The 56,446-nt window shown below is 73.0% G+C and carries 48 protein-coding genes, 1 tRNA gene, 1 pseudogene and 1 riboswitch (2 of these 51 only partly in view); of the genes and pseudogenes, 18 read left to right on the top strand and 32 right to left on the bottom strand.

Going from position 1 to position 56,446, the window contains the following annotated elements; all coding sequences use genetic code 11:
• The 3 genes from FSY66_RS09045 to FSY66_RS09035 all read right to left on the bottom strand — a co-directional run.
• Window positions 1-811, bottom strand: partial view of a DUF2637 domain-containing protein gene (locus FSY66_RS09045; RefSeq protein WP_186304522.1) — the 5' portion only. The gene continues 146 nt to the left of window position 1, outside the view; 811 of the gene's 957 nt are visible here — the first part of the coding sequence; it begins with the start codon at window positions 809-811; the stop codon falls past the left edge of the window.
• A gap of 85 nt (window positions 812-896) precedes the next feature.
• A complete protein-coding gene (locus FSY66_RS09040) occupies window positions 897-1,769 on the bottom strand; it encodes a helix-turn-helix domain-containing protein (RefSeq protein WP_144793952.1) in 873 nt (290 codons plus the stop codon).
• Window positions 1,766-1,993, bottom strand: coding sequence for a helix-turn-helix transcriptional regulator (locus FSY66_RS09035; protein WP_144793948.1), 228 nt, complete (start codon window positions 1,991-1,993; stop codon window positions 1,766-1,768). The genes FSY66_RS09040 and FSY66_RS09035 overlap by 4 nt, the downstream gene beginning before the upstream one ends.
• Window positions 1,994-2,102: 109 nt before the next feature.
• Between FSY66_RS09035 and FSY66_RS13115 the strand changes: the two genes are divergently transcribed.
• Entirely contained in the window at window positions 2,103-2,432 is a 330-nt protein-coding gene (locus tag FSY66_RS13115) for a helix-turn-helix domain-containing protein (protein WP_144793986.1), read from the top strand.
• On the opposite strand, the gene FSY66_RS09025 is transcribed toward FSY66_RS13115, so the two are convergent.
• The 7 genes from FSY66_RS09025 to dusB all read right to left on the bottom strand — a co-directional run bounded on the left by FSY66_RS09025 (window position 2,394) and on the right by dusB (window position 10,694).
• A tRNA-Asn gene (locus FSY66_RS09025) sits at window positions 2,394-2,466 on the bottom strand. The two genes, FSY66_RS13115 and FSY66_RS09025, sit on opposite strands and share 39 nt — an antisense overlap.
• Window positions 2,467-2,576: 110 nt before the next feature.
• Window positions 2,577-4,565 (bottom strand): DNA primase, encoded by a 1,989-nt coding sequence (dnaG, locus tag FSY66_RS09020; RefSeq protein WP_144793944.1) that lies wholly within the window; start codon window positions 4,563-4,565, stop codon window positions 2,577-2,579.
• 45 nt (window positions 4,566-4,610) lie between these two features.
• Window positions 4,611-5,957 (bottom strand): MFS transporter, encoded by a 1,347-nt coding sequence (locus tag FSY66_RS09015; protein ID WP_144793941.1) that lies wholly within the window; start codon window positions 5,955-5,957, stop codon window positions 4,611-4,613.
• 17 nt (window positions 5,958-5,974) lie between these two features.
• Window positions 5,975-6,232, bottom strand: a complete 258-nt coding sequence (locus tag FSY66_RS09010; RefSeq protein ID WP_144793938.1) for a hypothetical protein — start codon at window positions 6,230-6,232, stop codon at window positions 5,975-5,977.
• Window positions 6,233-6,406: 174 nt separating this feature from the next.
• A complete protein-coding gene (locus FSY66_RS09005) occupies window positions 6,407-7,759 on the bottom strand; it encodes a NupC/NupG family nucleoside CNT transporter (RefSeq protein ID WP_144793935.1) in 1,353 nt (450 codons plus the stop codon).
• A 210-nt stretch (window positions 7,760-7,969) separates the two neighbouring features.
• The gene (locus tag FSY66_RS09000) at window positions 7,970-9,292 is read right to left on the bottom strand and encodes a deoxyguanosinetriphosphate triphosphohydrolase (RefSeq protein ID WP_144793983.1); all 1,323 of its coding nucleotides are present in this window, start codon (window positions 9,290-9,292) and stop codon (window positions 7,970-7,972) included.
• A 121-nt stretch (window positions 9,293-9,413) separates the two neighbouring features.
• Window positions 9,414-10,694, bottom strand: coding sequence for a tRNA dihydrouridine synthase DusB (gene dusB / locus FSY66_RS08995; protein ID WP_260853609.1), 1,281 nt, complete (start codon window positions 10,692-10,694; stop codon window positions 9,414-9,416).
• A 192-nt stretch (window positions 10,695-10,886) separates the two neighbouring features.
• Between dusB and FSY66_RS08990 the strand changes: the two genes are divergently transcribed.
• Together FSY66_RS08990 and FSY66_RS08985 are read left to right on the top strand one after the other, a co-directional pair.
• On the top strand, window positions 10,887-11,507 hold the full coding sequence (locus FSY66_RS08990) for a TM2 domain-containing protein (protein WP_144793932.1): 621 nt from the start codon (window positions 10,887-10,889) through the stop codon (window positions 11,505-11,507).
• A 161-nt stretch (window positions 11,508-11,668) separates the two neighbouring features.
• Window positions 11,669-12,244: a hypothetical protein gene (locus tag FSY66_RS08985; RefSeq protein WP_144793929.1), complete on the top strand. Its 576-nt coding sequence runs from the start codon at window positions 11,669-11,671 to the stop codon at window positions 12,242-12,244.
• Window positions 12,245-12,352: 108 nt separating this feature from the next.
• Here the strand turns inward: FSY66_RS08985 and FSY66_RS08980 are convergent, their stop codons facing one another.
• From FSY66_RS08980 to FSY66_RS08970, 3 genes are all read right to left on the bottom strand, one after another.
• The gene (locus FSY66_RS08980; protein WP_144793926.1) at window positions 12,353-13,351 is read right to left on the bottom strand and encodes an N-acetyltransferase; all 999 of its coding nucleotides are present in this window, start codon (window positions 13,349-13,351) and stop codon (window positions 12,353-12,355) included.
• A gap of 8 nt (window positions 13,352-13,359) precedes the next feature.
• Window positions 13,360-14,739 carry a glycine--tRNA ligase gene (locus FSY66_RS08975; protein ID WP_144793923.1) on the bottom strand — a complete coding sequence of 460 codons (1,380 nt, stop codon included), beginning with the start codon at window positions 14,737-14,739 and terminating at the stop codon, window positions 13,360-13,362.
• Window positions 14,740-14,936: 197 nt separating this feature from the next.
• Window positions 14,937-16,067 carry a DMT family transporter gene (locus FSY66_RS08970; RefSeq protein ID WP_144793920.1) on the bottom strand — a complete coding sequence of 377 codons (1,131 nt, stop codon included), beginning with the start codon at window positions 16,065-16,067 and terminating at the stop codon, window positions 14,937-14,939.
• Between the two features lie 88 nt (window positions 16,068-16,155).
• Here FSY66_RS08970 and FSY66_RS08965 point away from each other — a divergent pair, with 88 nt between their 5' ends.
• Window positions 16,156-16,389: an RNA-binding S4 domain-containing protein gene (locus FSY66_RS08965; RefSeq protein WP_144793917.1), complete on the top strand. Its 234-nt coding sequence runs from the start codon at window positions 16,156-16,158 to the stop codon at window positions 16,387-16,389.
• A gap of 29 nt (window positions 16,390-16,418) precedes the next feature.
• Here the strand turns inward: FSY66_RS08965 and FSY66_RS08960 are convergent, their stop codons facing one another.
• From FSY66_RS08960 to FSY66_RS08945, 4 genes are all read right to left on the bottom strand, one after another.
• Entirely contained in the window at window positions 16,419-17,054 is a 636-nt protein-coding gene (locus FSY66_RS08960; RefSeq protein WP_144793914.1) for an alpha/beta hydrolase, read from the bottom strand.
• A 100-nt stretch (window positions 17,055-17,154) separates the two neighbouring features.
• Window positions 17,155-18,339, bottom strand: a complete 1,185-nt coding sequence (gene metX, locus FSY66_RS08955; protein WP_396350893.1) for a homoserine O-acetyltransferase MetX — start codon at window positions 18,337-18,339, stop codon at window positions 17,155-17,157.
• A gap of 1 nt (window position 18,340) precedes the next feature.
• Window positions 18,341-19,702, bottom strand: a complete 1,362-nt coding sequence (locus FSY66_RS08950) for a bifunctional o-acetylhomoserine/o-acetylserine sulfhydrylase (protein WP_144793911.1) — start codon at window positions 19,700-19,702, stop codon at window positions 18,341-18,343.
• A 69-nt stretch (window positions 19,703-19,771) separates the two neighbouring features.
• Window positions 19,772-19,886: riboswitch (SAM riboswitch) on the bottom strand.
• A gap of 86 nt (window positions 19,887-19,972) precedes the next feature.
• Window positions 19,973-20,749 (bottom strand): CPBP family intramembrane glutamic endopeptidase, encoded by a 777-nt coding sequence (locus FSY66_RS08945; protein ID WP_144793908.1) that lies wholly within the window; start codon window positions 20,747-20,749, stop codon window positions 19,973-19,975.
• Window positions 20,750-20,851: 102 nt separating this feature from the next.
• Here FSY66_RS08945 and FSY66_RS08940 point away from each other — a divergent pair, with 102 nt between their 5' ends.
• Complete coding sequence (locus FSY66_RS08940) at window positions 20,852-23,026, top strand: S9 family peptidase (RefSeq protein ID WP_144793905.1); 2,175 nt, start codon at window positions 20,852-20,854, stop codon at window positions 23,024-23,026.
• 6 nt (window positions 23,027-23,032) lie between these two features.
• On the opposite strand, the gene FSY66_RS13035 is transcribed toward FSY66_RS08940, so the two are convergent.
• From FSY66_RS13035 to gatC, 5 genes are all read right to left on the bottom strand, one after another.
• Window positions 23,033-23,851, bottom strand: a complete 819-nt coding sequence (locus tag FSY66_RS13035; protein WP_144793902.1) for a CPBP family glutamic-type intramembrane protease — start codon at window positions 23,849-23,851, stop codon at window positions 23,033-23,035.
• Window positions 23,852-23,900: 49 nt separating this feature from the next.
• Window positions 23,901-24,695 carry a CPBP family intramembrane glutamic endopeptidase gene (locus FSY66_RS08930; protein ID WP_144793898.1) on the bottom strand — a complete coding sequence of 265 codons (795 nt, stop codon included), beginning with the start codon at window positions 24,693-24,695 and terminating at the stop codon, window positions 23,901-23,903.
• 113 nt (window positions 24,696-24,808) lie between these two features.
• Window positions 24,809-26,308: an Asp-tRNA(Asn)/Glu-tRNA(Gln) amidotransferase subunit GatB gene (gene gatB / locus FSY66_RS08925; protein WP_144793895.1), complete on the bottom strand. Its 1,500-nt coding sequence runs from the start codon at window positions 26,306-26,308 to the stop codon at window positions 24,809-24,811.
• Window positions 26,305-27,909 carry an Asp-tRNA(Asn)/Glu-tRNA(Gln) amidotransferase subunit GatA gene (gatA, locus tag FSY66_RS08920; RefSeq protein WP_144793891.1) on the bottom strand — a complete coding sequence of 535 codons (1,605 nt, stop codon included), beginning with the start codon at window positions 27,907-27,909 and terminating at the stop codon, window positions 26,305-26,307. Before gatA ends, gatB begins: the two co-directional genes overlap by 4 nt.
• Before the next feature lie 6 nt (window positions 27,910-27,915).
• Window positions 27,916-28,212: an Asp-tRNA(Asn)/Glu-tRNA(Gln) amidotransferase subunit GatC gene (gene gatC / locus FSY66_RS08915; RefSeq protein WP_144793886.1), complete on the bottom strand. Its 297-nt coding sequence runs from the start codon at window positions 28,210-28,212 to the stop codon at window positions 27,916-27,918.
• 241 nt (window positions 28,213-28,453) lie between these two features.
• On the opposite strand from gatC, the gene FSY66_RS08910 reads away from it, so the two are divergent.
• Window positions 28,454-29,200: a hypothetical protein gene (locus FSY66_RS08910; RefSeq protein WP_144793882.1), complete on the top strand. Its 747-nt coding sequence runs from the start codon at window positions 28,454-28,456 to the stop codon at window positions 29,198-29,200.
• Between the two features lie 135 nt (window positions 29,201-29,335).
• Here the strand turns inward: FSY66_RS08910 and FSY66_RS08905 are convergent, their stop codons facing one another.
• The 5 genes from FSY66_RS08905 to FSY66_RS08885 form a co-directional block, all read right to left on the bottom strand.
• Window positions 29,336-30,193, bottom strand: coding sequence for a LysM peptidoglycan-binding domain-containing protein (locus FSY66_RS08905; RefSeq protein WP_260853608.1), 858 nt, complete (start codon window positions 30,191-30,193; stop codon window positions 29,336-29,338).
• A 569-nt stretch (window positions 30,194-30,762) separates the two neighbouring features.
• The gene (ligA, locus tag FSY66_RS08900; protein WP_144793973.1) at window positions 30,763-32,952 is read right to left on the bottom strand and encodes an NAD-dependent DNA ligase LigA; all 2,190 of its coding nucleotides are present in this window, start codon (window positions 32,950-32,952) and stop codon (window positions 30,763-30,765) included.
• Window positions 32,953-33,112: 160 nt separating this feature from the next.
• Entirely contained in the window at window positions 33,113-34,180 is a 1,068-nt protein-coding gene (locus FSY66_RS08895) for a MaoC/PaaZ C-terminal domain-containing protein (protein ID WP_144793876.1), read from the bottom strand.
• Between the two features lie 2 nt (window positions 34,181-34,182).
• The gene (locus FSY66_RS08890) at window positions 34,183-35,655 is read right to left on the bottom strand and encodes a 3-oxoacyl-ACP reductase (protein WP_144793871.1); all 1,473 of its coding nucleotides are present in this window, start codon (window positions 35,653-35,655) and stop codon (window positions 34,183-34,185) included.
• A gap of 129 nt (window positions 35,656-35,784) precedes the next feature.
• A complete protein-coding gene (locus tag FSY66_RS08885) occupies window positions 35,785-37,176 on the bottom strand; it encodes an acetyl-CoA C-acetyltransferase (RefSeq protein ID WP_144793868.1) in 1,392 nt (463 codons plus the stop codon).
• A 255-nt stretch (window positions 37,177-37,431) separates the two neighbouring features.
• On the opposite strand from FSY66_RS08885, the pseudogene FSY66_RS12885 reads away from it, so the two are divergent.
• Window positions 37,432-37,857, top strand: a pseudogene (locus FSY66_RS12885) (TetR/AcrR family transcriptional regulator); the annotation flags it as partial.
• Window positions 37,858-38,094: 237 nt separating this feature from the next.
• Window positions 38,095-40,272: an acyl-CoA dehydrogenase family protein gene (locus FSY66_RS08880; protein WP_260853611.1), complete on the top strand. Its 2,178-nt coding sequence runs from the start codon at window positions 38,095-38,097 to the stop codon at window positions 40,270-40,272.
• A gap of 96 nt (window positions 40,273-40,368) precedes the next feature.
• Here FSY66_RS08880 and FSY66_RS08875 read toward each other — a convergent pair whose 3' ends face one another.
• From FSY66_RS08875 to FSY66_RS08860, 4 genes are all read right to left on the bottom strand, one after another.
• Complete coding sequence (locus tag FSY66_RS08875) at window positions 40,369-41,502, bottom strand: PP2C family protein-serine/threonine phosphatase (RefSeq protein WP_144793861.1); 1,134 nt, start codon at window positions 41,500-41,502, stop codon at window positions 40,369-40,371.
• Window positions 41,499-42,956 (bottom strand): adenylate/guanylate cyclase domain-containing protein, encoded by a 1,458-nt coding sequence (locus FSY66_RS08870; protein ID WP_144793858.1) that lies wholly within the window; start codon window positions 42,954-42,956, stop codon window positions 41,499-41,501. Before FSY66_RS08870 ends, FSY66_RS08875 begins: the two co-directional genes overlap by 4 nt.
• Before the next feature lie 97 nt (window positions 42,957-43,053).
• A complete protein-coding gene (locus FSY66_RS08865; RefSeq protein WP_144793855.1) occupies window positions 43,054-43,668 on the bottom strand; it encodes a hypothetical protein in 615 nt (204 codons plus the stop codon).
• The gene (locus tag FSY66_RS08860; RefSeq protein WP_144793852.1) at window positions 43,665-44,558 is read right to left on the bottom strand and encodes a biotin--[acetyl-CoA-carboxylase] ligase; all 894 of its coding nucleotides are present in this window, start codon (window positions 44,556-44,558) and stop codon (window positions 43,665-43,667) included. The genes FSY66_RS08865 and FSY66_RS08860 overlap by 4 nt, the downstream gene beginning before the upstream one ends.
• A gap of 218 nt (window positions 44,559-44,776) precedes the next feature.
• On the opposite strand from FSY66_RS08860, the gene FSY66_RS08855 reads away from it, so the two are divergent.
• From FSY66_RS08855 to FSY66_RS08820, 8 genes are all read left to right on the top strand, one after another.
• Window positions 44,777-45,061, top strand: coding sequence for a YciI family protein (locus tag FSY66_RS08855; protein ID WP_144793849.1), 285 nt, complete (start codon window positions 44,777-44,779; stop codon window positions 45,059-45,061).
• A 154-nt stretch (window positions 45,062-45,215) separates the two neighbouring features.
• Window positions 45,216-46,799, top strand: coding sequence for an acyl-CoA carboxylase subunit beta (locus FSY66_RS08850; RefSeq protein WP_144793846.1), 1,584 nt, complete (start codon window positions 45,216-45,218; stop codon window positions 46,797-46,799).
• On the top strand, window positions 46,796-47,086 hold the full coding sequence (locus tag FSY66_RS08845; protein ID WP_144793844.1) for an acyl-CoA carboxylase subunit epsilon: 291 nt from the start codon (window positions 46,796-46,798) through the stop codon (window positions 47,084-47,086). Before FSY66_RS08850 ends, FSY66_RS08845 begins: the two co-directional genes overlap by 4 nt.
• Window positions 47,087-47,127: 41 nt before the next feature.
• Entirely contained in the window at window positions 47,128-48,918 is a 1,791-nt protein-coding gene (locus FSY66_RS08840; RefSeq protein WP_144793841.1) for a DUF885 domain-containing protein, read from the top strand.
• Between the two features lie 130 nt (window positions 48,919-49,048).
• On the top strand, window positions 49,049-50,629 hold the full coding sequence (locus tag FSY66_RS08835; RefSeq protein ID WP_144793838.1) for a dicarboxylate/amino acid:cation symporter: 1,581 nt from the start codon (window positions 49,049-49,051) through the stop codon (window positions 50,627-50,629).
• 289 nt (window positions 50,630-50,918) lie between these two features.
• Complete coding sequence (exaC, locus tag FSY66_RS08830; RefSeq protein WP_144793835.1) at window positions 50,919-52,442, top strand: acetaldehyde dehydrogenase ExaC; 1,524 nt, start codon at window positions 50,919-50,921, stop codon at window positions 52,440-52,442.
• Window positions 52,442-52,888, top strand: a complete 447-nt coding sequence (locus FSY66_RS08825; protein WP_260853607.1) for a DUF779 domain-containing protein — start codon at window positions 52,442-52,444, stop codon at window positions 52,886-52,888. The genes exaC and FSY66_RS08825 overlap by 1 nt, the downstream gene beginning before the upstream one ends.
• A 115-nt stretch (window positions 52,889-53,003) precedes the next feature.
• Window positions 53,004-53,432, top strand: coding sequence for a ChaB family protein (locus FSY66_RS08820; protein ID WP_144793832.1), 429 nt, complete (start codon window positions 53,004-53,006; stop codon window positions 53,430-53,432).
• Window positions 53,433-53,695: 263 nt separating this feature from the next.
• Here the strand turns inward: FSY66_RS08820 and FSY66_RS08815 are convergent, their stop codons facing one another.
• Window positions 53,696-54,766 (bottom strand): lipoate--protein ligase family protein, encoded by a 1,071-nt coding sequence (locus FSY66_RS08815; RefSeq protein ID WP_144793829.1) that lies wholly within the window; start codon window positions 54,764-54,766, stop codon window positions 53,696-53,698.
• A 440-nt stretch (window positions 54,767-55,206) separates the two neighbouring features.
• Between FSY66_RS08815 and FSY66_RS08810 the strand changes: the two genes are divergently transcribed.
• Window positions 55,207-55,848, top strand: coding sequence for a Maf family protein (locus tag FSY66_RS08810; protein WP_144793826.1), 642 nt, complete (start codon window positions 55,207-55,209; stop codon window positions 55,846-55,848).
• 72 nt (window positions 55,849-55,920) lie between these two features.
• Window positions 55,921-56,446, top strand: the 5' portion of a protein-coding gene (locus tag FSY66_RS08805) for an AzlC family ABC transporter permease (protein WP_144793822.1). Its footprint extends 311 nt past the window's final position; the window shows 526 of its 837 coding nt (coding positions 1-526); it begins with the start codon at window positions 55,921-55,923; its stop codon lies beyond the right edge, outside the window.

Here is a 56,446-nt window from a genome sequence, read left to right as displayed (position 1 = left end):
ACTCAGTGAAGTCATCCTCCGACGGACCTTCAGGTTCCTCAGCCGCACGCTCGGGGCGCACCTGTGCCACCGGCGCGGTCTTGATTGCAGGCTCCTCGGCAGGGGCTTCCGGCTCCGTCTCAGGTGCCGGCACCTCGGCAGGAGCCTCAGGCTCGACGGGGGCTTCCGGCTCCGGTTCGGGGGCAGGCTCAGGTGCCGGCACCTCAGCAGGGGCCTCCGGTCCCAGGGTCGGCCCCGCAGCCTCCACTGGGGCCTGTACGGGTGCTGCCTGTCCCACCTGCGGCGACGGCTCAGGCGAGGCCACTGGGACGGACAGCGAGTCTTCAGGCGCCTCCACAGGCTCCACCGGGGCCTGCCGGTCCTGCGGGCGCAGCACCACCAGACGGGCCATTTGCTCGGTCGCCGCGAAGACCCCCAGCGGGGCCAGCGCAGCCAGGGACGCACCGACCCAGGTCTGCCACCACACCTGCTGCGGCACAGCCACAGCGTGCGCCGCGTTCGCAGCCACCGACATCGCAGTGAACACCGCCAAGGATGTCCACGACGGCCACACGGATTCACCACGTGACCGATGCACCAGCACCGCCAGCGCATAGGTGAGGATCGCGCCGTCGATGAAGACCGGCACGGCCCATTGCAGGCCCGGGCCGATGCCCGCCCATGCCGCCACGTCATGCAGCGCCCGGAAGCTCACCGCGAAGCTAGTCAGCCCCAGCAGCCCGACCAGACCCACGACGATCCACTGGACGCCCCGGGTGTCCGGGTCGATTCGCGATGTGCGGGGCGGGGTCGGTGCTACCGTGTCGCTCACCAGCGTTGATCCTTCTGAATCTCGGGTTTTCTGCTGATGAGATGCGCGTCCGGATGCCCCCGGGCGCGCATCGTTTTCTGTGCGCTCAGGCCTGGTCATCATCAGCCTCCTCCAGATCCCCGATGACACCGTCCAGGGACTCGATCACGGTCCCCAAGACACGGCGCAGTGCTTCCTGCGACTCGCCATCCAGGTCGGTGACACCCAGATCGACGATGACTCCGCCAGCAGCCAGTACGGTCCGCGCCGCTGCCATCGTCAGCTGCGTCGGCCCCGGGTCTTGCGGATCCTCAGTCAGGCGCGGCTCCGCCTTGCGCTGCCTCAGCAGCGCCGCGCAACGAGACTCAGCCTCGAGCAGCGCCTGTCGCGGCTCCTCCCACCAAGCAGACTCCGCCGGCTCCGACTCCTGGCCGGAGACCGGCTCCGGGTCCAGGACGTCGCCCGAGAACACGTGACCGTCATCCGCTCCAGGCAGGTTTGAGGGATCAACCACCGGGATCCCGAGCCCATCTAGGGAGACGTCAGCGAACTCGGCAGCGTCTTCCGCTGTCGGAACCGGCTTCTTGGGCTTCTTGTAGGACTTGCCATCCAGGCCCACGACGTTCGAGGACTCCTCAGGTGACCCATTTGGGTCACCTGCCGGCGCGACACGCTGCACCGTGCTGTACGACAGATCCGTGGCCTGTGAGATCGCCCGCATGCTCATGCCGGCTTCGCGCATGGACTGAATGACCTCGTCGCGCTGCTCACGCGGCGGGCGCAGCTGAAGGCCACGGAAGTTCGCATCGATCCAGGCGTCCCAGGTCTCGAAGCCCAGCGGCTCCCACACGCGGCCTTCCCAGGCCTGCACGATCAGCGCGTGGACATCAGCCAGTCCTTCTGCGATCTGGTTCGTCAGCTCGCGCGCATCCGTCTCGTTCAGTGGCTGCGGGTTCGTCGTCATCGTCGTCGTGCTCATGGCTGCGCCTCCTTCTCGTCTGCCGGCAGCAGATCCCGCAGGCTCAGATCCAGCGCCTGAGCCACTGACTCAAGTTCCGAGTACGAGAACTCCCGATCTCCGTTGAGTCGCGCAGAAAGTGAGGTCCGCCCCATCTCGATCCGCGCCGCCAGCTGGGCCTGTGTCATCTCGCAGAAGGCCATCCGAGAGCGGATGGCCAGGGCGAGTCGCTTTTGCTTCGTCATGGGGACACTGTCCCGCTGAGCGGGATGCTATGTCAACAAGAGTGTCCCTTTCAGCGGGACACAGGACCATTTTTCGGACGTTCTGCCCTGCTGTGGGTACAGTGGGTCCATGACAAGTGAGACCACAGAACCCCTGGATCCCCGTGCCGTCCTCGTCGGAAACGAGGTCCGCGCCTGGCTCGGTCGACGCGACGTAAGTCAGTCGCAGATGGCGACCCGCCTAGGGCTGGCAAGAAGTGCAGCATCCCGACGCATGCGTGGAGAGCGCCCGTTCTCGATCACGGAATTGATGGAGATCGCAGACTGGCTCGACATCTCCCTTTTGGAATTGCTCGGCCCCGATCTTGCGCAGGCACGCAAAAGCCCCCGTGGTGACTTGGTCACCACGGGGGCTGGAGGGCTCCCCCGGCTGGACTCGAACCAGCAACCCTTCGATTAACAGTCGAATGCTCTGCCAATTGAGCTACGGGGGAATGCGCACGCCGCGCGTGCAACAGACAGACACCATACCCGCTCCCCCGGGGCCGCGCAAAACACGCGCCCTGCACCGGGGCGGTCGACCCCGCCCCGCACCGGCCCCCGGTCAGGCCGGGCGCAGCTCGCGGCGGCGGGCCTCCAGATCGAGCAGCTGCCGGCTGACCTCGCGGAACCGGTCGGGCTGCTCGACGGAGGAGGTGCGCTGCAGCTCCGCGCGCAGATCCGCCTGCCGGCGGTTGATCTGCCGGTCGAACAGGTGGTTGATCACCCCGGTCGCATAGCGCTCGAGCTGCTGCTCCGAGGAGGCCGGCAGCGCGCGCATGGACAGCCCCGCCAGGTAGCCGTGCAGCTCCTGCGGCAGCGCCGAGCGCACGGCCTCGATCCAGCCGCGCCCCGGGGTGATCGCCTGATCCGCCCCGACCCCGGCGAGCACCTGCGTCACGGCGCGGTGCATCGCGGTGTGCACGGGGTGCGCGCACTCCGCCTCGGCGAACTGCTGCCATTCCGCAGGACCCAGCAGGTGCGGGACCTGCACGACGACCTCGAGGGCCTCCTTCTCCGTGCGCAGCAGCGGATCCCGGGGATCCGGCCACTCGATGCGCGGCGGCTGCGCGGACTCGTCGTCCTGGGGCAGGTCCTCGTCGCCCGGCCGGCCGGGCCCCGGTCGACCGGTCCCCGGGCCGCCGCTCGGCGGACCGCCGGAGTCGTCGACCGGCCGGTCGAACGTGCGCTGCTGCGCTCCACGGGCGCCCCTGCCGTCGCCCCGGGCATCGGCGCGGGCCGCGATCTCGACCGCCTGCACGACGTCGGGGACCTCCAGGCCCAGCCAGCCGGCGAGCCGACGCGCGTAGGCCGGGCGCAGCGTGGTGTCGCGGATCCGGGCGACGATCGGGGCGGTCGCGCGCATGGCCTGGACGCGGCCCTCGAGGGATTCGAGGTCGTAGCGCTTCATGGCCGCCCGGATGGCGAACTCGAACAGCGGGCGCTTGGCGGTGAGCAGCGAGCGGACGGCCGCATCGCCGCGGGCCAGGCGCAGCTCGCACGGGTCCATCCCGTTCGGCTCGACCGCCACGAAGGTCTGGGCCATGAACCGCTGGTCCTCCTCGAAGGCGCGCAGGGCCGCCTTCTGCCCGGCCTCGTCGCCGTCGAAGGTGAACACGACCTCCCCGCCGGAGCCGTCGTCGGAGAGGAAGCGGCGCACGACCTTGATGTGCTCGGCGCCGAAGGCCGTGCCGCACGTGGCCACCGCGGTGGGGACCCCGGCCAGGTGCATGGCCATCACGTCGGTGTAGCCCTCCACGACGACCACCTGGCGCTGGCGGGCGATCTGCCGCTTGGCCTTGTCGATGCCGTAGAGCACCGTGGACTTCTTGTAGAGCTGGGTCTCGGGGGTGTTGAGGTACTTGGGGCCCTGATCGTCCTCGTAGAGCTTCCGGGCGCCGAAGCCGATGATCTCCCCGCCGATGGCCCGGATCGGGAAGACGAGCCGCCCGCGGAAGCGGTCGATCAGCCCGCTGCGCCCCGAGGAGAACATGCCCGTGGCCTCGAGCTCCTCCTCGGTGTAGCCGCGCTTGCGCAGATGATCGAGCAGCCGGGTCCACCCCTGGGGCGCGTAGCCCACGCCGTAGTCGGCGGCGTCCTGCGGGGAGAAGCCGCGCTGGCCCAGGTACCGATGCGCCTCGCGGGCCGCTGCCGTGCGCAGCTGGGCCTGGAAGTACTCGGCGGCGACCTTGTGGGCGTCCAGCAGCCGCTGTCGGCGCCCGACCGTGGCCTTGTCCGGCCCGCTGCCCTGCTCGTAGTGCAGCTCGTAGCCGATGCGCGCGGCCAGCCGCTCGACGGTCTCCGCGAAGGTCGTGTGCTCCATCGCCTGCACGAACGCGATGACGTCGCCGGACTCGTCGCACCCGAAGCAGTGGTACGTCCCGTACTGCGGGCGCACGTGGAAGGAGGGCGTCCGCTCGTCGTGGAACGGGCACAGCCCCTTGTAGGAGCCGATGCCGGCGGACTTGAGCGTGACGTAGCCTTCGACGATCTCGCGGATGTCGGTCCGCGAGCGCACTTCGTCGATGTCCTCGCGCTTGATCAGTCCGGCCACCGCTCCATCCTACGGCCGGCACCGGAGACCCTCGGTCGCAGCCCCTCAGTCCCGGGCCGGCTCGCCGTGGACGACGGTCCGGCCGTCGTCGGCCTCCAGGGTGCGCGTGGCCGTGAGCGCCCCGCCGCCGATCAGGGCCGCGAGCGCGAAGGCGAAGAACCCCCACGGGTAGGCCAGGCCGGCCGAGAGCAGCCCGCCGCCCAGCAGCGGCCCGGAGATCGCGCCCAGTCGCCCGGTGCCGGCCGACATGCCCAGGGCGGTGGCCCGCACCCGGGCCGGGTAGTTGGCGGCCGTGAAGGCGTAGACCAGCACCTGGGCGGAGAACACGAAGCAGCCGGTGATGAAGACCATGACGTAGATCCCGCCCAGCGGCAGCCGGATCACCAGGGCCGCGAGCATCACGGCCGCCCCGAGGAACCACACGATCCCGGCCACCCGCGGGGTGAACCGATCGGCCGCGCGCCCGGAGATGATCAGCCCGACGATCGCGCCGATGTTGAGCACGAGCAGGAAGCCCAGGGCATTGCCGAGGTCGTAGTCGGCCGCGCGCATGATCTGCGGCAGCCACGTGTTCAGCCCGTAGACCAGCAGCAGGCCCATGAACGAGGCGACCCACAGGATCACGGTGTTGCGCCGGTACGGCCCGGACAGCAGCAGCCCCGCGCCGGCGGGCCCCTGCTCCCCGGCGGCCCCGGCACGGGCCAGGGCCTCCTCGCGCTCCAGGCGGGCCCGGAAGTCGATGCCGTAGTGCTCGGCGACCTGCCGCGCCTCCTCGGTGCGGCCCTGGGACAGCAGGTACTCGGGGGATTCCGGGAGGAGGACGAGCATCAGCGGGATGAGGATCAGCGCGGGCAGGGCGCCCACGACGAACATCGCGTGCCAGGAGACCTGGGTGACCATCCAGATCGCGATCGCGGCGGTGAGCACCGCGCCCACGTGGTAGCCGGTCATCACGGTGGTGGTCGCGTTGCCCGTGCGCCGCTCGGACGAGAACTCGGTCACCATCGAGATGCTCGTGGGCAGGCAGCCGCCCAGGCCGACGCCCGCCAGGAAGCGCAGCGCGCCGAAGACCGCGATCGAGTCCGTGAACGCCATGGCGAAGGTCAGCACGGAGAAGATCGCGACCGCGCCGATCAGCATCCGGCGCCGGCCGAAGCGGTCCGTGGCCCAGCCCATGCCCAGGGCCCCGAGCATCATCCCGAACAGCCCTGCGGTGGCCACGGCCGTCCCGGAGGCGGCGGTCAGCCCGAAGGACTCGTCCTCGATCATCGAGGGCATCACGGCCCCCAGGACCACGGCGTCGAAGCCGTCGAGCAGCACGGCGATCCAGCACAGCGGAGCCACCCAGGCCCGGCCGCGGAGGATCTGGCGGGAGCGGACGTCGCGGGGCACGGGGACTCGACCCGCCGTCAGCGCCGGATCACGGACTGGCGGCGCAGCTCCCGGGCGAACACGAGGCTCCCGGCCGCGATGAGGACGAGGCCCAGGACGAGCCCGGCCACCCGCACCCACACGGCGACCTCCACCAGATGCGGGACGACGATCGCCGCGGCGGCCGCCAGCAGGATGACGGCCGAGGCGATCATCCCCGGGGCACGGGAGACCTGCTCCGCCTCCGCCGAGGTCGCCGGAGCACTGCGGTCTGGGGTCTGCGGTGCCGATGCCATGATCTGGTGCTCCTTGAGGTGGTGATGCCACGGGGCCGGCCGGCCCGGCAGCGGCAGATGCCGTGCGGGCGTCCGGAGGGACGACGGAGCCCGTCGGCGTCCCATCCTACCGAGGGAGCCGACGGGCCCGATCGGCCGGGGCGGATGGCCGCCGGCCGGAGGGCGGGCCCGCGATCAGGCCAGCATGATGCCGGCGATCGCGGCGCTCATGAGGTTGGCCAGCGTGGCGGCGAGGATCGCGCGGATGCCGAGCTCGGCGATCTCCGGCCGGCGCTCCGGGGCCAGGCTGCCCAGGCCGCCGAGCAGGATGCCCAGCGAGCTCAGGTTGGCGAATCCGGTCAGGGCGAACGTCGTGATCGCCGCCGTCTTGGGGCTGAAGCTGTCGATCTGGGGCCCGAAGTCGGCGAAGGCCACGAACTCGTTGACCACGACCTTCTGGCCCACGAAGCCGCCCGAGGCCACCGCCTCGTGCCACGGCACGCCGATCATGGTCATGATCGGGGCGAAGACCCAGCCCAGGATCTGCTCGAAGGTCAGATCGGGGGCCCCGAACCAGCCGCCGACAATGCCGATGAGCAGGTTCAGCAGGGCGATCAGCGAGATGAAGGCCAGCAGCATGGCCCCCACGGTCAGCGCCAGGCGCAGGCCGTCGCTCGCGCCCGCGGCGGCGGCGTCGATCACGTTGCGGTGCTTGAGGGCATCGCCCGGATCGTCGACGACGGCCGCGGCCTCGTCCTTCTCGGCCTCGCGGGCCCAGGGGGCCGCGTCGTCCCCGCCGTGGGCGGGCGCCGCGACCGGGGCGTCGTCGTTCTCGGCCGCCAGCTGGGCGGCCCCCGCCTTCTCGAGGCGATCGGCCTCCTCGTCCGGCACGGTCTCGGGCTCGAGGATCTTGGCCATGAGCAGCGCGCCCGGGGCGGCCATGAAGCTGGCCGCGATGAGGTACTCGAGCGGGGCGCCCAGCAGCGAGTAGCCCACGAGCACGGAGCCGGCAACCGTCGACAGCCCGCCGACCATCACGGCGAACATCCCGGAGCGGGTGAGGCCCGGGATGTACGGGCGGATCACCAGCGGCGCCTCGGTCTGGCCCACGAAGATGTTGGCCGCCGCGTTCACGGACTCGGCGCGCCGGGTGCCGAGCAGCCAGCCGATGCCGCGGCCGAGCCAGTTCACGACGAACTGCAGGATGCCCCAGTGGTAGAGCACCGCGGTCAGGGACGCGAAGAAGATGATGACGGGGAGGACCTGCAGGGCGAAGATGACGCCCTGGCCCTCGGCCGGCAGCAGCCCGCCGAAGACGAACTCGATGCCGGCGTTGGCGGAGCCGATGACCTGCTGGACGCCGTCGGACACGGCCGCCAGCATCCGCTGCCCGAACGGCCAGTACAGGACGCCGAGGCCGAACAGCACCTGCAGGCCGAGGGCTGCGACCACGGTGCGGATCCTGATCGCCCGCCGGTTCGAGGAGAGGAGGACGGCGATCAGCAGGATGCCTGCCATGCCGCCGATGCCCCAGAGGATTCCGATCACGGTGCCATACCTGTTCCCGCGTCCTGCGCGTAGCTGTTCCGTGCCCGTCCGGCGGTGCTCCCGGGACGGGCCTGCTCATCGCCGCGCGTCAGCGGGTGCGGACCCCGCGGCGTCTCCGACTCGTGGCGGATGCGGTGGCAGTCTAGGCGGGCTGAGCGGCTCCTGGGGGCACCCTGGGCATTCGGCTCGCCGACGGGAGCGCCGGCCGCCTCACCACAGCGGCGTGTCGCCCAGGCGCCGGTCGGTGCCCTGGATCCGGTGGTGCAGCCGCACGGCGGACGTGTCCGTCAGGGAGGCCACCTGGTCGATGACGATCCGCAGCCGCAGGTCCTCCGCACCGGGGCCGTCGCCGACGTCATGCCATTCGCCGCGGAACTCGGGGGCCAGGTAGCGGCCGTCGGAGTCCATCATCGCGTCGACGAGCAGGCGCAGCGTCTCGCGCTGCCGGTCGTAGACCGTCTGCGAATCCCGCTCGGTCATCACGTAGGTCACCGCGATGCCCTTGAGCACGGCGATCTCGAGGTCGGTCCCGCGCGGGACCACGAGGGAGGCGTCGTAGCGGGTCAGCGGGTCGGAGCCGGTCACCCGCCGCGTGGCCGCGACGGCCGACATCGCGAAGCGCCCGATCAGCTGGGAGGTCATGTCCTTGAGCCGGGCCAGGTCCTGGCGCGAGCCGTGCATCTCGGGGATCCACTCGGGGGCGTGCTCGAGCCGGCTCAGGGCCTCGTCGAGCTCGTCGTCCTCGGCCCCGGGCAGGTACCACTCGCGGGTCTTGTCGAACACGCGCTGCCGCTGGGCGGGGTCCTTGAGCCGGCTCAGGCGCAGGGCGCCGGCCGCGACGGCGTCCTCGACGTCGTGCACCGAGTAGGAGATGTCGTCGGCCAGGTCCATGACCTGCGCCTCGAGGCACTTGGTGCGCGCCGGCGCGCCCTGGCGCATCCACTCGAAGACGGGCAGGTCGTCCTCGTAGACCCCGAACTTCCGCGAGCGCGTGCCGTCCGGACGCTGCGGGGCCTCCGAGGCGCGCCACGGGTACTTGCAGGTGGCGTCCAGGGCGGCGCGGGTCAGGTTCAGCCCCGCGGGTCGCCCGTTCGGGGCGGCGACCTTGGGCTCGAGGCGCACGAGCAGCCGCAGGGTCTGCGCGTTGCCCTCGAAGCCGCCGATGGGCCGGGCGAGCGCGTCGAGCTCCGTCTCCCCGTTGTGCCCGAACGGCGGGTGGCCGAGGTCGTGGGACAGGCACGCCGCATCGACGACGTCCGGGTTGCAGCCCAGGAGGCGCCCGATCTCGCGGCCGATCTGCGCGACCTCCAGGGAATGGGTCAGGCGGTTGCGCGCGAAGTCGTCGGCGCCGGGGTCGACGACCTGGGTCTTGGCGGCCAGACGGCGCAGCGCCGAGGAGTGCAGGATGCGGGCGCGATCGCGCTCGAAGTGGGAGCGGTACTTGTTGTGGTGATCCTCGCGCACCCAGCGCTCGATGTCGCGCTCCCGGTAGCCCGGCTCGACCTCCCGGGTGCGGTCGACGGCGGCGAGCATCTCGGCGACCCCGTCGAGGGGCAGCTCCTGCTGGGCATCGGGGGTCGCATCATCCATCACTCCCCCATTCTGCCCGGTGCCGGGGTCGCGGCCGGACGGTGCGACGCCCTGCGGGCGCGGCTCAGCCGCCGGAGATGTCGAGCTCGGCGTCGACCAGGCCCAGGCGCTGGTCGTCGTGGATCTGCCGGTCCTCGAGCCAGCGATCCGGCAGGGCGGCCTTCTTGGGACTGCCGGCGCGCCCGCGCGGGCCCTCGACCGCCGCACCGGGGTACGGGAGGTCGAGGTCCAGCTCGCTGAGCATCTCCTCGAGCTGCTCGAGCGTCTCCACGAGCGACAACCGCGCGCGCAGCTCGCCTCCCACGGGGTAGCCCTTGAAGTACCAGGAGACGTGCTTGCGGATCTCGCGCAGGCCCTGGCGCTCGTCGCCGTCCTGCTCGACCAGCAGCTGAGCGTGGCGGTGGAGGGTCGCGGCCACGGCCCGCAGCCCGGGCCGCGCCCTCTCCCGGCTGCCGTCGAACGCCGCCTGCAGGTCGCCGAACAGCCACGGCCGGCCCTGGCAGCCGCGGCCGATGACGACGCCGTCCACGCCGGTCTCGTCCACCATGCGCACGGCGTCCTCCGCGGACCAGATGTCGCCGTTGCCCAGGATCGGCATGTCGGGGATCGCCTCGCGCAGCCGGGCGATCGCCGACCAGTCGGCCGTGCCGGAGTAGTGCTGCTCCAGGGTCCGCCCGTGCAGGGTCATCCCGGCGACGCCGAGATCGCGGGCCATGCGCCCTGTCTCGAGATAGGTGAGGTGCTCGTCGTCGATCCCCTTGCGGGTCTTGATCGTCACCGGGATCCCGCCCCGGTCGGCCTCCCTCACGGCCGTGGAGAGGATGGCCTCGAGCAGGTCCGTCTTCCACGGGAGGGCGGACCCCCCGCCGCGCTTGGTCACCTTGGGCACCGGGCAACCGAAGTTGAGGTCGATGTGATCGGCGATGTCCTCCTCGACCACCATCCGCACGGCCCGGCCCACGTTGACCGCGTCCACGCCGTAGATCTGCACCGAGCGCGGCGTCTCATGAGGATCGTGGTGGACGATCTGCAGGGACTTGGGGCGGCGCTCGGCGAGCGCGCGGGCGGTGACCATCTCGGTCACGTACAGCCCGCCGCCGTGCGCGCGGCACAGCTCGCGGAAGGCCTTGTTGGTCACCCCTGCCATGGGGGCCAGCACCACCGGGACGTCGATCGTGAGCCCTCCGAGCCGCAGCGGCGGCAGATCGAGCGTGACGGCCTCCTCTGCCGAGGAGGTCTCGACGGTCCCGGGGCCGAACGGCTGCCGGAACGACGACGAGCGCGGCGGCACCTTCTCCTGCGGCGCGGCCGCGGTCTCCTCACGGGGCTCAGCGGTGGTGGTCATCCGGGCATTCTCCCACAGGCGCGGCCACGGGATCGGGCGATCTTCGGCACAGCCTCCCGACGCACGGCCCCGTCCCGCGAGCTGCCCTCCGCCGCAGCAGGCTGTTCACAGGAGCAAACGCATGGCCTAGGGTGGGAGCAGCTCGCCGCGGCGCACTCCCCGATCGCGCCGCCCCACCGTCAGGAGACCGCCGTGTCCCACGTTCCGAACAGCCCCGACAGCTCCTCCGGCAGGACCCCGTCCGCTGCGCCGCAGCCCTGGGACGGGCGGGCCGGCGATCACCCGCAGGACGTCGATCGGCAGCAGGCCGGTCGGCAGTCCTGGGGGCAGCCCGAGGCGGGCTATCCGCCCGCGCCGACTCGGCCGCCCGCCCCGCATCCCGGTCCGCTTCCGGCCTGGGGCGGCCCGCAGGACCCGGCGGCCGTCCAGGCCGCCTGGCGCTACTCGGCGCGCGCCAAGAACAGCACGGTGGCATGGCTGCTCTGGATCGGCGGGCCGTTCCTCGTGGGGCTGCCGATCCATGACTTCTACTTCGGCGCCGTCCTGCGCGGTCTGCTCAAGCTGGGCCTGATCGTGCTGGTCTTCGTCGCCCTGTTCGGCGGCATGATCGCCTCCCCGGGCATGTACGACACCGGCAGCACCAGCATGGTGCCCATGATGATCGGCCTCGCGGTCGCGGCGCTGGCCGCCCTGGCCGTCATCGTGTGGTGGATCGTCGACGGAGTGAGGATGACCCGGCGGATCGAGGAGACGAATGAGCGCATCCGCCGCGAGATCGCCGACGAGCAGGGCGTCGATCCCTGGACCTTCTGAGCGCCGGTCGTTCTGCGAGTCCGGATCGGAGCCGCCCGGTCCATCACATCCGTCTCAGGTCCCGGGCCTAGAATCGGTGCACCTCCGCGGCCGTCGTGCCTGCTCAGCAGGTCGTCGGCGGCGCGGGCGCCGATCACCCGAGCACTTCCGATGGAGGACCCATGGCCGACCGGTCCGTCACCGCGTCCCTGCACCCGATCCGGGACGACCTCATGGAGGACGAGCAGTCGCCTCCCCCCGCCGAGCGCGGGGACGAGCACAGCGACGACCCCGGCGGGGAGCTGACCTGGCAGGTGCAGGCGGCGCCGACGCACGGCGCGGCCGACGCGCTGCCCGCCGCCTGGGCCTACGGCTCCCGGCGCAGGAAGGAGTCCGTCGCCTGGACGCTGTGGACGGGCGCGGCCATGACGCTGCTGTGGTTCCCCGCCCTGGATGCGTATCTGCGCAGCTTCGGGTCCCTGGCCGTCAAGCTCGTGATCTGGCTGGGCGGCGCCGTGTCGGTGGCCGTCGCGGTGCTGGCCGCTCCTCCCGTCGGGCTGCGCGACCAGTGGCTGTGGGGCACCACGATCGGCGCCGTGATCACCGGCTCGGCCTGCCTGCTCGTGCTGATCCTGTGGTGGCTCGTGGACGGGCTGCGCATGCGCTCGCGTCTCGAGCACCTCGACGAGCAGACCCGCCGGGAGGTCATGCACGACTACGGCATCGATCCCCGCGAGGTCGTCGCCCCGGCCCTCTGAGGCAGCACGGCGCTGACCGCCCGCACCGGGGGTGCCGGTGCGGGCGGCCGAGCCGGAGCAGAGGCAGGGGCCCGGTGCCGAGCCGGCGGGCCGGCGCACCGCGGCGGCTCAGCGCGGAGCCGTCTCCCGGTCCTCCGGATCGGCGTAGGTCACGGCCTCGTCGATCACCTTGGCGACGCCGTCGGCCACGAGCTGGGCGCACACGATGGCCAGCGGCCGCATGGCATCGGTGACCTCGACGCGCACCGGGTAGCGGGCCACGAGCAGTCCCATGAGCTTGGCGACGGCGACCGCCGCCTCCTCGTCGGGCAGGCGCGGGTCCCAGCCCACCAGGACGTCCGTCGGCAGGTCGTCGAGCTCGGCCAGCCGCTCGGGATCGGCCTCCGCGCGCTCCTGGTCGAGCTCGAGAGAGCGGTAGCTCACGGCGAAGGCGCCGATCGTGCCGCGCCGGCCCGCCCCGCGATCCACCCCGCGGCGCAGGACGATCGCCCCGTAGGCCTGGGACGTCTCCGACAGGAACTGCCGGTTGACCTGCCCGACGGACAGCTCCGCGGGGCGGTCCCAGGCATTGGCGCGGGCGTAGAACTCCCCCACCGCTCGGGTGAGCTCGACCGATCCGGTGGCCAGGTCCTCGATCGCCTCGGTCGCGGAGTCGCCCTCGCCGATCGGCTGCGGAGGCAGCGCCCCCGGAGCGATCACCACGTGGCGATGGGTCATGACCGGGACCATGCCCGCATGCTCGGCATAGCCGGCCCCGGTGGTCCCCGGCGCGGCCTTGGTCCGCAGCGGCCTGCCCGGGAACGCCTCGTCGGCGATCTCGCGCAGCCGCCGCTCGAGCAGCCGGCCGACGCCCTCGCCGCGATCGGCCGTGGCCACCTCGACGAACGCCCACAGCCGCTCGGGGTGCATGGGGTGCAGCTGCACCGCGCCGGCGCCGATCACGACGCCGTCGTCGACGGCCACGACGGTGCGCGACCACGCGGGCTCGTCGGCATCCGAGCCCAGCAGGGCCCGCAGCGCGACGACGGGATCGGCCTCGGCGGCGGGCAGGACCTCGAGCAGGGCGAGGTCGTCGCCGTCCTTCCAGGAGCGCAGTTCGACAGCCATGCGCGCGCTCAGCAGCCCAGCTTCTCGGCGAGGTAGGAGGTGACCCGGTCCAGGGAGACGCGCTCCTGGGTCATCTCGTCGCGCTCGCGGATGGTCACGGCCTGGTCCTCGAGGGTGTCGAAGTCCACGGTCACGCAGTACGGCGTGCCGATCTCGTCCTGGCGGCGGTAGCGGCGGCCGATGGCCCCGGCGTCGTCGTAGTCGATGTTCCAGCGCCGGCGCAGCTCGGCGGCCAGGTCCTCGGCCACGGGCCGGAGGTCGTCCTTCTTGGACAGCGGCAGCACCGCGGCCTTGACCGGGGCCAGGCGCGGATCCAGCCCGAGCACGGTGCGCACGTCGGTGCCGCCCTTGGTGTTGGGCGCCTCGTCCTCGCGGTAGGAGTCGGCCAGGAAGGCCATCATGGAGCGGGTCAGCCCGAAGGACGGCTCGATCACGTACGGGGTGTAGCGCTCCCCCGTGGCCTGGTCGAAGTACTGCATCTTGGTGCCCGAGGACTCGGTGTGGTTGGACAGGTCGAAGTCCGTGCGATTGGCCACGCCCATGAGCTCGCCCCACTCGGAGCCCTGGAAGCCGAAGCGGTACTCGAGGTCGATCGTGGCATCGGAGTAGTGGGCGCGCTCATCGTCCGGGACGTCGAAGCGGCGCAGGTTCTCCGGGTTCACGCCCAGGTCGGTGAACCAGCGCTCGCAGTCGTCGACCCAGGTCTCGAAGGACTCCCGGGCCTGGTCCGGGTGGACGAAGTACTCGATCTCCATCTGCTCGAACTCGCGCGTGCGGAAGATGAAGTTGCCGGGCGTGATCTCGTTGCGGAAGGCCTTGCCGATCTGGCCGATGCCGAACGGCGGGCGCTGGCGGGCGGCGGTGACCACGTTGAGGAAGTTCACGAAGATGCCCTGGGCGGTCTCGGGGCGCAGGTAGTGCTTGCCCTTCTCGTCGTCCACGGGGCCCAGGTAGGTCTTCATGAGCCCGGAGAACTGCTGCGGATCCGTCCACTGGCCCTTGGTGCCGCAGTGGGGGCAGCTGACCTCGGCCATGGACTCGGGCGCGCGGCCCTTCTTGTCCTCGAAGGCCTCCTCGAGGTGATCCTGGCGGTGGCGGGTGTGGCACGAGGTGCACTCCACGAGCGGGTCGGTGAAGGTGGCGACGTGGCCCGAGGCCTCCCACACGGCCGAGGGCAGGATGATCGAGGAGTCCAGACCCACCATGTCCCGGCGTCCGCGCACGAAGCTCTGCCACCACTCGCGCTTGATGTTCTCCTTGAGCTCCGCGCCGAGGGGTCCGTAGTCCCAGGCCGAGCGCGAGCCGCCGTAGATCTCACCCGCCTGGAACACGAATCCGCGTCGCTTGCACAGCGAGATGACGTTGTCCAGCGTGGACTTGGGGGCCATGTGATGCACACTCCGGTATCTGCCGCGACCGCTGGCTGCGGCCTGGCGAGGGTCCTGCTCCGCGCGGGCAGCGCGGAGCTCGAGATCGTGGGGGCGCCCGCGGGCGCCACGGGCCAGCGTAGCCAACGCCGGTGATGACGAGCGAGCGCCGCCTCCTCCGCTTCCGGTGGCGCGAGCGGGGCCGATTCCGAGAGGGCTCAGGAGCGGCTGCTGCGACCGGGCCGCTTCCACGGCAGCGAGACGACGACGAGCCCCACGAAGGTCAGCGCGGTGCCGAGCACGGTCAGCGGGGCGACGACCGCTCCGGAGGTCGGCACGAGCAGGTCCAGCAGCAGGGCTCCGGTGAGCATCCCGGCGGTCAGGGACAGGCTCGTGCGCAGGATGCCGATGATCCGCGAGAGCACCGCCCCTGCGGCCACGAACAGCACGCCGCACAGGCCGCCGAGGTAGAGCCACCACTGCGGCGGGAAGTGCCACGGGGGCAGATCGGCGACCGCGCGGTGGATCGCCGTCGCGACGATCAGCGTCAGCACGCCGGCGGCGAAGTTGATGAAGGTGGGCGTGATGGGCGTGCCGGCCTCGGCGCCGATCCGGCCGTTGAAGGCGGTCTGCAGCGCCGAGCCGAGACCGGCCAGCACCGGCAGCAGGACGAGCGCCAGCAGGGCGGTCGTGCTGCGGGTCTGCCCGCCGTCCTCGGCGCCGAAATGCGGCAGCTGCGCGATCACGACGGCCGCCACGATGATCGCGGTGCCGACGATCCGCCAGCCGGTCAGCGGCTTCACGCCGCCGGGGCCGATGCCCGCGCGGTCGACGCCGAGACCGCCGACCGACTGCCCCACGACCATGCCCAGGATGAAGACGGAGACCCCCACCAGCGGTGTCGCGACGGTCTGCACGACCACCAGGAAGGCCCCGAAGACACCGGAGAGCAGGAAGATCCAGGGCAGCCGCCCCAGCCGGAACGAGCGGGCGGCGGTGACGAGCCCGCGGCGCCCCGCCGGGGTGAGGAGGCTCCCCAGGGCGACCAGCACGAACCCCACGCTGAAGCCCGTGAGCCCGGCGGCCACGGCATCGCCGGTGCGCGCGCCGAGCTCGCCGTTGACCCGGGACTGGACGGCCATCGCACCGCCGGCGAGCACCGCCGCGATCTGGGCGATCAGCACCACCGCGGGGCTGTGGGTCTCCTGCGGGGCCCGGGTCACGACGACCTCCTCCTGCGCCGGGGCGGATGCGAGGTCATCGCGGCGCGGGTCCTGCGCGTCCGCTGCCGCGGAGTCGGGCCGGGGCCGGGAGCCGGGCTGGGGCTGGGAAGGGCGTGAAGAGGGCACCGGATCAGGCTATCCCCGCCGGGCCGCCCGCGCGCCGGCACCGCGGCGATGACCGGGGACGTGCGGGGCCGTGCGGGACAATGGGGGCATGACGACGGACAGCACCCCCGAAGAGCTCCCCATCCGCGACGAGATGATCCGCCTGGGCCAGGCCCTCAAGCTCGGCAGCCTCGTGGAGGACGGCGCCATGGCCCGCGCCGTCGTGGAGGACGGCGCGGTGCAGGTCAACGACGAGGTCGAGACCCGGCGCGGCCGCCAGCTCCACGACGGCGACGTCATCGCCTTCGACGGCGCGTCGCTGGTGATCCGCACGCAGGGCTGAGCGGGCGGGCGGCGGACGGCGAGCCGCCGTCAGCGGCCGAGGACGTATCGGGTGAGGTACTCGCTGACGTGGCCGATCTCCTGCGGCGAGACGCTGTGGCCGATGCCCTGGTAATGCACCTTGGTGACGTCGGCGTGGTCGAGCAGCCACTGCGCCGTCATGTCCACGAACTGCGCATTGACGATCGGGTCCTGCGGATCACGGCCCCAGAACAGGCGGAAGGGCTTGCGCTCGAGCTCGTCGTCGCGGAAGAGCTCCAGCGGCTCGGGCACCGTGAAGCCGGACAGCCCGATCACGGCGTCGACCTCGCCGGGCAGCGCGCGCACGAGCGAGGTCGCGATCGACATCCCCTGGGAGAAGCCCAGCAGGGTCGTCGACGCGCGTCCCCTGGCCTGCTCGCGCAGCCAGTCCACGAGCGGCTCGACCGCCCGGCGGATGAGATCGCTCGAGAAGGCCTCGTCGTCGTAGAGCGGGTACCAGGAGTAGCCGGGGGGCTGCGGCAGAGGCGCGCGCACGGAGGCCACCACGAAGTCCTGCGGCAGCTGCGGGACCAGGCCCATGAGGTCCTGCTCGTTCGAGCCGAAGCCGTGGAAGAGCACCAGCAGGGGCGCCTCCGGGGACTCGGCGGGATCGCGGTTCCAGATCACGACGGGGTTCTCGCTCATGGCCCCCATCATGGCATCGGCTCGGGGCGCCGATGTCCCTCCTCGAGGGCATCGGCCGTCGTGACGACCCGTCCGTGCAGAGGCGGGGCAGGGCCGCGGCTCAGTCGCGCAGCAGGGTCTCGCGCACCAGCCGGCCGATCTGCTCGTGCTCGATCAGGAAGCCGTCGTGGCCCGCAGGCGAGACGATGGAGCGGTGCGGGACCTCGCCGGGCAGCAGCCGCGCGAGCTGCTCGGACTCCTCCGGCAGGTACAGCCGGTCCGAGTCGACCGAGGCCACGAGCCACCGGCAGGTCGCCGCGGCCAGGGCCTCGTGCACTCCCCCGCGGCCGCGCCCGACGTCGTGGCCCATGAGCGCCTCGTTGAGCACCAGATACGAGTTGGCATCGAAGCGGCCGACGAGCTTGGCGGCCTGGTGGTCCAGGTAGCTCTCGATCGCGTAGCGGCCGCGTCGTCGTCCCGGCGCCGCCGGGCCCGGGTCCTCGCCCGGCTGGGCGGCGTGGCCGAAGCGCGCGTTGAGATCGGGAGCCGCGCGGTAGGTCGTGTGGGCGATCCGCCGGGCGAGCCCGAGCCCGGCGGAGGGGATGACGCCGTCGTAGTAGTCCCCGCCGCGGAAGTCGGGGTCGGTGCGGATCGCGATGTCCTGCGCCTGGCCCCAGGCCAGCTGCTCCGCCGAGGCCACCGCGGTCGCGGCGATCACGGCGCACGCGCGGACGGCCTCGGGGAGCGTCGCCGCCCATTCGAGCGCCCGCGCCCCGCCCATGGACCCGCCGATGACCAGGCGCCACGATCCGATGCCGAGCTGCTCGGCCAGGCGGGCCTCGGCGCGCACGGAGTCGCGGATCGTCACGGAGGGGAAGGCCGAGCCCCACGGCAGACCGGCCCCGTCGCGCCCCTCCGGGATGATCGACGACGGGCCCGTGGAGCCGTAGCAGCCCCCGAGCATGTTGATCGAGACGACGAAGAACCGATCGGTGTCGATCGCCCTCCCCGGCCCGACCAGCCCGTCCCACCAGCCCGGCGCCTCGGCCGAGACGCGGTCGAAGGAGGTCGCGTCGTCGGCCACGCGGCCGCGCGTGACATGGGTGTCGCCGGTCAGCGCGTGCGGGACCAGCACCGCGTTCGAGGCGTCGTCGTCGAGCGTCCCCCAGGTCTCGTAGGCCAGCTCGACGTCGGGCAGCACCGCACCGGACTCCAGCTCGACGTCCCCGATCCGCGCGCGCTGCAGCAGCCCCTCGGTCCGGAAGGGCTGCTGCGAGCGCGGTGCGAGGCCCTCGGCGATCGTCACGTCAGGCCGCTCCGCCCGCGGCGCGAGCGCCGACGGCGGCGAAGCCGAGCTCGAGATCGGCCAGGATGTCGTCGATGTGCTCGAGCCCCACGGACAGGCGCACGAAGCCCGGGCCCGCCCCGGCGGCGAGCTGCTCCTCCGGAGAGAGCTGCGCGTGCGTCGTGGAGGCGGGGTGGATGACGAGCGAGCGCACGTCGCCGATGTTCGCGACGTTCGAGTGCAGGCTCAGGGCGTCGACGAAGGCCTGGCCGGCCCCGGAGCCGCCCGCGAGCACGAAGCCCAGGATCGAGCCCGCGCCCTTCGGGACGTACTTCTGCGCGCGCTCGTGCCACGGTGACGACTCGAGGCCCGCGTAGGTCACGGATTCGACGCCCTCGTGGCCCTCGAGCCAGGTCGCGACCTTCCGGGCGTTCTCGACGTGGCGCTCCATGCGCAGCGAGAGGGTCTCGATGCCCTGCTCGATCAGGAACGCGTTGAACGGGGAGATGGATGCTCCCAGGTCGCGCAGCAGCTGGGTGCGGATCTTGAAGGCGAAGGCGACGTTGGCGCCGAACGGCCCGTTCTCGCCGAAGACCTCGCCGAACACCACGCCGTGGTACGACTCGTCGGGCTCGACGAAGCCGGGGAAGCGCTCGGGGCAGCGGGTGTAGTCGAAGCGCCCGGAGTCCACGACGAAGCCGCCGATCGACGTGCCGTGACCGCCCAGGAACTTGGTGGCCGAGTGGACCACGACGTCGGCCCCGTGCTCGATGGGGCGCAGGAGGTACGGGGTCGCGACCGTGTTGTCCACGATCAGCGGGACCTCGGCGTCATGGGCGATCTGCGCGACCGTCTCGACGTCCAGGACGTCGCCGCGCGGGTTCGGGATGGTCTCGGCGTAGAAGGCCTTGGTGTTCGGCCGGACGGCATCGCGCCAGGCCCGGGGGTCGTCGGGATCGGCCACGAACGTGGTCTCGATCCCGAGCCGGGACAGCGAGTGCTTGAAGAGGTTGAACGTCCCGCCGTACAGCGACGGGCTGGCCACGATGTGGTCACCCGCTCCCGCCACGTTGAGGACCGCGTAGGTCGTGGCGGCCTGCCCGGAGGCGACCATGACCGCCGCAGTGCCGCCCTCGAGCGAGGCGATGCGGTTCTCGACGACCTCGGCCGTGGGATTCGTCAGCCGCGTGTAGATCGGGCCGACCTGGCTGAGGGCGAAGCGCCCGGCCGCGGTCTCGGCATCCGGGAACACGTAGGACGTGGTCTGCTGGATCGGCAGAGCCCGGGCTCCGGTGACCGGATCGGGCTCCTGGCCGGCGTGGATCTGGCGCGTCTCGAAGCTCCAGCCCTGCGGGGCGGAGGGGGTGGGCTGCTGTGCGGACATCTCGGCGACTCCTTGGGTCTTCCGGGGCCGCGGACCGAGGTCCGACGCACCCGTCGGACCGGGTGCCGTGACCCGCGCTTGCCGTGCCGCGTGCGCGGCCGGCCCGGTCCTCACCCAGGGCACCCCACCGCGGAAGGAGGGTTGCCGGCCAGCTAGCTGGGGCTTGTCGCTGGCTCTCGTGACCTGGTGCCCATTCTCGGACGACGGCGGCTCCGGTGCAAACCCGTCCGCGGCGATGTCCCGCCCGGGGGCCGTCGGGGCCGCGCCGCCTCAGAACAGCAGCGGGCCCGCCAGGAAGCCGACCGCGTCGAGCAGGAAGTGGGCGACGATCAGGGGCATCACGCGCCCGGTGCGCCGGTAGATCCACAGGAAGACCAGGCCCATGACCACGTTGCCCAGCGCGGGGCCCACGCCCTGGTACAGGTGATAGCTGCCCCGCAGCAGCGCGGAGCCGAGCAGCACGGCCGGCCAGCTCCAGCCCACCCGCAGCAGGCGGTCGGCCAGGAACACGACCACGATGATCTCCTCGACGAGCGAGTGCCGCACCGCCGAGGCCAGCAGCAGCACGACCTCCCACCACGACGTGCCGCCGGCATTGGTCACGAGCTCCGCCGTGATCCCGAGCTCCCGCCCCGCCTGGTAGAGCCCGAGGGTTCCCAGGCCCATCACGGCGAACAGCAGCGCGCCCAGGCCCAGGTCCGCCAGCGGCATGCGCAGGTCGAGCCCGATCCGCCGCGCGACGGCCGGCAGCTGCCCCGCGGAGCCGGCCAGCAGGTACAGGGCCAGCAGCGGCGGGGCCAGTGCCAGGACGATGCCCAGGACGCGGCGCAGGGCGTCGAAGACCGGTGTGCCGGCCTGCGGCGCGTTCATGCTCGCGCTCGACTCGGCGATCGAGCTGACCGCCAGCGTCTCGGCGAGGTCGAGGATCGACCACAGCGCGCTGGCTCCCAGGGAGACCCCGAGCACCAGCGCGATCTGCAGCCACAGGTCCGCGCGCCGCGCCCCGAAGGACGGTGCGGTCGTCTCGGCGTCGTCGCGATCGGTCATGGCCTCCATTGTGGGGCAGCGGCTGCCGGCACCGGGGCCGGGCCGGCGGCCAGGGCGCAGGACGCGGCTGTGCTGTCGGCGGGGATTCCTACGATGGCGGGCATGAGCCCACAGCACCGCGAGCCCTCGACCGCCCCGCCCGTCGCACCTCGTCGGCAGCACGTGCGCGAGTTCCACGGCGATCGCTTCGAGGACCCGTACGAGTGGCTGCGGGACACGCAGTCCCCGGAGGTCCTCGCGCACCTGGAGGCCGAGACCGCCTTCGCGGAGTCCTCGACCGCCCGCCTCTCCGGGCTGCGCGAGACGCTCTTCCAGGAGGTCAGGTCCCGCGTGCAGGAGACGGATCTGTCCGTCCCGTGGCGCCGCGGGGACTGGTGGTACTTCTCCCGCACGGTCGAGGGCGGGGAGCATGCCGAGCAGTGCCGCGTCCCGGCCGATGCTCCCGGCTCGGGATCGCGGGACTGGGAGCCGCCGCAGGTCGCGGCGGGCGAGCGGCTGCCCGGCGAGCAGACCCTGCTGGACGGCAATGCCCGCGCCCGGCCCCACGGCTTCTGGTCCCTGGGCGCCTTCGACGTCACGCACGACGGCACCCGGATGGCCTGGGCCGAGGACACCACGGGAGACGAGCGCTTCACGGTGCGCGTCCACGACCTCGCGAGCGGGCGCACGCTCGACGACGAGATCCCCGGCACGTCGTACGGCGCCTTCCTCTCCCCCGACGGCCGCGCCGTCTACTACACCGAGGTCGACGACGCCTGGCGGCCGTGGCGCCTGCGCCGGCACGTCCTGGGCACCCCGCTGTCCCAGGACCGCATCGTCGCGCAGGAGGACGACCCCGGTCTGTGGCTCGGTGCCGAGCTGTCCTCGGACCGCCGCTGGATCGTGATCGAGGCCGCGTGCTCCGAGTACTCCGAGATCGCGATCCTGCCCGCCGACGCCCCGGCCGACGAGCCGCCGCGGATCGTGGTCCCGCGCTCGGAGAGAGTGCTCGCCGCGGCCGAGCCCCTGCGGATCGACGGCCGCGACGTCGTCCTCCTGCAGCACGACCACCAGGCACCCGACGCCCGCCTGAGCCTCGTCGAGCTGGAGCGCATCGGCGGGGCCATGGACGCCCTGCAGGCCGTGGACGTCGTGGCTCCGCGCGAGGGCCTGCGCGTGCTGGGCTTCGCGGCCACCGAGCACCACCTGGTGGTCGAGGTCCGCGAGGACACGCTGCCCGGTCTGCGCGTGCTGCCGCTGGCCGGGCTGGGCACGGCCAGGCAGCCGGAGCCGGCGGTCCTGGACGTCCCGGGCGAGCTGACCGCCGTGTCCCTGACGCATGCGGAGCCCGACTCCCCCGTGCTGCGCTTCACGGCCGAGTCCTTCGTCATTCCCCGGCGCGTCTTCGACCTCGTGCTGGACTCCCCGGCCCGCGAGCTGCCCGAGCCCGTGCTGCGGCGCCGCCAGCCGGTGCAGGGCGGCTACGACCCGTCGGCCTACACCGTGCAGCGCGACTGGGCCGAGGCCCAGGACGGCACGCGCATCCCGCTGACCCTCATCCGCCGCGCCGACTCCGCCGAGCCTGCTCCTGCGATCGTCTGCGCCTACGGGTCGTACGAGATCAGCATGGATCCCTCGTTCTCCTACTCGCGGATCTCCCTGCTGGACCGCGGCGCGGTCTGGGCGATCGCGCACGTGCGCGGCGGCGGCGAGCTCGGCCGCCGGTGGTACGAGGGGGGCAAGAAGGCCGTCAAGCAGCGGACCTTCACCGACGTCGTGGCGGCGACCCGGCACCTGGGCGCTCGGGAGGACATCGACCGGGATCGGGTGGCCCTGATGGGCGGCTCCGCGGGCGGGCTGCTCGTGGGGGCCGTGCTGAACCTCGCCCCGGAGCTCTACTGCGCGGCCGTGGCGGCAGTGCCGTTCGTGGACCCGCTGACCTCGATCCTCATGCCCGAGCTGCCGCTGACCGCTCTCGAGTGGGAGGAGTGGGGCAACCCCCTCGAGTCCGCCGACGTCTACCGGACCATGAAGGCCTACTCCCCCTACGAGAACGTCGCCGCCCGCGACTACCCGCCGATCCTGGCCGTGACCTCGCTGCACGACACCAGGGTGCTCTGCGTCGAGCCCGCCAAGTGGATCGCGGCCCTGCGCCACGCGAATCCGGAGCGGGCCGAGCAGCTCCTCCTGCGCATCGAGATGGCCGGCGGCCACGGCGGCGCCTCGGGCCGCTATCAGCAGTGGCGGGACAACGCGTGGGAGGACGCCTGGGTCCTGGAGCGCCTGGGACTGGCCTGAGCCGGATCAGTCCGCACGGCCCCGAGCCGGACGCGTGCCCGCGCGCTCCAGGAGCAGCACGACGGGGATCAGCAGCAGGTGCCCCGCGCTGACCACGCCGGCGGCGGTCCAAGCCTCGATGGCCTGGGCCGGCCAGGACGGCAGCGCGGCCGCGGCCGCCGCGCCGGCTCCGACATGCCACCCCAGCGGCATCCACAGCGCGCCCGTGCGAACGGCGGCCCAGGCCAGCACGAGGCCCATGACCAGCAGGCCGGCCACCCGGGCGCCCAGCCAGCCCCAGGTGCCGTCGGTGGTCAGCAGCAGCGGAAGGCTCCCGAACGCCGAGAGCCCGCCCGAGACACCGATGACCGTCGCCGTGCCCCATCGCGCCTGGGCCAGACGCAGCAGCGCGCCCCGGTGGACGACCTCCTGCGCGCCCGCCCACAGGGCCGCGATGACCGCCGGTCCCGCGGCGGCGGCGCCGGCGGCCGATCCGGAGGCCGCCGCCCCGGCTGGGCCCGACGACTCCACGGCATCCGCCCCCGCGAGCACGGCGGCCGCGATCGCGGCGAGCGCACCGCCGAGGACGAGCGCCGCGAGGCCGCCGAGCGGGCCCTGCGCCGCGGACTGCCGCTGCGAGCGCTCCGGGAAGCCCAGCGCTCGCCCGGGCGCCCGGGCCAGGAGGAACCAGATCAGCAGCACGGCGATCGGCAGTGCGACGAGGACCCATTCCCATGGCGCATCCCATCGCGCCAGGCGCAGGGACAGCACGTAGGAGGCGATGATCGCGGCGATCACCGCCCACAGGGCGCGGTGATCTCCGCGGTATCTCCAGATGGTGACCATGCTGCTGCCGGCTCCTCGGGTCTCGCGTCGGTGTGCGCTGCCGATCCTCTCAGCCCGCGGGCGGCTCCGCCTCCGCAGCCGCCGGCCCGGCAGCTCCCGGGTGCCGCTCCAGGAGCAGCACGAGCGGGACCACGAGCAGCGACCCGGCGATCGACACCGCCGCGACCGGCCACAGGGCAGCGACCTGGGGCACCCACACGAGCTCCACGAAGACGCCGGCCAGATTCGATCCGGCATGCCATCCCAGCGGGATCCACAGCGCCCCGGTGCGCACGGCGGCCCAGGCCAGGACGCTCCCCAGGACCAGCAGCTCGGCGCAGCGCAGCCCCAGCCAGGTCCAGGAGCCGCTGCCCATCAGCAGGTTCGGCAGGTGCGCGGCGCAGAACAGCAGCCCGCTGAGCCCGATCACGAGCGCAGCGGGCCACAGCGGCAGCGTGAGCCGCACGAGCACGCCCCGGTAGACCAGCTCCTCCGGAAGGGCCGCGGCCAGCACGCCCAGGACCACCGCACCCAGCGCGGCGAACACCCCGGCGCGCGGCAGCCAGACACCCAGCGGGACGGTGGCTCCGGCGGCCAGGAAGACCACCGCCGACCCGCCGCTGAGCGCCGCCGCGCACAGCAGCGCGAGCAGACCGGCCGCCGGCCGCTGCGCCCGGGAGCGGCCGCCGGGGGGCGGGAAGCCCAGCTCGCGCAGACCGCCGCGGGCGCCGAGGAACCACAGCAGCAGCGCCGCCAGGGGCAGCACCGCGATCGGCGCCGCCCACGGCCCTCCGGAGACGGCCAGGCCGAGGCACAGCATCGGAAGGGCGACCAGCATCCCCACCACGGCCGCGGTCGTGCGCACCCGCCTGATCCTGCTCCCCTGCCGCGCCCGGCCGGCCACGGCCGCGCGCCCGGACGCACGGCGTCCGGGCGCGAGGCCGCCCCGTGAGGCGGGGCGATGCGATCGGGGGCCCGTCAGGAGACCCCGAGCTTCTCCAGGATCAGCTCGCGGACCCGACCGGCATCCGCCTGGCCCTTGGTGGCCTTCATGACCGGGCCGATCAGGGCGCCCACGGCCTGGACCTTGCCGCCCCGGACCTTCTCCACGACATCGGGCATCTGGGCCATGGCGTCGTCGATCGCGGAGACCAGGACCCCTTCGTCCGAGACGACCGCCAGGCCGCGCTGCTCGACGATCTCGGCCGGCGAGCCCTCGCCCTCGGCCACGTGGCCCAGGACCTGCTTGGCGATCTTGTCGTTGATCGTCCTCTCGCCGATCAGCGTCTCGATCTCGGCCACGTGCTGAGCGGTGATGCCCAGGTCCGCGATCTCGACGCCGGAATTGTTGGCCAGGCGGGCGATCTCGCCCATCCACCACTTGCGGGCGGCGGCCTTGGAGGCGCCGGCCTCGATCGTCGCGGCGATCTCGTCCGTCACGCCCGCGTTGACGACGTCGCGGAACTCCTCGTCGGAGTAGCCCCACTCCTTCTGCAGCCGCGCGCGGCGCTGCGCCGGGGGCTCGGGCAGGGCGGCGCGCAGCTGCTCGACCCAGGCGGGGTCCGGGCATACCGGGACCAGGTCCGGCTCCGGGAAGTAGCGGTAGTCGTCGGCATCCGACTTGGGACGGCCCGACGTGGTCGAGCGCGTGTCCTCGTGCCAGTGGCGGGTCTCCTGGACGACCCTCTCCCCCGCCTTGAGCACGGCGGCGTGGCGCTGGATCTCGTAGCGCACGGCCCGCTCGACGGAGCGCATCGAGTTCACGTTCTTGGTCTCGGATCGGGTGCCGAACTCGGTCGAGCCCTTGGGCATGAGCGAGACGTTCGCATCGCAGCGGACGTTGCCGCGCTCCATGCGGGCGTCGGAGATGCCGAGGTCCTTGACGATCTCGCGGATCGCCTTGACGTAGGCCCGGCCCAGCTCGGGCGCCCGGTCCCCCGCCCCGACGATCGGCCGGGTCACGATCTCGACCAGGGGCACGCCGGCACGGTTGTAGTCGACCAGGGAGAACTCGGCGCCCTGGATGCGCCCCGCGCCGCCCATGTGGGTCAGCTTGCCGGCGTCCTCCTCCATGTGGGCGCGCTCGATCTCGATGGTGAACGGCGTGCCGTCCTCCAGCTCCACGGTGAGCTCGCCGTCGAAGGCGATGGGCTCGTCGTACTGCGAGGTCTGGAAGTTCTTGGGCGTGTCCGGGTAGAAGTAGTTCTTCCGCGAGAAGTGCGAGACAGGGGCGATCCGGCAGCCCAGGGCGAGCCCGAGCTTGATCGCGTACTCGACGGCCCTGCCGTTGACCACGGGCAGCACGCCGGGCAGACCCAGCGACACGGGCGTCGTGTTGGTGTTCGGCTCGTCGCCGAACGTGTTCGGCGCCCAGTCGAACATCTTGGTCTCGGTGTTGAGCTCCACGTGGACCTCGAACCCGAGCACGGGGTCGAAGTCCTGCATGGCCTCCTCGAACGACAGGATCGGATCGCTCATTTGGCGCCTCCCTCGGTGGTCTCCGACAGCTTCTCCAGGGCGTCGACGACGTCCGGCAGGTCCTTCCGGATCGGCCCGCCGTTCGTCTGCTCGAGCAGCGCCTCCAGGCCGGCGGCCGCGCGGTACAGGCGCACGTCCTGCCGGGCCGGGGCCATGAACTGGAGGCCGACCGGGAGCCTGTCCTCCGGCGAGAGCCCCGCGGGGATCGAGATGGCCGGGATGCCCGCCAGGTTGGTCGGGATCGTGGCGACGTCGTTGAGGTACATCTGCATGGGGTCCGCCTGCTCGTCCACGGAGCCGAGGGGGAAGGCGGTCGTCGGCGCCGTGGGCGAGACCAGGACGTCGACCTGCTCGAAGGCCGCGTCGAGATCGCGCTGCACGAGCGTGCGGACCTTCTGGGCCGAGCCGTAGTAGGCGTCGTAGTAGCCGGCCGACAGGGCGTAGGTGCCCAGGATGGTGCGGCGCTTGACCTCGTCGCCGAAGTTGGCCGCGCGGGTGGCGGACATGACGCGCTCGATCGTCACGCGTCCGTCCCGGGGCAGCACGCGGTGCCCGAAGCGGACGCCGTCGTACTTGGCCAGGTTGGAGGAGACCTCCGAGGACATGATCAGGTAGTAGGCCCCCAGCGCGTACCGGAAGTTCGGGGTGTCGATCTCGACGACGGTCGCGCCGGCCTGCTCGAGGGCCTCGACGGCCTCGCGGAAGCGCTGCTCGACCCCGGCCTGGAAGCCCTCGCCGGTCAGCTCCCTGAGCACGCCCACCCGCAGGCCCTTGAGCCCGCCCTCGGCGGCGCCCTCCCGAGCGGCCTCGGCGAAGCCGGCGGCCGGGTCGGTGAGCGACGTGGAGTCCTCGGGATCGTGGCCGCCCACGACCTCGTGCAGCAGCGCGGCGTCCAGGACGGTGCGCGAGCACGGCCCCACCTGGTCGAGCGACGACGCCATGGCGATGACGCCGTAGCGCGAGACGGAGCCGTAGGTGGGCTTGACGCCGACCGAGCCGGTGACGGCCGCGGGCTGGCGGATCGAGCCGCCGGTGTCCGTGCCCAGCGCCAGCGGCGCCTGGTGCGCGGTGACGGCCGCGGCCGAGCCGCCGCCGGAGCCGCCCGGGATGCGGGTGGGATCCCACGGGTTGCGGGTCACGCCGAACGCGGAGTGCTCCGTGGTGGAGCCCATGGCGAACTCGTCCAGGTTGGTCTTGCCCAGGATCGGCATGCGGGCCGCGCGCAGCCGCTGCGTCACGGTGCCGTCGTAGGGGCTCATCCATCCCTCGAGCATGCGCGAGGCGGCGGTGGTGGGCTGGCCCTTGGTGACGATCAGGTCCTTGACCGCGATCGGCACGCCGGCCAGCTCCGGCAGCTCCTGGCCGGCCGCCCGGTCCCGGTCCACCTGCTCGGCGACCTCGAGGGCCTCCTGGGCATTGACGTGCAGGAACGCGTTGAGACCGGTCTTGCCGGCCGAGCGGTCCTGGTCGTCGACGGCGCGGCCGTCGGTGGCCTCGATGCGATCCAGATGGGCCTGCACGGCCTGCACGGAGGTGATCTCGCCGGCGCGCAGCCGCTGGGCCAGCTCGGCGGCGGGCAGTTCGATGATGTTCTCGCTCATATCGCCTCAGTCCTCGTCCAGGATCGCCGGGACCTTGAACAGCCCGTCCTCCGCATCGGGGGCGCCGGAGAGGGCCTCCTGCGCGCTCAGGGTCTCGCCGACCACGTCCTCGCGCAGGACGTTGCGCAGCGGCAGCGGGTGGCTGGTCGCGGGGACGTCGTCACCGGCGACCTCGCTGACGGAGGCGACCGACTGCACGATCTGGCCGAGCTCGCCGGCCATCGCCTGCAGCTCGTCCTCCGTCATCTCGATATGCGCGAGTCGCGCCAGATGGGCGACCTCATCGCGACTGATCGCGGACATGCACGCTCCTTGTGCTCGTGGTTCCGTGCTCGTGGTTCGGGGGCGGCCCGCGGAGCGGCCCGCGCGGCGCGCAGGCCGGCGGTTTGCTCGACGACGCGGCCGGCTCGCCCCATCCTAGCGACAGCTCCCGACACCGGCGGCGGCCCGACCGGTCCCCCGCGCCGCCTACCCTGGACTGCGACGGCGCACGCCGCGCCGAGCCCCGCACCCACGAGCCCCTCAGGGGCAGCAGGAGGACCGCATGGCCAAGAAGGACGCCAAGCCCAAGAAGGACCGCGGCGCGGCCCGTCGTGCGAAGGCGGCCGCGCGCGGCGGCGCTCGCCCGTCGGCCGGGCCGCGCACCCCATCGCAGGATGCGGCCAATGCGTGGCGCCAGGGCATCTCGGAGGCGACCGCCGACACCGTCGACCAGATGGCCGCCCACGTGCAGACGATCGCGCTGCAGCAGCTCGAGCAGTTCGGCGGGTTCCCGGCGTTCCTGATCACGGCCCGGCGCGACGGGGAGTTCGAGCTCGACAGCGTGGAGCCCTCCGAGGCGGCCGAGACCGTCGACGAGCTCGAGCCCGACGACGCGGCCGAGCTCACGGAGCTGCACCACGCCGATGACCCGGAGGCCGCTCTGCGCGCCCTGGCGCAGCGGAAGGCCCCGGAGCTGCTCGGCGCCGCCCTGGCGCTGCCGGCCACGCTGCCCGATCGCTCCGGCGCCCCGGCGCTGGTGATCGAGATCGAGCACCGCGACGGCGTGAGCATCACCCTGGTGCAGTCCTACCGGGTCGGCGGACGCGGCGGCGCCAGGACCACCGAGCTCGACGATCCGACCGTGGAGCAGCGCGCGGCGTCCCTGCTGCGCCGCCCTCGCCCCGGCTCCGGGGACAGCGACGCGGGGCCCCGGCCCGAGACCGGGTCCGAGGCCCGATCCGAGCACCGGCCCGGATCGGCGGCCGGCGACGAGGCCGAGCGCCCGGCCGCCACCGACGCCGAGGGCTGAGTCGGCCCTCGCGCCGGCGGCCCGGGCGCGACGGCATGACAGAGCCCCCGCAGCGCGGACGCTGCGGGGGCTCTCGTCGATCAGATGCGATCAGCTGATCGCGGCTGCGCTCTCGCGCAGGGGATCCGGATCGGATCAGGCGGGGATGTCCAGCACCTGGCCGACGAAGATCAGGTTCGGGTCGGCCACGACGTCGGCGTTGGCCGCGTACAGGGTCTCCCAGTCGGTGCCGTGGGCGGTCGCGATGGTGCCCAGGGTGTCGCCCGAGACGACGGTGTAGGTACCGGCGACGGCAGCCTGCGGGGCGACCGGAGCGGCCGGGGCGGTGTACTCGACGGCCGGGGCCTGCTCGGCAGCCGGGGCGGCCGGGGCCTGCTGGACCGGAGCCTGCTCGGCGACCGGAGCGGCCGGAGCCTCGGCGACGGGGGCCTGCTGAACCGGGGCCTGCTCGGCGACCGGGGCAGCCGGGGTCTCGGCGACCGGAGCCTGCTCGGCGACCGGAGCAGCCGGGGCCTGCTCGGCGGCGGGGGCCTCGGGGGCCGGAGCCGGGGCGGCGGGCTGCTCGGCCGGGGCCTGCTCGGGAGCCGGGGCCTCGACCGACTGGGTGGAGACCTCGGTCTCGGCCTGAGCCGGGGCCTCGGCGGAGTAGCCGGAGGCGGCCGGGGTGCCGGACAGGCCCAGCTTGGCGGAGCAGTGGGGCCAGGCGCCCCAGCCCTGCTCGGCCTGGACGCGCTCGGCGACGGCGATCTGCTGCTCCTTGGAGGCGTTCTCCGGGGAGCCCGTGCCGCCGAAGCCGGCCCAGGTCTGCGGAGTGAACTGGAGGCCGCCGGAGAAGCCGTTGCCGGTGTTGGTGCTCCAGTTGCCGCCGGACTCGCACTCGGCGAGGGCGTCCCACGGGCTGGCCTGCGCGGGGGCGGCCGCACCGAGGAGGGCGACGCCGCCGAAGACGGTGGCGGTGCCGGCGACGATGGTGTTCTTGAGGTTCTTCTTCACGACAGGCTCCACGACGGTGCCGTCTACGCTCGTGCCGTCCCCGGCGTCATAGCGTCGCTGTCTTTCCGTTCCATGATGGTCGGTGTCGGATGCAGCCCTCGACAGCGATGACGGCTGACTGCATCCTGGATTTCGTGTGGCGCCCGGCATGCGAGCCGAGGCGCTGGATCGAGACCCGTGCGAGTCTCTCTCGGGGGAAGTTCGGAGATCACAGTACCGTAACGATTCGGGCTGACAAGCCCCCTGTGCTGTGATCTATGCCAATCTGGAAGTTTGGCGTCTCGGCGACCAGACATCGCCGCGCCTCTTCCGCTGCGGTCGATCCTCACGGCCGTCCGCACCCTGCCGTCCGATCCGGGGCAGCCGGTCCGGCGCGCAGAGTAACGACAGCATAACAGGAAGATCACGATCAGGTCACGACCCGCCGTTCTGGGGACAGCAGGACCGGCCGCCCACAGTGGCACCGTCGCGCCGCGCGAGCAACCGCCCAGGTCGGACCGCGCTGTCGACCGGGGGCCGCGGATCAGCGGCCGACGATGTTCCGCCGCGGCGCCCCCGATCCGGGGCGCTCAGCCCTCGGAGCCGTGGCCGGGATCATCCTGGCGGAACGGCTCGGGGCCCTCGGCCAGCAGGCGCAGGAAGCCGGCTTCGTCGAGCACGGTCACGCCCAGCGACTCGGCCTTGTCGAGCTTGGACCCGGCGGAGGCCCCGGCCACCAGGAAGTCGGTCTTCCGCGACACGGAGCCCGAGGCCTTGCCGCCGCGGGCGAGGATCGCCTCCTTGGCGGAGTCGCGGGAGTGCTGCTCGAGCGTCCCGGTCACCACGATGGTCAGTCCGTCGAGCACCTTGGGCACGGAGTCGTCGGCCTCGTCCTCCATGCGCACTCCGGCGGCGGCCCAGGACTCCACGATCTCCCGGTGCCAGTCCACCTGGAACCAGTCGATGACCTCGCGGGCGATCACGGGTCCGACCCCGTCGGTCGCGGCCAGCTCCTCCTCGCTCGCGCCCCGGATGCGGTCCATCGAGCCGAAGGCCGTGGCCAGGGACCGAGCCGCCGTGGGCCCGACGTGGCGGATCGACAGGGCCACGAGCACGCGCCACAGCGGCTGGGAGGTGGCCTTGGCGAGCTCGTCGAAGAGCTTGACGGTGTTGGCGCTGGGCTGGGACGGGTGCTTGGCGCTGCCCTTGGTCCAGAAGTACGGGACCAGCTCGGTCTCCCCGGGCCGGGCCCCCGCGCCGCGCTTCTGCCGCTCGATCCGCACGTCCTTGAGCATCCCGGCCGTGAGGTCGAAGAGCTGCGCCTCGGAGGTCAGCGGCGGCTCGGCCGGCTCCGCCGGTCGGGTCAGCGCGACGGCGGCCTCCTCCCCCAGCGCCTCGATGTCGAAGGCCCCGCGGCCGGCCGCGTGGAAGACGCGCTCCTTGAGCTGATCCGGGCAGGAGCGCGCATTGGGGCAGCGGATGTCGACGTCGCCCTCCTTGGCCGGGCGCAGCTCGGTGCCGCAGGACGGGCAGTGCTCGGGCATGACGAACTCGCGTTCGGTGCCGTCGCGCAGGGCGACCACCGGCCCGACGATCTCGGGGATGACGTCGCCGGCCTTGCGCAGCACGACCGTGTCCCCGATCAGCACGCCCTTGGCCCGCACGACGTCCTGGTTGTGCAGGGTGGCCATCTCCACGGTGGAGCCGGCGACCTGCGCCGGCTCCATGACGCCGTACGGGGTCACCCGCCCCGTGCGGCCCACGCCCACCCGGATGTCGAGCAGTCTGGTGTGGACCTCCTCGGGCGGGTACTTGTAGGCCACCGCCCAGCGGGGCGTGCGGGACGTGTGGCCGAGCTGCCGCTGGGTGGCGCGGTCGTCGACCTTGACCACGATGCCGTCGATGCCGTGGGCCAGGGAATGGCGCTTGTCGCCGTACTCGTCGATGTACGCGACGACCTGATCGATGCTGTCCAGGACGCGGGAGTAGGGGCTCACCGGGAGCCCCCAGCCCGCCATGAGGTCGTAGGCCTCCGACTGGCGGCCGAGCTCCAGGCCGTCGGCCGCGCCGATGCCGTGCACGTGCATGGACAGCGGGCGCTTGGCCGTCTCGGCGGGGTCCTTCTGCCGCAGCGAGCCGGCCGCCGCATTGCGCGGGTTGGCGAACGGCGCCTTCCCCTCCTCGACGCGCTGGGCGTTGACCGTCCGGAAGTCGTCGGTGGAGATGAAGATCTCGCCGCGGATCTCGATCTCCCTCGGGATCCCGTCGCCCTCCAGCTGCTCGGGGATGGTGGCGATCGTGGCGACGTTGTGCGTGACGTCCTCGCCGATGGCGCCGTCGCCGCGGGTGGCCGCGCGAACGAGCCGGCCGTCGCGGTACAGCAGGTTGATCGCCAGTCCGTCGATCTTGACCTCGGTGAGCCAGCGCGGCGCAGGGGCCCCGTGGAGGGCCGCGACCTGGGCCTCGGCCCGCTCGAGCCAGGTCCGCAGCTCGTCGATCGAGAAGACGTCCTCGAGGGAGTACATGCGCTCGAGGTGCCGAACGGGCGCGAAGGCCGCCGAGGCCTCGCCGCCGACCTCCTGGGTGGGAGAGTCGTTGGCCTGCAGCTCGGGGTGCAGCGACTCGATCTCCTCGAGCCGGCGGTAGTCGCGGTCGTAGTCCGCGTCCGAGATCGTGGGCGCGTCCTGCTGGTAGTACTCGATCCGGGCCTGGCGCACGCGCTCGACCAGCTCCGCGTACTCCTCCCGCAGGGCGTCGGCGGGGATCTGCTCGGCCGGCATCTGCACGGCGTCGTCGACGGGCTGCTCGGCGTCGCGGCCGGGAACTGCTGCGGTCTTCCTCTGCTGGCTCACCCGGACATTGTGGCGCACCCCTCCGACGGCGCATCGCGCCGTCGGAGGGGTGCAGTGTCCCGCTCGGCGGGGAGGGGCTGACCCCGGCTCAGACGGCGCCGCGCCCGTCCTGCGCCTGCTGCGGACGCCGGAGCCGGAGGTCGGCGTGCGGGCGGCCCTTCCGGGCATCCCACACGACGACCCGGCCGCGGCTCAGCCGCCGCCCGCGGCCGTCGCGCTGCACCGCCACGGCCGGCGTCGCCGGCAGCACCAGGGGGGCGCCGAACTCGACGTCCCACTGCAGCGGCGTCGGGGCATCGAGCATGGCCAGCGCGCGCGAGGCCGTGTACATGCCGTGGGCGATCGCGCCCTTCATGCCCAGGGCCCGGGCCGAGGCCGCGCTGAGGTGGATGGGGTTCACGTCCCCGGAGACCCCGGCATAGCGCCGGCCCGTGTCGGCGCCGAGCTGCCACCGGGCCGTGGGCATCGGCGCCTCGAAGTCGGGGCGGGCGCCCGTCGCGGCCGCCTCCTCCTCCTCCGGCAGCCGGACGCCGCGGGCCAGGTAGGTGGAGGTCCCGACCCACGCGGGCTCGGTGCCCTCGCGTCCGCGCAGCTCCACGACGACGTCGAACTGGGCTCCGGAGCGATGGGGCCGCAGGTCCTGCGCGCGCACCGCGACGCGCACGCGGTCCCCGACGTGCAGCGGCTGCTCGTGGCGCACCGAGTTCGACAGGTGCACCAGGCCGAGCAGGGGCAGCGGGAAGTCGTCGCGGGTCAGCAGCGCCATGGCCGCGGGGAACGAGACCGCGTGCAGGAACCCGCTGAAGGCCTCGACCGATCCGTCGGGCAGGGCCCGGACCGGGGCCTCGACCACCCGGCAGAACGCGCGGTGGGCCTGCTCCTCGATCGGGACGTCGTCCACGAGGACCTCGACGTCCGGCAGCTCGAGGCGCCGCGCAGCGGATCCGCTCGCCGGCCCCGCGGACCGGCGCCGCCCGGGAGCGGGCACCGGCAGCCCGCCGATCACGCGCGTCCAGGCAGTGCGCAGGGTCCGCGTGCCGGCCCCGAGCACGCTGCCCCCGGCGGCCTTGGCGTACAGCGGTCCGAGCGCGGGCATGGAGGGCAGGACCACGTGCTCGGTCCCTCCGCCGTCGGTGCGGGTGCGGCTGGTGCTCATGATCACGCCCCCACCAGGTTCTGGCCGCACACCCGCAGCGTCTGCCCGGAGATCCCGGCCGCGGCGTCGGAGAGCAGGAAGGAGATGGCCTCGGCCACGTCCACCGGCAGGCCGCCCTGCTGCAGCGAGTTCAGGCGGCGGGCCACCTGGCGGCGCGCCATGGGGATCCGGGCCGTCATCTCGGTCTCGATGAAGCCCGGGGCCACGGCATTGGCCGTGCCGCCCTTGAGTGCGAGCACCGGGGCCAGGGCCGCGACCATGCCGACGACGCCCGCCTTGGAGACCGCGTAGTTGGTCTGGCCCCGGTTGCCCGCGATGCCCGAGGTCGAGGCCAGTCCGATGACCCGCAGCCCCTGCGCCATCGGGTCCTCGAGCAGCTGCTCGGTGATCCGCAGCGGCGCCTCGATGTTGACGGCCTGCACGGAGGCGAAGCGGGCCTCGTCCATGTTCGCCAGCATCTTGTCGCGGGTGATCCCCGCGTTGTGCACGATGCCGTCGATGCGCCCGTGCCGGACCCGGCAGTGCTCCAGGATCCGCCGCCCGGCATCGGGGGCGGTGACGTCCAGCGGCAGCGACGCGGCGCCGATCGAGTTCGCCAGGGCCGCGAGCGAGTCGCCGGCGGCGGGGACGTCGATCGGGACGACCTCGGCGCCCTGGGCGTGCAGCAGGCGCGCGATCCGCTCGCCGATGCCGCGGGCGGCGCCCGTGACCACCAGGACCCGGCCCTCGAGCGGCTGCTCCCCGAGCGGCGCCGTGGACAGCGACTCCGGTCCCGCGGCGGAGGTGACGGGCAGGAACTGCCCCGACACGAAGGCGCTGCGGCCCGAGAGCAGGAAGTCGAGGCCGCCCAGGACCGACGGGGCATCGGCGGCGACGCCGTCGGCGACCACGATGCCGTTGGCGGTCGACCCGCCGCGCATCTCCTGCGCCAGCGAGCGCACCAGGCCGACGACGCCCTGGCGGGCCGCGTTGCGGCGCACCGGATCGATCGCGGCCTGATCCTCCCCGGCCGCGCCGGTCGTGGGGGCCGCCGAGACCGCCGAGCCCGCCGCCACCCCGGCGGCGGGCCGCGAGACCGCGACGATGCGCCCGGCGGCCGCGAGCCGGCGCAGCACGCCGCCGAGCTGGAGCGACGGCGCCGTGAGATCCGACGGGCCCTCCACCTCGGTGAGCACGAGGAGCACGGCCTGGACCTTGTCCGCGTCCTCGGGATCGCGGTGGACCCGGTGCCCGCGCGCGGCGAGGGCGGCGGCCAGGGCCTCGGCGTCGCCGGCTCCGGCTGCGGTGCCGAGGACCAGCACGGTGCGCGGCTGCTCCGGGGTGCCGGGCTCGTGGCGGGTCAGGGCCACGGGCGAGGGCAGCCCGAGCGCGCCGGCCACCGATCGTCCGGGGCCGGAGGAGACGACATCGAGGTAGGCGTCCTGCGACGAGCGCAGATCGGCGAGGGTGCGCGTCCAGCGCGGTGTCCTGGGCATGAGAGGGCCTTTCGGGGTGTCCTGTGAGTCGGTGCGGTGCGGAGGCGCGGCGGCGTCGAGGCGGATCGGCGTCGAGGCGGTGCTGCGCCGGCGCGGTGCGGCGTCCGTGCCGCACCGCGCTCGAGCGGATCAGTCCTGCGGCTGGGCCCGCAGCAGAGCGACCGCGCCCTGCCCGCCGGCGGCGCACACCGAGATGACGCCGGTCGTGGGCCGGCCCTCGGCGACCGCGCGGGCCTTGAGCTCCTTGGCCAGGGCCGCCACGATGCGGGTGCCGGTCGCGGCGAACGGGTGGCCGGCGGCCAGCGAGGAGCCGTTGACGTTCAGGCGGGAGCGGTCGACCGGGCCGACCGGCTCGTCGAGGCCGAGGCGCTCGCGGCAGAACTCGGCGTCCTCCCACGCGGTCAGGGTGGCCACGACGGTCGAGGCGAAGGCCTCGTGGATCTCGACGAGGTCGACCTCCTGCAGCCGGATGCCCTGGCGGGCGAGCAGGCGCGGCATGGCGCGGACCGGGGCCATGAGCAGGCCCTCGTCGCCGTCGACGAAGTCCACGGCCGCCTCCTCGACGTCGACGATCTCGGCCAGTCGGGGCAGGCCGTTCTCGCGGGCCCACTGCTCCGAGGCCAGCAGCACGGCGGAGGCCCCGTCGGTCATGGGCGTCGAGTTCCCGGCGGTCATGGTCGCATCGCCCAGGGACCGGCCGAAGACCGGCGAGAGCCCGGCGAGCTTCTCCGGGGTCGTGTCCGGACGCAGCGTCGTGTCCTTCCGGACCCCGCGGAACGGGGTCACGAGGTCGTCGAAGAAGCCGCGGTCCCACGCGGCGGCCAGGTTCCGGTGGCTCGCGGCCGCCAGCTCGTCCTGGGCCTGTCGCGTGACGCCCCACTTCTGACCCGTGATCGCCTGGGACTCGCCCATGGACAGCCCCGTGCGCGGCTCGGCCACGCCGGGGGCGACCGGGGCGAGGTCCCCGGGCCGCAGCGCGGCCAGCGCCCTGAGCCGATCCTTGGGCGTCTTGGCGTAGTTGAGCTTGAGCAGGACCCGGCGCAGGCCCTCCCCCACGACGATCGGCGCGTCGGAGGCGGAGTCGGCGCCGCCGGCGATGCCGACGTCGATCTGCCCGCAGCGGATCTTGTTGGAGATCAGCGACGTGGTCTCCATGCCCGTGGCGCAGGCCATCTGGACGTCGATGCCCGGGGTGTGCGGGTCCAGGGCCGAGCCCAGGACCGATTCGCGGACCATGTTGAAGGCCTTGGGCTGCTTGAGCACCGCGCCGCCGGCGACGGCGCCCAGGCGCCGCCCGGACAGCCCCGTGCGCGCGACCAGGCCGTCCAGCACGGCCCTGAACATCTCCTGGACGGAGACCTGGGCGTAGGGACCGCCTGCCTTCGCGAACGGGATGCGGTCACCGGCCACGACCCAGGCGGAGCGCTGGCGCGGTGCGGAGCCGCCGGACGGGCGGTCGTCGGAGGGGCGGCCGGAGGTCGCGGGGGCCGAGGCGGACTCGGGGGTGCCGGAGGCGGTCATGCGGAACTCTCCTGGGGAGTCGGTATGCGTGAGCACTCGGTGCTCCTGTGAGGGGTATCACCTTCTCCGAGAGTACCTGATACTCTCGGTATCGTGAACACATCAGCAGGACGCGGGGCCTCGGATCCCGGCGCGCAGCCCGAGCAGCAGGGCGACGGCCGCTCGCTGCGGTGGAACCGCCACCGGGAGCAGCGCCGCGTCGAGCTGCTGCGCCTGTCGGTGCAGGCGGTGGGCGAGCTGGGCCCGGGCGCCTCGATGGCGGAGATCGCCGGGGCGTGCCGGACCTCGAAGTCCGTGTTCTACCGCTACTTCCAGGACAAGGAGGGGCTGCAGCGCGAGCTGGCCTCGTTCGTCGTCGAGCGCATGGGCCGGCGCATGCGCGCGGCGGCCGCGGAGGCGCCCTCGTTCGAGGCCTCCGTCCGCGCCCTCGTGGAGCAGTACCTCTGGCAGATCCAGAGCGCGCCGCACGTCTACCGCTTCATCACCCGCGGCTCCGACGCCCATGCCGAAGGCCCCGTCGGGCGCTTCGCGCTCGCCACGGCGGAGCTGCTGATCGAGGAGCACCGCCGTCGCGCGCCCGCCCACCGCCGGCTCGAGCCCCGGATGGCCGGCTACTGGGCCGCGGGAGTGGTCGGGATGGTCCGCGGGGCGGGCGAGGCCTGGATGTCCCCGGAGCCCGCCCCCCGCGCGAGCGCCCCGCGCCCCGGCCTCGACGAGTTCGTCGAGATCGTCACCGCGTGGGTCGTGGCCGGCACCTCCCCGCCGGGAGCCGATGCCGCGGCCCAGCCGCCCCGCGCCACGGCGCCGAGCACCCGGGCGCGGCGACGAGCCCCACCCGAGCACGGCGACCCCTTCGCTTCCCACGACCCGCTCACCGCGGCCGGCCCGTCCGGCCACGAGCTCCCCCAGGAGGACAGCATGACGACCACCGCCCAGAAGCCCCGCACCGGCCGGGACGACGACCGCAGGCGCGAGGGCGAGCACGCCTTCGACCCCGCCGCCGACTCCGCCGTCGTCGACCACGACGTGCTGCGCGAGGCGATCGCCGGCCGCTGGGCCGAGCAGCGCCGCGCCGCGCGCCGCCTCGCCGCCGACCCGCGCCTGCACATCGAGCCGGGCACCCACTGGTCGGAGCACCGCGAGGCCACGTTCGACCACCTCGCGCTCCTGGCCGGCTCCGATGCCGTGCGCGCCGGGCTGCCCGTCGAGCAGGGCGGCGCGGGCGATCCGGCCGCCTACCTCTCGGGCTTCGAGGAGTTCGTGCTCGCCGATCCGTCGCTGCAGATCAAGGCGGGCGTGCAGTGGGGCCTGTTCGGCTCCGCGATCGTGAACCTCGGCACGCAGAAGCACCACGAGCGCTGGCTCGAGGACATCTGGTCGCTGCGGATCCCCGGCGCCTTCGCCATGACCGAGACGGGGCACGGCTCCGACGTCGCCTCGATCGCGACCACGGCCACCTATGATCCGGCGACCGAGGAGTTCGAGATCCACACGCCGCACCGCGGCGCGTGGAAGGACTACCTGGGCAACGCCGCGCTCAACGGCCGCGCGGCCGTCGTGTTCGCGCAGCTGATCACCGACGGCGTCGACCACGGCGTCCACGCGTTCTTCGTCCCGCTGCGCGACGACTCCGGGCAGTTCCTGCCCGGCGTCGGCGGCGAGGACGACGGGCACAAGGGCGGTCTCAACGGCGTCGACAACGGGCGCCTGCACTTCGACCGCGTCCGCGTGCCGCGGGAGAACCTGCTGGACCGCTACGGCCACGTGGCCGCCGACGGCACCTACACCTCCCCGATCGAATCCCCGGGCCGCCGCTTCTTCACGATGCTCGGGACCCTGGTCCAGGGCCGCGTCTCGCTCGACGGCGCCTCGGTCGTGGCCGCCCGCGCGGGGCTGGGCATCGCCCTGACCTACGCCTCGCAGCGTCGCCAGTTCGCCCCGGTCAAGGGCAGGGCCGAGTCCGTGCTGCTGGACTACCACCAGCACCAGCGCCGGCTCTTCCCCTACGTCGCCAAGGTCCTGGCCTCCGGATTCGCCCACGAGGAGCTGCTCGAGGCCTTCGACGGGGTCTTCTCCGGGCGCAGCGACACGGACGAGTCCCGCCAGGACCTCGAGACGATGGCCGCGGCGCTGAAGGCCTCCTCGACCCGGCTGGCCCTGGACGCCCTGCAGGAGTGCCGCGAGGCCTGCGGCGGAGCGGGCTTCCTCTCCGAGAACCGCATCCCCCTGCTGCGCGCCGACCTGGACGTCTACGCGACGTTCGAGGGCGACAACACCGTGCTGATGCAGCTCGTGGCGAAGCGCCTGCTGGGCGACTTCGCCAAGGGCCTGTCGGGCCTGCCCCCGGCCGGCAAGGCCCGCTGGGCGGCCGGCCGCGCGGCGGAGGCCACCTTCAGCCGCTCGGGCCTGCGCGGGCTGTCCCAGGTCCTGCGCGACACCGGCGATCCGCGCCGCTCGGTGAACTTCCTGCGCGACCCGGAGACCCAGCACGCCCTGCTCTCCGACCGGGTCTCCACGATGGTCGAGGAGGCCGCCGAGAACATGCGCGGGGCCGACCGCTCGGATCCCGAGGCCGCTGCCCAGGCCTTCGACCGCAATCAGCACCGGCTCATCGAGGCCGCGCGCGCCCACGCGGAGCTGCTCAAGTGGGAGGCCTTCACCCGGGCCCTCGACGAGATCGACGACGACGGCACCCGCCAGGTCATGATCTGGCTGCGCGACCTGTTCGGGCTGACCGTGATCGACGAGAACCTGGGCTGGTACCTGGCCCACGGCCGGCTCTCCCTGATGCGCGGTCGCATGATCGACGCGTACCTCCAGCGCCTGGTGGGGCGGCTGCGTCCGCACATCATGGACGTGGTGGCGGCCTTCGACTTCCCGCAGGAGCTGCTGCGCGCGAAGATCGCCACCGGCGCCGAGGCCCAGCGCCAGGAGGACGCCGCCGCATGGCGCGCCGCCCGCGACGCCGCGGGGCGCACCGCCGCCCCCGAGGGCTCCTCCGACGACGGCTCCGACGCCGCCCACCCGGGCTCCGACGAGCACACCCCCGCGCAGGCGGATCCCACGCTCGACAAGCCGATGGACCGGATGTCCTGAGGCACTGCACCGGGAGGGCCCGGCCGCGCTTCCGCGGCCGGGCCCTCCGTCTGCTCGGGGCGAGGCCCCGTCCGTCCCTGCTCGGGGCCGGGCTCCTCAGCCGCGCCGGCCGGGGCCGTCGTCGTCGAGCTCGTGACGCAGCTCGATCGGCACGAACGTCGTGGTGTCCTCGTCGGCCGGGCGGGAGCCGACGGCATCGGCGACGATCACCGTGACGTTGTCGCGGGCGCCGGTGCGCAGCGTCGCGTTGACCAGGACGTCGGCGGCCTCCTTGGGGTGGGGCACCGAGTGCACCACGCGGGCGATGTGGGCCACGGAGACCTCCCCCGTGAGCCCGTCGGAGCACAGCACGAGCCGGTCCCCGGCGTGGGCGGGCATGACCCAGACGTCGGGCTCCCAGACCTGCCCGGTGCCCAGGGCGCGGGTGATCACGTTGCGCCGGGGGTGGACCATGGCCTGGGCCGGGGTGATCTGCCCGATCGAGACCAGGTACTGGACCTCCGAGTGGTCCACGGTGATCTGCTGCAGCTCGGGCTGCGGCGCCTCCGCCGCCGGGGGGACCGGCGTCAGGCGCTCCGTGGCGGGCCCCTCGTCGAAGCCGACCTCGCTCGGGGGCACGACCCTCTCGTCCGGGATCGGGATGACCTCGGTGATGTCCACGCCGGCCTCGGTGTAGGCCGAGAACTGGTCCGTCGCGCGCTTGGAGACCGCCGCGTGGTCCGGGGCGGGGTGCTCCCCCTCGGGCCGCAGCAGCCGGTAGGTGCGCGAGTCGCCGATGTTGAAGACCACCCAGAACGGATCCTCGTCGATCTCCGCGAGCCAGGCCCCGGTGACCGTCGTGCCGGCGCGGCCGCCGAGCTCCTCCTGGATCGACCGGTCGGCCTCGTGCAGCACGGCGCGCAGCTTGCGCACCAGCTCGAGGGCATCGGCCGGGATCTCCGGATCGAGCTTCATCTCGCGCTCGATTCGGGCGCGGAAGCGGGCGACGTCCTCCGGCGGCTCGGGCTCTGCCGGGATGCGGACGCCGGTGGGGCTCCTGGAGCTGAACAGCGGCGAGCCGCCGAGGGTGCGCACGGCGAGCGCCGAGGCGATCTCGCCGGCCTCGTGGCCGCCCATGCCGTCCGCCACGGCGCACATGGTCCGGGTGACCACGAGCGAGTCCTCGTTGGTCTCCCGGTGACGACCGCGGTCGGTCGCGGCACCTGCCCTGATCACGAGCGGAGCACTCATTCGTAGTCAACTTCCAGTTGGGGACCAGGTCCGGCGGAGATCTTCACCGGTCGGACATCTCCGAACCCTCTCACGCTCTGCGGCGGCTGAGGCTTCAGGACGAATCGGTCGTCGCCGTCGAGCACGGCGGCGGTGGAGGCGTCCACGAGGACGCCCCCGGGCTCGGACAGCGCCACGAGGCGCGAGGCGAGGTTCACGGTCGGCCCGTAGAGGTCGCCCAGGCGCGGCAGCACGCGGCCCCACACGAAGCCGACGCGGGTCTGCGGCAGCTCCTGGTCCTCCTGGATCGCCCGGCGCAGGGCCAGGGCGATCAGGGCGCCGTCCTGCGGGCTCTCGGACATGTACATGACCTCGTCGCCGATGGTCTTGATGAGGCGGCCGCCGCCGGAGGCGATGACCTCGGCGCAGCGCTGCTCGAAGCGCTGCACGAGCGCGGCCAGCGTCCGCTCGTTCATCTTCCGGGACAGGGCCGTGAACGAGACCATGTCCGCGAAGCCGATCCCGCGGGCCAGCGGCAGCGAGGCCGAGGCGTCGCCGACGTCGCCCGAGCGCGGCGACCCGGCGGATCGCTCCTGGCGCATGGCCAGGCGCTGCACGGCGCCGTTGAGCTGGCGCCGCCAGGTGTAGAGCAGCAGCTCCTCCAGATCGGCCTCGATCCGCGGCAGCAGCTCGAGCAGCTCCTGGCGCGCCTCGGCGTCCGAGTAGCCCCCGTGCATCACGAGATCCTCCACGATCGCCTCGACCTGCCAGACCACCATGCGGTCGCTCATCTGGGCCATGGCCCGCATCAGCGACAGCGCCGCCTCCTCGGTGATCAGCTCGCCCTCGACCATCCCGGAGATCCGCCGCAGGGCGCTGCTGTCGCGCTCCGTGAAGAAGACCTCGTCGGCGCTCATGTTCGGCAGGCCCATGGCGCGCCAGATCTTGCGGGCGTTGAGGATGCCCAGGCCGCCCGCATGGGCGGCCTCCTTGCGGTTCATCGTCCGCTCGCCGCCGAGCAGCCGGTGCTCGAGGCGGTGGAAGGCCTCGCGGGCCTCCGGGGAGCCGTAGACGTCGGCCTGGACCGGGTTGTGCCGATTGAGGTTGATGGCCGCCGTCTGGGGCCCGACCTGCGGGTCCTCGGCGATCCGGGACATGGGCCCCTCGCCCTCCCGGGCATCGGCCGAGGTCTCCTGCGCCGCTCCGGCCGAGGACCGGTCCGAGGCATCGACCCCTTGCCCGGACGGGGCGTCGCCGGAGCCGGCCCGCCCCACGACGGGCAGCTCGCGCGTGGTGGCCGCCGGCGCGCGGTGACGACGGCTGCTCCCCGGGCCGCCCTCGCGGCCGGACCTCGCGGATCCGGATCCGGTCTCGTCGTGGGCATGGCGGGAGGCCCCGCGGGACCGGGCCGTCGATCCGCGCAGACGCGACAGCCAGCCGTCCTGGCCCGGCTGCGAAGGATCGCGCTCGGTCATGCTGCGTTCCCTCCGATCGTGGTCCGGGCGCATCCGCCCGGCGGCGCCGCGGGCGGGAGCCGCCGCGCGCCCGGCCTCGTCCTGCGGGAGCCGGCCGTCACCAGCCTGCCCCCGCCGAAGACGGCCCGGCGGGAGGATACCCGTCGACGGACCGAGGGCTCCAGCCGGGAGCCGGCCCCGTGTCCCCCATGCCCTGCCGACGGCGGAAGCGCGCCGACTTGTCGTCGATCAGCCGGGCGAAGTCCTGGACGCTCGGCGAGTGGTTCAGGCGCAGGATCCCGGCCTGGCCGAAGTCCGCGCTCAGCGTCCCGACCCCCGCCCGGCCCAGGGGCCCGCGGGCGGTGCGGCCGTCCACGCGCACGAGCCAGGCCAGCGGGATGCGCACTCCCCCGGTGGGGGCCGTGGGCCCCAGCAGCATGAGGCGCTGGTCCGTGAGCACGAAGCGCGTGCGGGCCCAGCGGATCACAGGACGCAGCACGCCCAGCAGCAGCGCCAGGAGCAGGGCGAGCAGCAGGGCCCAGCCCACGACCTGGTGGATCGTGGTCCACGGCGCCTCGAGCGGGCGCCAGCGGACCTCGAGCGCGCGCTGCAGGAGCGAGTGCAGGAACACCGAGACCAGCAGCACGGCCAGGGGCCGCCACAGCCGGCTGGGGTGGGCCCGCGTGGACACGACGACCTGCTCGCCGGGATCGAGCTGCAGCCGCGAGCTCATGCGCCGGCCCCCTGAGCGGCCGGGCGCAGGTGGACGACGTCCCCCGCCGAGACCGCCGTGCGCCGCGCGCCGTCGTCGATGATCAGCGAGCCGCGGGCGTCCAGGCCCGCGGCGATCCCCTCCAGCGGCGGGCGGTCCCCGGGCAGATCCGCCCTGACCCGCTGCCCGAGCGTGGCCATGAGCGGCTCGATGCGCGCGCGCAGGTCGCCGCCGTCCTCGGTCAGCGCCGCGGGCTCCGCCGTGAACACGCGGTACAGGCCGGTGAAGCGCTCGGCGATCTCCACGAGCAGCCGGCCCCGCGTGGCCTCCGAGCCCTGGGCGCGCACGCTCGCCGCCCCCTCGGGGGCGTCCTCGACATTGAGCCCCGCGCCCAGCACCAGGGCGGGGGCGATACCGTCGTGGACCACCAGGGAGGCCAGCAGGCCGCAGATCTTGCGGGGGCCGCCGGCGGTGTCGACGAGCACGTCGTTGGGCCACTTCAGGGTGGCCGGGACGTCCTGCGCCCGCAGCGTCTCGGCCACCGCCGCGGCCAGCAGGACCGTGAGCCACGGGAAGTGCTGGGTCGCCAGGGGCCGCGGCGCCTCGGCCGAGCCCTGCGTCGGGCGCAGCAGCAGGGAGAAGGTCAGGGCGTCCCCGGGCTGCGTGACCCAGACGCGGTCCAGCCGCCCGCGGCCCGCCGACTGGTGCTCGGCGGCCAGGAGGCTCAGATCCGGCAGCGGCCGACCCCTGCGGGCCGCCGCCTGCGCGCGGGCCACGAGCTCGTCGTTCGTGGAGGGGATCTGCTCGAGGACCTCCAGATCGGCGCGCAGCACCTCCGCCAGGCGGTCGCGCTGCGCGTCGTCGAGCAGCGGCTCGGCGGCGCGCTCGCGCGGGGTGCCGGTGGGGGTCATGATCGCTCCTGTCTCGGTCGTCCCGGGGCGGCGCCCCTCAGGGCATCGCGACGCCGCCGGGACGACATCCTCCGCGCGGGGGCGCGGACCGTCGGATCAGCCCGCTATGTTCATTCCATCCACACTAGTAGTCGGCCTCCCCCGGCGCCTGCAGGTGACATCCCGGGAATCCGCTGACTGCCGGTCGCGGCCGAGCACCGGTTCGAGAGAGGTCCAGCATGTCGATCATCGCGGTCACCTACGTCTACGGCGGGGATCCCCAGGCCCTGGCCGAGCACCGGCCCCGCCATCGCGAGTTCCTGCGGGAGCTGCACGAGGCCGGATCGGTGATCGCCACCGGCCCGTTCGACGACGAGCTCCCGGCCGGCGCGCTGCTGCTCCTGCGCGCCGAGAGCCCCGAGGAGGCGCTCGCGCGCCTCGAGGCCGACCCGCTGCTCGAGGTCGGCGTGATCACCGAGCGCACCGCCCGGCCGTGGAAGGTCGTGCTCGGCGAGCTCGCCTGAGCCTCCCCCGCCGCGATCTTGTAGGTCCTCCACAACGGCAGCCCCGCGGGCCGTCCCTAGACTGACCTGCATCACACCGCCCGCATCGGCGCCGTCGCGACGGCCCCGATCCATCAGCACGGCGCCACCGCGCCCCGACGACCTCTGAGGTGCCATGAGCCACGACCTGTCCACGACCGCGGGGAAGATCGCGGACTTCCGCGAGCGCAGGCAGCATTCCCTCGCCCCGGCCGGGGAGGCCGCGCTCGACAAGCAGCGCGCCCGTGGCAAGGGCACGGCGCGCGAGCGCGTGGAGCAGCTGCTGGACCCGGGCTCGTTCGTCGAGTTCGACGCCCTGCGCGAGCACCGCAGCACCTCGTTCGGCATGGAGTCCAAGAAGCTGCCCGGCGACGGCGTGGTCACCGGCTACGGAACGGTCGACGGGCGGCAGGTGGCCGTCTACTCCCAGGACTTCACGGTGCTGGGCGGCTCCCTGTCGGAGGCCAACGGCGAGAAGATCGTCAAGGTCCAGAAGTTCGCCCTGAAGAACGGCTGCCCCCTGATCGGCATCAACGACGGCGGCGGCGCGCGCATCCAGGAGGGCGTGGCCTCGCTGGCCATGTTCGCGGACATCTTCAACATGAACGTCCGCGCCTCGGGGGTCATCCCGCAGATCTCGCTGATCATGGGCCCGTGCGCCGGCGGGGCGGCCTACTCCCCCGCGCTGACCGACTACATCATCATGGTCGACCAGACCTCCCACATGTTCATCACCGGGCCCGACGTCATCAGGACCGTCACGGGCGAATCGGTGGACATGGAGTCGCTGGGCGGGGCCCGGCAGCACAACGAGGTCACCGGCACGGCCACCTACCTGGCCGAGGACGAGACCGACGCCCTCGACTTCCTGCGCGAGCTGCTCGAGTTCCTGCCCTCCAACAACCTGGCCGAGGCGCCGCTGCTCGATCACGACCAGGATCCCGAGCCCACGCCGGAGGACCTCGCCCTCGACGAGCTGATCCCCGACTCCGCGAACCAGCCCTACGACATGCGCGACGTCATCGCGGCCGTCGTCGACGACGGGCACTTCCTGGAGATGCAGGAGCTGTACGCGCCGTCGGTGCTGATCGGCTACGCGCGCGTCGAGGGCCACACGATCGGCATCGTGGCCAATCAGCCCATGCAGTTCGCCGGGACCCTGGACATCGCGGCCTCGGAGAAGGCGGCGCGCTTCGTGCGCCACTGCGATGCGTTCAACATCCCGATCCTCACCCTCGTGGACGTCCCCGGCTTCCTGCCGGGCACGGACCAGGAGTTCAACGGCATCATCCGCCGCGGCGCCAAGCTGATCTACGCCTACGCCGAGGCCACGGTCCCGCTGATCACCGTGATCACGCGCAAGGCCTACGGCGGCGCCTACATCGTGATGGGCTCCAAGAAGCTCGGCGCGGACATCAACCTGGCCTGGCCCACCGCGCAGATCGGCGTGATGGGCGCCCAGGGCGCCGTCGAGATCCTCTACCGGCGCGACCTCAGGGCCGCGGCCGATGCCGGCGAGGACGTCGAGGCCGAGCGCCAGGAGCTCATCGCGCAGTACGAGGAGCACCTGCTCAACCCGTACCAGGCGACTCAGCTCGGCTACGTGGACGCGGTGATCGCTCCGTCGGAGACCCGCGACCAGATCGTCCGGGGGCTGCGGGGCCTGCGCGACAAGCGCGCCTCGACCCCGGCCAAGAAGCACGGGAACATCCCGCTGTGAGCGCCGCGCAGACCACCCCCGGCGCAGCCGGGCAGGACGGCGCCGCCGGGCAGGACGGCGCCGCCGGGCAGGACGAGCAGCAGGCCCCGACCGTGCGCTTCCTGCACGGCAGTCCGACGCCCGAGGAGATCGCGGCGGTCACCGCCGTGCTGGTCTCGGCCACGGCCGAGACCGAGTCCGCCGCCTCCGGCAGCACCGGACGGCGCGCCCAGAACCGCCGCGCCCGGCTGGGGCTGCGCCTGCGCCCCGGCCTGGGGGCCTGGCGCCGCACGCTGCCCTTCCGCTGAGCGGGCCGTCGTCTCCCCGCGGCGGACCTAGACTCGCCCGTATGGTCGCCACCCCGTCGAGCACCCCGTCCGAACGCGCTGCAGAGGACCCGGCTCCGGGACCGGGGCGGCAGAGGACCGGGGACGCGCACCGGGAGCCCACGGCGCTGGACGCGATCGCCGACGCCTACTTCCGCGCCAAGCTGCGCCTGGACCCCGCCTGGGCCATCGAGCTCGGCGCGCCCGATCACGGCTGGGGCTACCGCGACTGGAGCCCCGCCGGGCTCGAGGCCGAGCACGAGGTCACCCGCTCCGCGGCCGCCGAGCTGGCCCGTGCCGTGCCCGCCGACGACGTCGACCGCGTCACGGCGCACGCCCTGGGCGCGCAGCTCTCCCTCGAGACGCGGCTGCACGAGGCCGGTCTGGCCGGGCCGCGCATCGACAACATCTCCTCGCCCGTGCAGAAGATCCGCGAGGCCTTCGACAACCTGCCCAAGTACACCGAGCAGGACTGGGAGGTGATCGAGCGCCAGCTGCGCTGCGTGCCCGAGGCCGTCGACTCCGCGATCCGGGGCCTGCGCCACCGGCAGGAGCACGGACCGGTCACCGCCTCCGCGCAGCTGGCCAATGCGGCCCGCCAGGCGGCCGGCTACGCCGGGCCGGAGGGCTCCTTCATGAACCTCTCCCGGTCCTCCCGCGTGACCCAGCTCCCGGCGGCGCTGCGCGAGGACGTCTACGAGGGCGTGGGCCTGGCCCGCGAGGCCTACGCGCGCTTCGCGGCCGAGCTGCGGGCCCTGGCCCCCGAGGCCCCCGCGCAGATGGCGGTCGGCGCCGACGAGTACCGGCTGCGGCTGCAGCAGTTCACCGGGCTGCGGCCCGATCTGGCCCAGACGTACGAGTGGGGCGTGGACCTGCTGCAGGGCATCGTCGCCGAGATGAACGAGACGGCGCAGCGGATCCTGCCGGACCACGCCGGACCCGATCGCATCCGAGCGGCCATGTCGGCCCTGGACGAGGACCCCCACCGTCAGCTGCGCGGGCGCCACCAGCTGCTCACCTGGATGCAGGGCGTGACCGAGCACGCGCTCGATGCCCTGTCCGGCACGCACTTCGACATCACGGACCGGATGCGCCGGATCGAGTGCCGCATCGCCCCGACCTCCGACGGCGGGATCTACTACACGCCGCCGTCGTCGGACTTCCGCCGCCCGGGGCGGATGTGGTGGTCGGTGCCCGAGGGCAAGGAGGTCTTCCGCACCTGGGGCGAGCGCACGACCGTCTACCACGAGGGAGTCCCGGGCCATCACCTGCAGTTCTCCCACGTCGCCGCCCACGGCGATCACCTGAACCTGTGGCGGCGGCTGGGCCTGTGGGTCTCGGGCCACGGCGAGGGCTGGGCGCTGTACGCAGAGCGGCTGATGGGGGAGCTCGGCTTCTTCCAGGACGACGGGGACCGCATGGGGATGCTCAATGCGCAGCGCATGCGCGCGGCCCGGGTCGTCTTCGACATCGGCTTCCACTGCGGGTACGAGATCCCGCAGCGGCTGGGCGAGGTCCTCGGGGCGGCCGAGCCGGGCAGGGTCTGGAACCCGCAGGACGGCTGGGAGTTCCTGCGCGCCAACATCGTGATGGACCCGGACAGCCTGCGCTACGAGTGGATGCGCTACATGGGCTGGCCGGGCCAGGCGCCCTCGTACTCGCTGGGCCAGCGGGCCTGGGAGCGGGCCCGCCACCATGCCGCGGCCCGGGCCGGCGGGGGCTTCGACCTGCCCGCCTTCCACTCCCGGGCCCTGGGCCTGGGCTCCGTGGGGCTCGAGACCCTCGACTACGCCCTGGGTCTGCCCGACAACTGAGCCCGTATACAACATCCGGAAGGCCGTGGTCGATTCCGCGGCGGCGCGGTGGCGCTTCTCACCGCGAAAGAGCGTCACGAAGCGTCATCTTCCCTCGTGCTCGCCGATGAGGCGGGCCTAGCCTTCTGCCATGTCCTCCTCCGCATCCTCCTCCGCGACGGCCGGCCGCCGCGACTCCGACGGCTCCGCCGACGGCGGCCGCTCGCGCGGTCGCATCCCGGCGCTGCTGTCGAACTTCTCCTTCCAGGTCATCGCCGCGCTGTTCCTGGGCCTCCTCCTGGGGCTGATCGCCCGGGCCATCGGCGGCGATCCCGAGACCTCCCCCAACATCCTGATGACCGTCCTGGACATCATCGGCTCGACGTACGTCACGATCCTGACGGCGGCGGTCGTGCCCCTGGTGGTCACGGCCGTGATCGCCTCGATCGCCAACCTCGACCAGGTCACCAATGCGGCGCGCCTGGCGTGGAAGACGCTGCTGTGGTTCTGCATCACGGCCCTGATCGCGGTCGTCATCGGCATGGTCCTCGGCGTGGTCGTCCAGCCCGGGGCCAATCAGTCGATCAGCGCCCCGACCGAGCCGTACTCCGGCACGCAGGGCTCCTGGCTCGCGTTCCTGCAGTCCCTCGTGCCCGTGAACTTCCTGGGCCTGGGGGTCGAGGCGGAGCTGGCCGAGGACGGAGCGATCGAGGCCGCCGCGGACTTCAACATCCTGCAGATCCTCGTGATCTCCATGGTCGTGGGCATCGCCGCGCTCAAGGTCGGCGAGCCCGCCAAGCCCTTCCTGGACGTCGTGCGCTCGCTGCTGGCGATCGTGCAGAAGGTCCTGTGGTGGATCATCCGCCTGGCCCCGATCGGCACGCTCGGCCTCATCGGCCGCGCCGTCTTCGAGTACGGCTGGACCTCGATGGGCTCGCTGGCCGTGTTCGTCGTGACCCTGTACGTCGGCCTGGCGATCGTGCTGTTCGTCGTCTACCCGGTGCTCATGCGCCTGAACGGCCTGAGCGTCCGCCAGTGGTTCTCCGGCGCGTGGCCGGCGATCCAGATGGGCTTCGTCTCCCGCTCGTCGCTGGGGACCATGCCGCTCACCCAGCGGGTCACGGAGCGCAACCTCGGCGTGCCGTCCAGCTACGCGTCCTTCGCGATCCCGCTGGGTGCGACGACCAAGATGGACGGCTGCGCCGCGGTCTACCCCGCGCTCGCGGCGATCTTCGTCGCCCAGTTCTACGGCGTGCCGCTCGAGCCCGTGCACTTCCTGCTGATCGCCCTGGTCTCCGTGCTGGGCTCGGCCGCCACGGCCGGGACGACGGGTGCGACCGTCATGCTCACGCTGACCCTGTCGACCCTGGGCCTGCCCCTGGCCGGCGTCGGCCTGCTGCTGTCCATCGAGCCGATCATCGACATGGGCCGCACCGCCACGAACGTCGCGGGCCAGACCGTCGTGGCGGCCATCGTCTCCGAGCGCGAGGGCATCCTGGATCACGGGCTCTACGACGCCCGGCGCAGCGGCGGCGACCCGTTCGCCGACGAGTCGCAGGAGCCGGCGGCCGCCCGCGGCCGGGTCGAGGCCGCGGCCGACGACTCCCCCGACATCCGCGTGCCCGACGAGACCGCCTCGGCCCGGCGCGCGACCGCCCCGGATGCCGCGGCTGCCCACGGCGTCGCCGCCGGCACGGGACCGGCGGCGGCCGATCGGCCCTGCCGGGACTGAGCGGCGGCGCCTCGGCGCGCGACGGCCCCGCGTGAAGGGCCTGCGCGGCGGTGCCGCACGGCGACCTCCCTGCGCACGACGGCGGGCGTCTCCTCGATGAGGAGGCGCCCGCCGTCGTCGTCCCCGCTCCGAGCACGCGCCGGGATGACGCTCCGGACGGGCGGATCCGGCAACTTCCATCGCATCGCGGTCCTGCGAGCCCTACAGTGGCCGCACGTGCTGCAGATCACAGCGGATGATGTGTCGCCGTCGTCTGGCAGCTCGGCCCGCCGAGTCGAAGGAGACCCCCATGACCGCCTACGCGCACCCCGGACAGCCCGGTGCCCTGATCGAGTTCAAGCCCCGCTACGAGCACTTCATCGGCGGGGCATGGACTCCTCCGGTCAAGGGCCAGTACTTCGAGGACATCACCCCGGTCACCGGACAGCCCTTCACGGAGGTCGGCCGCGGCACCGCCGAGGACATCGAGGCCGCGCTCGACGCCGCCTGGGCCGCCGCCCCGTCGTGGAACGCCTCCACGCCGGCCGAGCGCTCGCTCATGCTCCACCGCATCGCCGATCGCCTCGAGGAGAACCTCGAGACCATCGCCGTGGCCGAGACCTGGGACAACGGCAAGCCGGTGCGCGAGTGCCTCAATGCCGACATCCCGCTGGCCGTCGATCACTTCCGCTACTTCGCCGGCGCCATCCGCGCCCAGGAGGGCCGGCTCTCGCAGCTCGACGAGGACACCGTCGCCTACCACTTCCACGAGCCGCTGGGCGTCGTCGGGCAGATCATCCCCTGGAACTTCCCCATCCTCATGGCCGTGTGGAAGCTGGCCCCGGCCCTGGCCGCGGGCAACTGCGTCGTGCTCAAGCCCGCGGAGCAGACCCCGGTCTCCCTGCTGGTCGTCATGGAGCTCATCCAGGACCTCGTCCCGGACGGCGTCATCAACATCGTCAACGGATTCGGCGCGGAGTGCGGCAAGCCGCTGGCGTCCAACAGGCGGATCCGCAAGATCGCGTTCACGGGCGAGACCACCACGGGCCGGCTGATCATGCAGTACGCCTCCGAGAACATCATCCCGGTCACGCTCGAGCTCGGGGGCAAGTCGCCGAACATCTTCTTCGACGACGTCGCCCGGGAGAAGGACGGCTTCTACGACAAGGCCCTCGAGGGCTTCGCGTTCTTCGGGCTGAACCAGGGCGAGGTCTGCACCTGCCCGTCGCGCGCGCTGGTGCAGAAGTCCATGTACGAGGAGTTCGTGGCCGACGGTGTGGAGCGGGTCGAGGCCATGGTCCAGGGCGACCCCCTGGACACCGAGACCATGGTCGGGGCCCAGGCCTCGACCGACCAGCTCGAGAAGATCGTCTCCTACCTCGACATCGGGGCCAAGGAGGGGGCGAAGGTCCTCACCGGCGGCGAGCGCCTCGAGCTGCCCGGCGATCTGGCCGGGGGCTACTACGTGAAGCCCACGATCTTCGAGGGCACCAACGAGATGCGCATCTTCCAGGAGGAGATCTTCGGGCCCGTGCTGTCGCTGACCTCGTTCACGGACTACGACGAGGCCATCGGCATCGCCAACGACACCCTCTACGGGCTGGGCGCCGGCGTCTGGTCCCGCAGCGCCAACACCTGCTACCGCGCGGGTCGGGCCATCCAGGCCGGGCGTGTATGGGTCAACCAGTACCACTCCTACCCCGCCCACTCGGCCTTCGGCGGGTACAAGTCCTCGGGCATCGGGCGCGAGAACCACCTGATGATGCTCGATCACTACCAGCAGACGAAGAACATGCTGGTCTCCTACACCGAGAAGGCGCAGGGCTTCTTCTGATGGGCGCGCAGGACCCCATGCCCGGCCCGGCCGTGCACGACGATCCCGAGGTCGCGCTGCAGACCCGGCCGGGGCCCGAGGACGACACGGCCCGGGTGGGCTACACCCCGGCCGCGGTGGATCTGCTGCGGGAGCTCTGGGCGCAGCACGGGCCGCTGATGTTCCACCAGTCCGGCGGCTGCTGCGACGGCTCCGCGCCCATGTGCTTCCCCGCAGGGGAGTTCCGCACGGGCGACGCGGATGTCCTGCTGGGCACCGCACGGCTGACCGACGAGGCCGGCGACGAGCTCGGCGATCTCGAGCTGTGGATCTCCCGGGAGCAGTTCGGTGCGTGGAAGCACACCCGGCTGCTCATCGACGCGGTGCCCGGCCGCGGCTCCGGGTTCTCGCTCGAGGCTCCCACCGGCCGGCGCTTCCTGACCCGCAGCGATCTCTGCGCGGTCTGATCCGATGACGCCCCGCCGCACGGCGGGGCCCGGCGTCGCGTGCCTAGGCTTGTTCCGGGTCGCGCCGCCGGGCGCCGGCCCGACGGCAGCGAGCACGAGACCCGGGAGGTCGGCCATGAGCCCCCAGAACGACAGCGAGAAGCCCGCCGAGCGCGAGGAGATCCCTTCGACGCTCGAGCGCTCGGACCGGAAGGCGCAGGACACGTACGCCGCGACCCTGGAGAGCGCTCGGGAGGAGTACGGCAGCGGCGCCCGCGCGCATCAGACCGCGTGGGCCGCGGTGAAGCAGACGCACGAGAAGGTCGGCGACCACTGGGAGCCCAAGGACGAGAACGGCCCCTCCGACGAGCGCTCCGAGAACGGAGGACGCACCGGCGGGGAGTCCGCCGGCGGCGTGGACGCCAACGCCTCGAAGGATCACCTCTACGAGATCGCGCAGCGCCTCGACATCGAGGGCCGCTCGGAGATGACCAAGGACGAGCTCGTCGAGGCGATCCAGAAGGCGAACGACCGGGAGACCGCCCAGGCCCGCGAGGACGACTGACCCGCCCGCGCTCGCTCTGCCCCGCCCGCGCGACCGGCCGATTCCCCACCCCATCTTCCGCGACCGGCCGATTCCTCACCGGTTCAGCGTCGAACCGGTGAGAAATCGGCCGGTCGCGGCGTGATCAGAGAGGAATCGGCCGGTCGCGGCTTCGGGCGCGAGTGCGGAACAAGGAGCACGGAGCCGACGCCGGGGGTGCGGGCGGGCGAGAACCGCCGGCGGTGAGAGCCGCGGAGCCGCGGTCTCGGGCAGACGTCGTCACCTCACGGCACGCGGTTCGTCCAGGCCTCGGTGCCGAACTTGGAGTCGACGAGCTCCTTGGCCCGCTCCAGCTCGTGCTGCGTGTAGTCGCCCTCGTGGGAGCGGTAGTTCGCCAGGAAGTGCGACCGGAACGCCTCGATGATGTCCTCGCGCGCCATGCCGGTCTGGCTGCGCATGGGGTCCACGCGCTTCTTGGCGGACTTGATGCCCTTGTCGGAGAGCTTCTCGCGGCCGATCCGCAGCACCTGGAGCATCTTGTCCGCGTCGATGTCGTAGCTCATCGTGACGTGGTGCAGGAGGGTCCCGTCGGCGAACCGCCGCTGGGCGGCCCCGCCGATCTTGCCCTGCGGGGTCGCGATGTCATTGAGCGGCACGTAGTGCGCGTTCACGCCGATCTCCTGCAGCGCGCCGAGCACCCATTCGTCCAGGAAGGCATAGGCCTGCTCGTTGGTCAGCCCCTCGACCAGGCTCGCAGGGACGACCAGCGAGTACGTCACGCAGTTGCCGGGCTCCATGAACATCGCGCCGCCGCCGGTGATGCGCCGCGTCACGCCCACGTGCAGGTCCCGGGCCGCCTCGGAGTCGATCTCGTTGCGCACGGACTGATACGAGCCGATCACCACGAGGGCGTCGTCCCAGTCCCAGAAGCGCAGGACGGGACCGCGGCGGCCGGCGCCGACCTCCTCCGAGATGACCTGATCGAGCGCGACGTGCTCGGCCGGCGGGAGAGTCTTCATCCCGATGACCTCGATGTCCAGGTCGTCCCAGGACACGGCGGCGCCGACGGCGCGACGGGCGGCGATGCCGACGGCCTCGGTCGAGAACCCGATGAGCTCGACCGGGCCGTCCCGCCGATCCAGCGCGGCCTCCAGAGCCGCGACGATCTCCGCCGTCGACGACGCCGCCGGGAGGCCGTTCAGCGCGCCCGTCAGATCCTCCAGGGCGTCGTCGGGCTCCAGGAAGAAGTCGCCCGAGACGACGGCGTCGCGGATCACCGCGTCGTCGGCCTCCCCTGAGACCTCCAGATCGACGACCACCAGCTTGCCGCCGCGGACCTTGAACTCACCGTGCATGTGTCTCCTGACCTCTCCGGAGCGCGTGCCCTTGCGCGAGCCGAGCTCCTGACGCGTCCGCTCAGCCTATGGACGCGACCGCTGTGCCGACAGGGACTTCGCGATCGGCCGATTCGGGACCTCCCTCGCCGCGAGCGGCCGATTCAGGACTTCCCTCGCCGCGAGCGGCCGATTCAGGACCTCATCTTCAGCGAGTGGCCGATTCCTCACCGTTTCAGCCCTGAATCGGTGAGGAATCGGCCGCTCGCGGGGAGAGGGGTGAAAGATCGGCCGCTCGCGGGGAGCAGGGGGATTGAGGGCGAGCGGGACGGGAGCGCGGGAGCGCGGGGGACGGGAACGCGAGAGCGCGGGGGCGCGGGGGCGCGGAGGGGAGGTAGGGATCGAGACGTAGGGAGTGAGGCACGGGGATGCGGGGGCAGGGCGGCTCCTACAGTGGGGGCATGACCGCTCCGCTCCTGCTGCTCGCCTCCACCTCGCCCGCCCGCGCCAAGCTGCTGACCGACTCCGGGATGGCCTTCGATCAGCTCGGCTCCGAGGTCGACGAGGACGCGGTGGTGGCCGACGCGGGGCTGAGCGACCCCTCGGAGATCGCCCTCGCGCTGGCCCGGGCCAAGTGCGAGGCCGTCGCGGCCCTCCCGCAGGCCGCCGGGCGGCTGGTCATCGGCTGCGACTCGGTCTTCGAGCTCGACGGCCAGGCGCTCGGCAAGCCCGGCACGGCCGACGTCGCCCGCGAGCGCATCCGGCAGATGCGCGGAAGGACAGGCCGCCTCCACACCGGCCACTGGCTGATCGACGCCCGGCAGCCCCAGGCCGGGGGCACCGGGTTCTCGGACGGCCGCCTCGCCGGCGCCGATGTGAGCTTCGTGCGGATGACCGACGACGAGATCGCCGCCTACGTGGCCACCGAGGAGCCGCTGTGGGTGGCCGGGTCCTTCACCCTCGACGGGTACGGCGCGGCCTTCATCGAACGGGTGGACGGCGACCTGCATGCCGTCATCGGCCTGTCGATCAATGTCCTGCGGCAGCTGGCCGGCCAGGCCGGCGTCCCGATCCACCGCCTGTGGGACGGCGTCGGGGCCTGACTGCGCGAGTCCTTCCCTCTGTCTCCTCCGACGGCGGTCGGGGCCGGGCCCGGCGCTGTCTAGACTGCTCGGATGACTCCCTCCAGCCCTCCGCCGGCGAAGCCTTCGCCCGGACCGGCCGACGACGGCAGCCGCCGCGGGGGTCTCGATGCCGAGCAGCTGCGCCTGGGCTGGCGGACCGGTCTGCCCCCGGGACTGGCCGTCATCCCCGTCGGCCTGGCCTTCGGCGTGCTGGTGATCCAGTACGGCCTGCCCTGGTGGGCGGCCCCGCTGCTGTCGGGGATCGTCTTCGCCGGCTCCGTCGAGTTCCTGCTGGCGGGGATGATCGCCGCCGGCGCTCCCCTGACGCAGATCGGGCTGACCACGCTGATCGTCAACTTCCGGCATGCGTTCTACGCCCTGACCTTCCCCCTGCACCGGGTCCGCAGCGTGCCGGGGAAGATGTACGGCACGTTCGCCCTGACCGACGAGGCCTTCGCACTGACCTCCGGGCCCCAGGCCCAGCGGTGGTCGGGGACGCGCATCCTGACCCTGGAGGCGACGTTCCACCTGTTCTGGGTGGCCAGCTCGACGGCCGGGGCGCTGCTGGGGTCTCTCA

The sequence above is a fragment of the Kocuria palustris genome (genome assembly GCF_007666205.1).
Classification (GTDB): domain Bacteria; phylum Actinomycetota; class Actinomycetes; order Actinomycetales; family Micrococcaceae; genus Kocuria; species Kocuria palustris_A.
This window is presented reverse-complemented; position numbering and strand designations above follow the sequence as displayed.

Bases quoted from the DNA above. Each gene is read 5' to 3' on its own strand.
- FSY66_RS08940 (WP_144793905.1), top strand. From the start codon at position 20,852: ATGAGCCCACAGCACCGCGAGCCCTCGACCGCCCCGCCCGTCGCACCT.
- FSY66_RS08860 (WP_144793852.1), bottom strand. From the start codon at position 44,558: ATGACCCCCACCGGCACCCCGCGCGAGCGCGCCGCCGAGCCGCTGCTC.
- FSY66_RS08855 (WP_144793849.1), top strand. From the start codon at position 44,777: ATGTCGATCATCGCGGTCACCTACGTCTACGGCGGGGATCCCCAGGCC.
- FSY66_RS08810 (WP_144793826.1), top strand. From the start codon at position 55,207: ATGACCGCTCCGCTCCTGCTGCTCGCCTCCACCTCGCCCGCCCGCGCC.
- FSY66_RS08820 (WP_144793832.1), top strand. From the start codon at position 53,004: ATGAGCCCCCAGAACGACAGCGAGAAGCCCGCCGAGCGCGAGGAGATC.
- FSY66_RS08825 (WP_260853607.1), top strand. From the start codon at position 52,442: ATGGGCGCGCAGGACCCCATGCCCGGCCCGGCCGTGCACGACGATCCC.
- FSY66_RS08815 (WP_144793829.1), bottom strand. From the start codon at position 54,766: ATGCACGGTGAGTTCAAGGTCCGCGGCGGCAAGCTGGTGGTCGTCGAT.
- FSY66_RS08835 (WP_144793838.1), top strand. From the start codon at position 49,049: ATGTCCTCCTCCGCATCCTCCTCCGCGACGGCCGGCCGCCGCGACTCC.
- FSY66_RS09000 (WP_144793983.1), bottom strand. From the start codon at position 9,292: ATGCTCGCCGCCGTCGACCGCACCCGGGAGGTCGAGCCGGGCTACCGG.
- FSY66_RS09010 (WP_144793938.1), bottom strand. From the start codon at position 6,232: ATGGCATCGGCACCGCAGACCCCAGACCGCAGTGCTCCGGCGACCTCG.
- FSY66_RS08965 (WP_144793917.1), top strand. From the start codon at position 16,156: ATGACGACGGACAGCACCCCCGAAGAGCTCCCCATCCGCGACGAGATG.
- FSY66_RS08865 (WP_144793855.1), bottom strand. From the start codon at position 43,668: ATGAGCTCGCGGCTGCAGCTCGATCCCGGCGAGCAGGTCGTCGTGTCC.
- dusB (WP_260853609.1), bottom strand. From the start codon at position 10,694: ATGACCACCACCGCTGAGCCCCGTGAGGAGACCGCGGCCGCGCCGCAG.
- gatB (WP_144793895.1), bottom strand. From the start codon at position 26,308: ATGAGCGATCCGATCCTGTCGTTCGAGGAGGCCATGCAGGACTTCGAC.
- FSY66_RS08840 (WP_144793841.1), top strand. From the start codon at position 47,128: ATGGTCGCCACCCCGTCGAGCACCCCGTCCGAACGCGCTGCAGAGGAC.
- exaC (WP_144793835.1), top strand. From the start codon at position 50,919: ATGACCGCCTACGCGCACCCCGGACAGCCCGGTGCCCTGATCGAGTTC.
- FSY66_RS08975 (WP_144793923.1), bottom strand. From the start codon at position 14,739: ATGGCCCCCAAGTCCACGCTGGACAACGTCATCTCGCTGTGCAAGCGA.
- FSY66_RS08950 (WP_144793911.1), bottom strand. From the start codon at position 19,702: ATGTCCGCACAGCAGCCCACCCCCTCCGCCCCGCAGGGCTGGAGCTTC.
- FSY66_RS08880 (WP_260853611.1), top strand. From the start codon at position 38,095: ATGACGACCACCGCCCAGAAGCCCCGCACCGGCCGGGACGACGACCGC.
- FSY66_RS13115 (WP_144793986.1), top strand. From the start codon at position 2,103: ATGACAAGTGAGACCACAGAACCCCTGGATCCCCGTGCCGTCCTCGTC.
- ligA (WP_144793973.1), bottom strand. From the start codon at position 32,952: ATGCCGGCCGAGCAGATCCCCGCCGACGCCCTGCGGGAGGAGTACGCG.
- gatA (WP_144793891.1), bottom strand. From the start codon at position 27,909: ATGAGCGAGAACATCATCGAACTGCCCGCCGCCGAGCTGGCCCAGCGG.
- FSY66_RS08850 (WP_144793846.1), top strand. From the start codon at position 45,216: ATGAGCCACGACCTGTCCACGACCGCGGGGAAGATCGCGGACTTCCGC.
- FSY66_RS09040 (WP_144793952.1), bottom strand. From the start codon at position 1,769: ATGAGCACGACGACGATGACGACGAACCCGCAGCCACTGAACGAGACG.
- FSY66_RS08895 (WP_144793876.1), bottom strand. From the start codon at position 34,180: ATGAGCACCAGCCGCACCCGCACCGACGGCGGAGGGACCGAGCACGTG.
- gatC (WP_144793886.1), bottom strand. From the start codon at position 28,212: ATGTCCGCGATCAGTCGCGATGAGGTCGCCCATCTGGCGCGACTCGCG.
- FSY66_RS08980 (WP_144793926.1), bottom strand. From the start codon at position 13,351: ATGGCTGTCGAACTGCGCTCCTGGAAGGACGGCGACGACCTCGCCCTG.
- FSY66_RS08960 (WP_144793914.1), bottom strand. From the start codon at position 17,054: ATGAGCGAGAACCCCGTCGTGATCTGGAACCGCGATCCCGCCGAGTCC.
- FSY66_RS08890 (WP_144793871.1), bottom strand. From the start codon at position 35,655: ATGCCCAGGACACCGCGCTGGACGCGCACCCTCGCCGATCTGCGCTCG.
- FSY66_RS08875 (WP_144793861.1), bottom strand. From the start codon at position 41,502: ATGAGTGCTCCGCTCGTGATCAGGGCAGGTGCCGCGACCGACCGCGGT.
- FSY66_RS13035 (WP_144793902.1), bottom strand. From the start codon at position 23,851: ATGGTCACCATCTGGAGATACCGCGGAGATCACCGCGCCCTGTGGGCG.
- FSY66_RS08885 (WP_144793868.1), bottom strand. From the start codon at position 37,176: ATGACCGCCTCCGGCACCCCCGAGTCCGCCTCGGCCCCCGCGACCTCC.
- FSY66_RS09035 (WP_144793948.1), bottom strand. From the start codon at position 1,993: ATGACGAAGCAAAAGCGACTCGCCCTGGCCATCCGCTCTCGGATGGCC.
- FSY66_RS08870 (WP_144793858.1), bottom strand. From the start codon at position 42,956: ATGACCGAGCGCGATCCTTCGCAGCCGGGCCAGGACGGCTGGCTGTCG.
- FSY66_RS08945 (WP_144793908.1), bottom strand. From the start codon at position 20,749: ATGACCGATCGCGACGACGCCGAGACGACCGCACCGTCCTTCGGGGCG.
- FSY66_RS08985 (WP_144793929.1), top strand. From the start codon at position 11,669: ATGGCCGACCGGTCCGTCACCGCGTCCCTGCACCCGATCCGGGACGAC.
- FSY66_RS08910 (WP_144793882.1), top strand. From the start codon at position 28,454: ATGGCCAAGAAGGACGCCAAGCCCAAGAAGGACCGCGGCGCGGCCCGT.